The following is a 55,586-nucleotide window of genomic DNA, read 5'->3' on the forward strand; positions in this document are numbered from 1 at the left end:
CAGGCGGCCGGCGCTGACCTGCTTTATGTTGCTTACGAGCCGCCCGCGCCTGACAGCGAGGCGATCCTAGTGCCCAAGGGCTCGCCCATCCAGTCGGTGCAGGACCTCAAGGGCAAGAAAGTCGCGCTGAACAAAGGCTCCAACGTCCACTACCTGCTGGTCCGGGCACTCGAAGATGCAGGCCTCAAGTACGCCGATATCCAGACCGTTTTCCTACCACCGGCCGATGCCCGTGCGGCGTTCGAACGTGGCAGCGTGGACGCCTGGGTGATCTGGGATCCGTATCAGGCGGCCGCTGAGCAACAGTTGCAGGCACGCACCCTGCGTGACGGCAAAGGCATCGTCGATAACCACCAGTTCTACCTCGCCACCAAACCCTATGCGCAAAAAAATCCCCAGGTCATCACGACGCTGGTGGAAGAAGTGCGCGCGGTGGGGGAGTGGTCCAAGGCCAACCCTGAAGAGGTGACCCAGCAGGTAGCGCCGCTGCTCGGCCTGCCGGCGGACATCACCCTGACGGCGGTGAAACGCCAAGGCTACGGGGCATTGTTCCTCACGCCGGAAGTGGCGGCGGCGCAGCAGAAAATCGCTGACCGCTTCTACCAGCTCAAATTGATCCCCAAACCCTTGAGCATCAAGGACGTGATCTGGACGCCGCCGGCGGCCGTTGCGAAAGCGCAGTAATTCGATCCCTTAGGAGACCACTCCATGAGCCTCAATATTTTCTGGTTCCTGCCCACCCACGGCGATGGCCATTATCTTGGCACTGCTGAAGGCGCCCGCGCCGTTGATCACGGCTACCTGCAGCAGGTAGCCCAGGCGGCGGATCGACTGGGTTTCGGCGGTGTGCTGATTCCTACCGGACGTTCCTGCGAGGACTCCTGGCTGGTGGCCGCTTCGTTGATTCCGGTGACCCAGCGCCTGAAGTTCCTCGTCGCCCTGCGCCCCGGGATCATTTCCCCGACGGTGGCGGCGCGCCAGGCCGCGACGCTCGACCGGTTGTCCGGTGGACGTGCGCTGTTCAACCTGGTGACCGGCGGCGACCCGGACGAACTGGCTGGCGACGGCCTGTTCCTGGACCACGAGCAACGCTACCAGGCGTCGGTGGAATTCACCCGCATCTGGCGCCGGGTGCTGGAAGGCGAAACCGTGGATTATGACGGTGAGCACATCAGTGTGAAGGGCGCCAAGCTGCTCTATCCGCCGATTCAGCAACCGCGTCCGCCGCTGTATTTCGGCGGCTCGTCGGAGGCTGCCCAGGATCTTGCGGCCGAACAGGTGGAAATGGTGCTGACCTGGGGTGAGTCGCCCGCAGCCGTCGCGCAAAAAATCGAACAAGTGCGGGCCAAGGCCGCGAAGCTTGGCCGTACCGTGCGCTTCGGCATCCGCCTGCATGTGATCGTGCGTGAAACCAACGCCGAAGCCTGGCGAGCGGCCGACCGGCTGATCTCCCACCTGGACGACGACACCATTGCCCGTGCGCAGGCCTCCCTGGCGCGTTTCGATTCGGTGGGCCAGCAACGTATGGCCGCGTTGCATGGCGGCCGACGCGACAAGTTGGAAGTCAGCCCCAACCTGTGGGCCGGTGTCGGCCTGGTGCGCGGCGGCGCCGGAACGGCGTTGGTGGGCGATGGCCCGACCGTGGCGGCCCGGGTCAAGGAGTACGCCGACCTTGGTATCGACACCTTTATCTTCTCCGGTTATCCACACCTGGAAGAGTCCTATCGCGTGGCGGAACTGCTGTTCCCACACCTGGACGTGGAGCGCCCGGAGTTGCCGAAGAGCCAGGGCTATGTGAGCCCGTTTGGTGAAATGGTCGCCAACGACATTCTTCCCAAAGCCGCGTCCCAGAGCTGAGGCGGCCATGAAGAAAATTATCCACAACCTGGCGCCCTGGGCGGTGCCGCTGCTGTTGTTGGCGGTGTGGCAACTGTCGGTATCGGCAGGCTGGTTGTCCACGCGGATCCTGCCGGCCCCCGTGGCCGTCATCGAAGCCGGGGTCAACCTGGTGCGCAGCGGCGAAATCTGGACGCACTTGGCCATCAGCGGTTGGCGCGCAGCGGTGGGCTTCCTGATCGGCGGCGGCATTGGCCTGACCCTGGGTTTCATCACCGGTTTGTCGACATGGGGCGAGCGACTGTTGGACAGCTCGGTGCAGATGGTGCGTAACGTGCCGCACCTGGCGCTGATTCCGCTGGTGATCCTGTGGTTCGGCATCGATGAGTCAGCGAAAATTTTCCTGGTGGCGCTGGGCACGCTGTTCCCCATCTACCTCAACACCTACCACGGGATTCGTAACGTCGATCCGGCGCTGGTGGAAATGTCGCGCAGCTACGGCTTGTCCGGCTTCAGCCTGTTTCGCCAAGTGATCCTGCCCGGCGCCTTGCCTTCGATCCTGGTGGGCGTGCGCTTTGCGTTGGGCTTCATGTGGCTGACGCTGATCGTGGCGGAAACCATTTCAGCCAGTGCCGGCATCGGTTATCTGGCGATGAATGCCCGGGAATTCCTGCAGACCGACGTGGTGGTCCTGGCGATTCTTCTGTACGCCGTGCTCGGCAAACTGGCCGACCTTGCCGCCCGCGGGCTTGAGCGGGTCTGGCTGCGCTGGCACCCGGCGTATCAAGTGAGCAAGGGAGGTCCCGCATGACCGCCCAACAACCTCCACGCTTGCTGCGCGGTATCCCGCTGGCCGTGCGCAAATTGCAAAAAAACTTCGGTTCGCGCCAGGTTCTGCGTGACATTGACCTGCATATACCGGCCGGGCAGTTCGTGGCAGTGGTCGGGCGCAGCGGCTGCGGCAAAAGTACTTTGCTGCGCTTGCTGGCTGGCCTCGATCAACCCACTGACGGCCAATTACTGGCGGGTTCGGCACCGTTGAGTGCCGCACAACAGGACACGCGGTTGATGTTCCAGGAGGCGCGTTTGCTGCCCTGGAAAAAAATCATCGACAACGTTGGCCTCGGCCTAAAGGGCAACTGGCGCCCGCAGGCGTTGCAAGCACTGGAAGCCGTCGGTTTGGCCGACCGCGCTCATGAGTGGCCGGCGGCGCTGTCTGGCGGACAGAAACAACGGGTGGCCCTGGCCCGCGCGCTGATTCATCAGCCACGCCTGTTGCTGCTCGACGAACCCTTGGGGGCGCTGGACGCCCTGACCCGGATTGAGATGCAGCAATTGATCGAGCGCTTGTGGCAGCAACACGGCTTCACCGTGCTGCTAGTGACCCATGACGTCAGCGAGGCGGTGGCCATCGCCGACCGGGTGATCCTGATCGAGGACGGCCGGATCGGCCTCGACTTGGCCATCGACCTGCCACGCCCACGGGCTCGCGGCTCTCATCGGCTGGCGAGCCTGGAAACCGAAGTTCTCAACCGCGTGCTGTCCTTGCCCGGCCAACCGCCGGAGCCCGAACCGATTTCACCCTTGCCTACGCAACTGCGTTGGGCGCAATAACTTCATCCAGACAGGAATCGACACCATGACTATCAAAGCCATCAACGTACGCAACCAGTTCAAAGGCACCATCAAGGAAATCGTCGAGGGCGACGTGCTGTCGGAAATCGACGTCCAGACTGCCTCGGGTATTGTCACCTCGGTCATCACCACTCGTTCCGTCAAGGAGCTGGAGCTGGCGATCGGCAGCGAAGTGATCGCCTTCGTCAAATCCACGGAGGTGTCTATCGCCAAGTTGTGAGCGATGTTTCAGGGGGCATCACGCTTGGGCAAATACGGCGGCAGATACAACCCCAGGTAAGCATCGAACACCCGCATGCCTTCTTCGGCCATGCGCGGGGTGATCTGGCCGTGTTGCTGCACCGAGCGCGCGTAGACGCGGTCGCCCAGTTCCATGGCCAGGGCGAACACATCAACGTCATGGGGCAGTGCCGGCAGTTCGAAATGGCGAGCGAAGAGCTTGTGCAACAATTCGCCGAGTTCGAGATCGTGCTGACGGTCGGCCTGGATGACTTCAGTCAGGCCATGTTGGGCCAGGATCAGTTGGCGGGCGGCGGCGTCCTGGCTGTAGATGGTCAGCATGCGCTGCTCCACCTGCCGCGACAGGTCGTGCCAGTGGTTCAGTTGCGCATGATCGATCGGCACTTGCAGGCAGGCGCGAAAGGCCGCGTGGACGTCGGCGGTCAGCCCTTGCAGCAGGGCCGGGACGCTGGCGAAGAAGTGATACACCGAGGAGGGCGGGATCCCGGCGCGTTCGGCGACGCTGTAGATCGACAGGCTGGCCACGCCTTCGGCAGCGAGCAGCGTGCGGGCGGCATCGAGAATCGAGTCGATCCGGGCCTGGCTGCGGGCGCGAGGCTTGCGAGGGGTGGCGGTGCGCGTCATCGGTGTCTCCTGCGGGGCTGCCGGGCATTGTACGAGCCGGGTTCAGTGTTGTCTTCAAGGCCGTCATCGCGAGCAGGCTCGCTCCCACATTGGATCTTTGGTGGTCAGTTAATCATGCTCACCACAGTTCCCTGTGGGAGCGAGCCTGCTCGCGATCCGCCGAAGGCGGCCATCCACCCCAAGGCATAAAAAAACGCCGCAGCCTCGAAGGCCTGCGGCGTTTTTTTACTGCAACCCGCTTACACGGTATGCAGGTACCAGTTGTACTCAAGGTCGGAGATGGAGTGTTCGAACTCCTCCAGCTCGCTTTCCTTGCAGGCCACGAAGATATCGATGTATTTCGGATCGATGTACTTGGCCATGACTTCGCTGTCGTCCAGCTCGCGCAGGGCATCGCGCAGGTTGTTCGGCAGGCTTTGCTCGTTCTGCTCGTAGCTGTTGCCTTCCACCGGCGCACCGGGCTCGATCTTGTTGACCAGGCCATGGTGCACGCCAGCCAGTACGGCGGCCATCAGCAGATACGGGTTGGCGTCGGCGCCGGCCACGCGGTGTTCCAGACGCACCGCATCGGCGGAGCCGGTGGGTACGCGCAGGGCCACGGTGCGGTTGTCCAGGCCCCAGGTCGGCGAGTTCGGCACGTAGAACTGTGCGCCGAAACGACGGTAGGAGTTCACGTTCGGGCAGAGGAAAGCCATCTGCGCCGGCAGGGTCTCGAGCACACCGCCGATCGCGTGACGCAGTGCGGCGTTCTGCTCGGGATCCTCGCTGGCAAAAATATTCTTGCCATCTTTATCCAGGATCGAAATGTGGACGTGCAGGCCATTGCCCGCCTGGCCCGGATACGGCTTGGCCATGAAGGTAGTGTCCATTTCATGGTCGTAGGCGATGTTCTTGATCAGGCGCTTGAGCAGTACCGCGTAGTCGCAGGCCTTGATCGGGTCGGCCACGTGGTGCAGGTTCACTTCGAACTGCGCCGGGGCACTTTCCTTGACGATGGCATCGGCGGGAATGCCTTGCTCCTTGGCTCCCTCCAGAATGTCCTGGAGGCAATCGACGTATTCGTCGAGGTCGTCGATCAGGTAGACCTGTGTCGAGTGCGGGCGTTTGCCGGAGATCGGCGAGCGGGGCGGTTGTGGGCGTCCATTCACGTTCTCCTGGTCGATCAGGTAGAACTCCAGTTCGAATGCCGCGCAGATGGTCAGGCCCAGCTCATCGAACTTGGTCACGACCTGGCGCAGGACTTCGCGAGGGTCGGCGAAGAAAGGGTCACCTTCAAGTTCGTGCATGGTCATTAGCAGTTGCGCGGTAGGGCGCTTCTGCCAGGGCTCGTTGCACAGGGTGTCAGGGATTGGATAACAGATCCGGTCAGCGTCGCCGATGTCCAGGCCCAGGCCGGTGCTTTCCACCGTGGAGCCGTTGATATCCAGGGCAAATAAAGAGGCCGGCAGGTTGATGCCTTTCTCGTAAACCTTGTGGAGGCTGGTGCGTTCAATGCGCTTGCCGCGCACCACACCATTCATATCCGCAATCAGAAGGTCAACGTACAGAACCTCAGGATGTTCCTTAAGGAACGCGTTCGCTTCGTTAAGCTGAACGGCACGCGGGGGTACCGACATGATGCAACACCTTTGTTGTTAAAAATATCAATCATTGATCTCTTCTAAACCCAGTCAACCCGAACGGCATGCCGAAGTCAAGCTGGGCCTTTTTTGCTCTAAAAAAGCACCTGCGGGGCTTTTTTGAGGCAATTTGGGGCGTTTTTTTCCCTTTGGAGGAGATGGCGCCCGCAGGCTTGAGCGGGCCGTGTTGTATTTTTTACGGGGGTGTTGTGTAAAAAAATGAACAAGGCTAAGCTCGATTCAAACCCATAACAGCAATAATACCGGGGTGCTTCATGTCTCGCCTGCCGTTAATCGGCGTCACCACCTGCTCCAGGCAGATGGGTCTGCATGCGTATCACGTCAGTGGCGATAAATATTCCCGGGCTGTCGCGACAGCCGCCAAGGGCTTGCCAGTGCTGATTCCGTCCCTGGCGGATCTGTTCCCGCCGTCCGATATTCTGGACGCCCTGGACGGCATTCTTTTTACCGGCTCTCCTTCTAATGTAGAACCTTTTCACTATCAGGGCCCCGCCAGCGCGCCGGGCACTGCTCATGATCCTGCACGGGATGCCACCACCCTGCCGTTGATCCGCGCCGCTGTAGCGGCCGGCATCCCGGTGCTGGGTATCTGCCGTGGGTTCCAGGAGATGAACGTAGCCTTTGGCGGCAGCCTGCATCAGAAAGTTCATGAAGTCGGAACGTTCATCGATCATCGTGAAGACGACACTCAAGCGGTGGATGTCCAATACGGTCCTGCCCACGCTGTGCATATCCAGCCTGGCGGTATTCTGGCAGGGCTGGGGCTGCCGCTGGCGATTCAGGTCAATTCGATCCATAGCCAGGGTATCGAGCGTCTGGCACCTGGGTTGCAGGCCGAAGCGGTGGCGCCGGATGGCCTGATCGAGGCTGTTTCGGTGCCAGGAGGCAAGGCTTTTGCTTTAGGTGTGCAATGGCACCCTGAATGGGAGGTAAGCTCCAACCCGTACTACCTTGCGATTTTCCAGGCATTTGGCGATGCCTGCCGGGCAAGGGCAACACAACGCGACGCCGATGCGTCAAACAACGCCTGACTACTAAATAGCAGCCAGGAAACTCACGCCTAGAGGCATTTATGAGTAACAACCTCGACCAGCTCACCGATTGGTTGAAAGACCATAAGATCACAGAAGTCGAATGCATGATTGGCGACCTGACCGGCATCACCCGGGGCAAGATTTCGCCGACCAACAAGTTCATTGCCGAAAAAGGCATGCGCCTGCCCGAGAGCGTTCTGCTCCAGACCGTTACGGGCGACTATGTCGAAGACGACATCTATTACGAACTGCTCGACCCTGCCGACATCGACATGATGTGCCGCCCGGACGAAAACGCAGTGTTCCTTGTGCCCTGGGCCATCGAGCCCACCGCCCAGGTTATCCACGACTCCTACGACAAGCATGGCAATCCCATCGAACTGTCGCCGCGCAACGTGCTCAAGAAAGTGCTCAAGCTCTATGCCGACAAGGGCTGGCAGCCGATCGTCGCGCCGGAAATGGAGTTCTACCTGACCAAGCGCAGCGACGACCCGGACTTCCCGTTGCAGCCGCCCATTGGCCGCTCCGGTCGCCCGGAAACCGGCCGTCAGTCGTTCTCGATCGAAGCGGCCAACGAATTCGACCCGTTGTTCGAAGACGTCTACGACTGGTGCGAACTGCAGGAGCTGGACCTCGACACGCTGATCCATGAGGACGGCACGGCGCAGATGGAGATCAATTTCCGTCACGGCGACGCCTTGTCCCTGGCCGACCAGATCCTGGTGTTCAAGCGCACCATGCGCGAAGCGGCGCTCAAGCACAACGTAGCCGCCACTTTCATGGCCAAGCCCATGACCGGCGAGCCCGGCAGTGCGATGCACCTGCACCAGAGCATCATCGACAAAGACACCGGCAAGAACGTCTTTTCCAATGAAGACGGGACCATGAGCACGCTGTTCCTGAATCACATTGGAGGTCTGCAGAAGTTCATCCCCGAGCTGCTGCCGCTGTTTGCCCCCAACGTGAACTCGTTCCGCCGCTTCCTGCCGGATACGTCGGCGCCGGTGAACGTGGAATGGGGTGAAGAGAACCGCACCGTGGGCCTGCGCGTGCCGGAAGCCGGGCCGCAGAACCGTCGGGTGGAAAACCGTTTGCCGGGCGCCGACGCCAACCCGTACCTGGCGATCGCCGCCAGCCTGTTGTGCGGCTACATCGGCATGGTCGAAGGCATCAACCCGAGCGCGCCGGTGGTGGGGCGAGGGTATGAACGTCGCAACCTGCGCCTGCCACTGACCATCGAAGATGCCCTCGAGCGCATGGAAAACAGCGCCACCATCGAGAAATACCTGGGCAAGAAATTCATCACAGGCTACGTCGCGGTCAAGCGGGCCGAGCATGAAAACTTCAAGCGCGTCATCAGTTCGTGGGAGCGGGAATTCCTGCTCTTTGCCGTCTGAAGCGCCGGACGGGACTGCTTCAGGCAGTTCCGTCCCCACCGATCTACAAGGAGAATTCGCATGACCGGCAACAATCCGCAAACCCGTAAATGGCAGGCCCTGAGCAACGATCACCACCTGGCGCCATTCAGCGACTTCAAGCAGCTCAAAGAGAAAGGCCCGCGCATCATCACCCACGCCAAGGGCGTTTACCTGTGGGACAGTGAAGGCAACAAGATCCTCGATGGCATGGCCGGCCTCTGGTGCGTGGCCGTCGGCTACGGCCGCGACGAACTGGCCGACGCCGCCAGTCAGCAGATGCGCGAGCTGCCGTACTACAACCTGTTCTTCCAGACCGCTCACCCGCCGGTGCTGGAATTGTCCAAAGCCATCGCCGACATCGCCCCTGAAGGCATGAACCACGTGTTCTTCACCGGCTCCGGCTCCGAAGGCAACGACACCATGCTGCGCATGGTCCGCCACTACTGGGCGATCAAGGGCCAGCCGAACAAAAAAGTCATCATCAGCCGCAAGAACGGCTATCACGGTTCGACCGTGGCCGGCGCGAGCCTGGGCGGCATGACGTACATGCACGAGCAGGGCGACCTGCCGATCCCCGGCATTGTCCACATCGCCCAACCCTACTGGTTCGGCGAGGGCGGCGACATGAGCCCGGAAGAGTTCGGCGTATGGGCGGCCAACCAGCTGGAAGAAAAGATCCTGGAAATCGGCGTGGACAACGTGGGTGCCTTCATCGCCGAGCCGATCCAGGGCGCGGGCGGAGTCATCGTGCCGCCGGACAGCTACTGGCCGCGCATGAAGGAAATCCTCGCCAAGTACGACATCCTGTTCGTGGCCGATGAAGTGATCTGTGGTTTCGGTCGCACCGGTGAGTGGTTCGGTACCGATCATTACGGGTTGAAACCCCACATGATGACCATCGCCAAGGGCCTGACCTCCGGTTACATCCCCATGGGCGGCCTGATCGTGCGTGACGATGTGGTGGCGGTGCTCAACGAAGGCGGCGACTTCAACCACGGGTTTACCTATTCCGGTCACCCGGTAGCCGCTGCGGTGGCCTTGGAAAACATCCGCATTCTGCGCGACGAAAAGATCGTCGAGCGTGTTCATGGCGAAACGGCACCCTATTTGCAACAGCGCCTGAGGGAACTGAACGATCATCCGCTGGTGGGTGAGGTACGCGGTGTCGGCTTGCTGGGGGCGATCGAACTGGTACAGGACAAGGCCACGCGCAAGCGCTACGAAGGCAGGGGTGTGGGCATGATCTGCCGGCAGTTCTGTTTTGATAATGGGCTGATCATGCGCGCCGTGGGTGACACCATGATCATTGCGCCGCCGCTGGTGATCAGCAAGGCCGAGATCGATGAACTGGTGACCAAGGCGCGGCACTGCCTGGACCTGACGCTCAGTGCGTTGCAAGGCTAAGTGCTAGGCTCTGAGCGAGGCGCCCGTACGGGCCTCGTCCGGCGTAAACAAAAGGCTGGGCTTTTGTTGAAAGGCTGGCCTGTAACTTGCCAGACTACCGGCTGTTCAAGTTGCCCGCGAGCCGGCTACTGAACGACGGCTAAGAAGAATAACTGGAGCATTTTTCATGAAGGCATTAGGCATGAAGACATTAGGTATGAAGATGGCTGGCAAGACCCTCCTCGCCATGTCCCTGACGGGCGTGATGGCGAGTGCTGTTCAGGCGGACGACAAAGTGCTGCACGTCTATAACTGGTCCGATTACATTGCACCGGACACGGTCGCCAAGTTCGAGAAAGAGACGGGGATCAAGGTCGTCTACGACGTGTTCGACAGCAACGAGACCCTGGAAGCCAAGTTGCTGGCGGGCAAGTCCGGCTATGACATCGTGGTGCCGTCGAACAACTTCCTGGCCAAGCAGATCAAGGCCGGTGTTTACCAGGAGCTGGACAAGTCCAAGCTGCCGGACTGGAAGAACCTGGACACCGACCTGCTCAAGGCCGTGGGCGATGCCAGCGACAAGGGCAACAAATATGCCTTCCCCTACATGTGGGGCTCCATCGGTATTGGCTACAACCCGGAGAAGGTCAAGGCTGCACTGGGTATCGACAAGATCGATTCGTGGGACGTGGTGTTCAAACCGGAAAACATGGCCAAGCTCAAGAGCTGCGGCGTGAGCTTCCTCGATGCACCGACCGAGATGATCCCGGCGGCACTGCATTACCTGGGCAAGCCGACCGACAGCAAGGACAAGGCTGACCTGAAGGCCGCTGAAGACCTGTTCCTGAAGATTCGTCCTTCGGTTGCCTATTTCCACTCCTCCAAATACATCTCGGACCTGGCCAACGGCAACATCTGCGTGGCTGTGGGTTACTCCGGTGACCTGGAGCAGTCCAAGGAGCGCGCCAAGGAAGCGGGAGACAAGGTCAAGCTCAGCTACGTCATTCCAAAAGAAGGCGCCGGCACTTTCTACGACATGGTCGCCATTCCCAAGGACGCCGAGAACGTCGAATCCGCCTACAAGTTCATGAACTTCCTGATGCAGCCGCAGATCATGGCTGAAATCACCAACGCCGTACGTTTCCCGAACGGCAACAAGGCGGCCACGCCACTGGTGGACAAGGACATCACCAGCGATCCGAGCATCTACCCGTCTGACGAAGTGAAGAAGCAGCTGTATGCAATCAGTGATCTGGATGCCGGCACGTTGCGTCTGATCACCCGCAGCTGGACCAAGATCAAGTCTGGCAAGTAAGCCGGTCTGAGGCATCTTCCTGTTGTCGCCGGCATCGCGGCGGCGGCAACGGGAATAATTAAATGACTAAAAGTTTTGCTGGATCGGTTTATCGAGGGTAAGTTGCGCGCCGGTTTTGTTGCAGGGCACATCGCTGCCAGGTAACGGGGGCAACTTGGGCCCAACTATTTAAGAGGACCTCCACGTGCCTGTTTTTTCTTTGTTACGCAATGCCATGCTGATCGGTGCCGGACTGACGCTTGCCGTCAGCGTCCAGGCTGCCTCCACCGTGCATATTTATAACTGGTCGGATTACATCGGCGAGACCACCCTGGCGGACTTTGAAAAGGCCACGGGGATCAAACCGGTGTACGACGTCTTCGACTCCAACGAAACCCTGGAAGGCAAACTGCTGGCCGGTCGTACCGGCTACGACGTGGTCGTGCCGTCCAACCATTTTCTGGGCAAGCAGATCAAGGCCGGGGCGTTCCAGAAACTCGACAAGTCGCAGTTGAGCAACTACGCCAACCTGGACCCGGTGCTGCTCAAACGCCTGGAGAAGAATGATCCGGGCAATCAGTACGCCGTGCCCTATCTGTGGGGTACCAACGGCATCGGCTACAACGTCGAGAAGGTCAAGGCTGCGCTGGGCGTCGACAAGATCGACTCGTGGGCCATGCTGTTCGAACCGGAAAACATCAAGAAACTCTCCAGCTGTGGCGTTTCGTTCCTCGATTCGGGCGACGAGATGATCCCGGCGATGCTCAATTACCTGCTCCTGGACCCCAACAGCCAGAACCCTGAAGACTACAAGAAGGCCGAGGCTCAACTTCTCAAGATCCGGCCTTACGTCACCTACTTCAACTCTTCCAAATACATCTCCGATCTGGCCAATGGCGAGATCTGCGTGGCTGCCGGTTTCTCCGGTGACATCTTCCAGGCCCGCGAACGTGCTGAAGAAGCGAAAAAGGGCATCGAGATCGCTTATGTGATTCCCAAGGAAGGCGCCAACCTCTGGTTCGACATGCTGGCGATCCCGCGCGATTCCTCCAACGTCAAAGAAGCCCACGCCTTCATCAACTATTTACTCAAGCCTGAAGTGATCGCCCAAGTCAGTGACGCCGTCGGCTATGCGAACCCCAATCCCAAGGCCGGCGAGTTGATGGACCAGCAAGTGCGCACCGACGAAGCGGTTTACCCACCGCAAGCGGTCGTTGACAAGCTGTACGTCAACTCCGAGCTGCCGCCCAAGATCCAGCGCGTCATGACCCGCAGCTGGACCAGGGTCAAGTCAGGCAAATAGGGTCAAGCGCTTTAACTATTCCAAGGCTCGTCCGCGCAGGGCGAGCTGCAAATTTTGTGGGAGTTTCGTAAATGGCAGTTGCCTCCGGCGCCTATAAGAAAGCCCTCGAGGGCGACCAGACACCCAAGCAGGTGTTGGTCAAAATCGACCGGGTCACGAAAAAGTTCGACGAGACGATTGCCGTGGACGATGTGTCCCTGGAAATCAAGAAAGGCGAAATCTTCGCCCTGCTCGGCGGTTCGGGATCGGGCAAATCCACCTTGCTCCGCATGCTGGCGGGTTTCGAACGGCCCACGGAGGGGCGCATTTTCCTCGACGGTGTAGACATCACCGACATGCCGCCCTATGAGCGGCCGATCAACATGATGTTCCAGTCCTACGCCCTGTTCCCCCACATGACCGTGGCGCAGAACATTGCTTTCGGCCTGCAGCAGGACAAAATCCCGAAAGCCGAGATCGACGCCCGCGTGGCCGAAATGCTCAAGCTGGTGCAGATGAGCCAGTACGCCAAGCGCAAGCCGCATCAGCTCTCCGGCGGCCAGCGTCAACGTGTGGCCCTGGCCCGTTCCCTGGCCAAACGGCCCAAGCTGTTGCTGCTCGACGAACCGATGGGTGCCTTGGACAAGAAGCTGCGCTCGCAGATGCAGCTTGAGCTGGTCGAGATCATCGAGCGGGTTGGCGTAACCTGCGTCATGGTGACCCACGATCAGGAAGAGGCCATGACCATGGCCGAGCGCATCGCGATCATGCACCTGGGCTGGATCGCCCAGATCGGCAGCCCGATCGACATCTACGAAACCCCCACCAGCCGGCTGGTCTGTGAGTTCATTGGCAACGTCAACATCTTCGAGACCGAAGTGGTGGACGACGCCGAAGGCCACGCGGTGCTGACTTGCAAGGACCTGGACCGCAACATCTACGTGGGCCACGGCATCAGTACCTCGGTGCAGGACAAATCGGTCACCTACGCCATCCGCCCGGAAAAACTGCTGGTCACCGCCGAGCAGCCGGACTGCGAGCACAACTGGTCCAGCGGCAAGGTCCATGACATCGCCTACCTGGGCGGCCATTCGGTGTTCTACGTCGAATTGCCGAGCGGCAAACTGGTGCAGTCCTTTGTCGCCAACGCCGAGCGCCGGGGTCAGCGTCCGACCTGGGGCGACCAGGTATTCGTGTGGTGGGAAGACGACAGCGGAGTGGTGCTTCGCTCATGAACATGCGCAAATTCAAACGCCGACTCGACCGAATAACGCCCGGTGGCCGTCAACTGGTCATCGGGGTGCCCTTCATCTGGCTGTTCCTGTTCTTCATGCTGCCGTTCTTCATCGTCCTGAAGATCAGTTTCGCCGAAGCCGACGTGGCCATTCCGCCGTACACCGAGATCTACAGCTACATCGACCAGAAGCTGCAGGTGCTGCTCAACTTCAGTAACTATGTGCTGCTCAGCGAAGATGATCTGTACATCGCCGCCTACCTCGGCTCGCTGAAGATGGCCCTGATCAGCACCGTCTTGTGCCTGCTGATCGGCTACCCGATGGCCTACGCCATCGCCAAGGCCCGCCCGGACCTGCAAACGGTGCTGCTGCTGCTGATCATGATGCCGACCTGGACCGCGATCCTGATCCGCGTCTATGCGTGGATGGGCATCCTCAGCAACAACGGTCTGCTCAACGGCTTTTTGATGAGCATGGGCTGGATCAGCGAACCGCTGCAGATCCTCAACACCAACCTGGCGGTCTACATCGGCATCGTCTACTCGTACCTGCCGTTCATGATCCTGCCGCTCTACGCCAACCTGGTGAAGCACGACCCGAGCTTACTGGAGGCGGCGTCCGACCTGGGGTCGAGCACCTTCAACAGTTTCTGGAAAATCACCGTACCGCTGTCCAAGAACGGCATCATCGCCGGCTGCATGCTGGTGTTCATCCCGGTGGTGGGCGAGTTCGTGATCCCGGAACTGCTGGGTGGCCCGGAAACCCTGATGATCGGCAAAGTGCTGTGGCAGGAATTCTTCAACAACCGTGACTGGCCGGTGGCGTCCGCGCTGGCAGTGGTGATGCTGGCGATCCTGATCGTGCCCATCATCCTGTTCAACCGCAGTCAGGCCAAAGAAATGGAGGGCAAGGAATGAAGCGCTTCAGTTTTTCAAGCCTGATGCTGGTGCTGGGTCTGCTGTTCATCTATGCGCCAATGCTGATCCTGGTGATTTACTCCTTCAACGCTTCGAAACTGGTGACGGTATGGGGCGGCTGGTCGATCAAGTGGTACGTCGGTCTGCTGGACAACAGCCAGTTGATGGGCTCGGTGGTGCGCTCGCTGGAAATCGCCTGCTATACGGCGATCGCCGCGGTGGCCCTGGGTACACTGGCGGCCTTCGTGTTGACCCGTATTACCCATTTCAAGGGCCGCACGCTGTTCGGCGGCCTGGTCACCGCACCATTGGTGATGCCGGAGGTGATCACCGGTCTGTCGCTGTTGCTGCTGTTCGTGGCGATGGCGCAGATGATCGGCTGGCCCCAGGAACGTGGCATCGTCACGATCTGGATCGCCCACACCACGTTCTGCTCGGCCTATGTGGCGGTGGTGGTCTCGGCACGCTTGCGTGAACTGGACCTGTCTATCGAAGAAGCGGCCATGGACCTGGGGGCGCGGCCGTGGAAGGTGTTCTTCCTGATCACCATCCCGATGATCGCGCCATCGCTGGCGGCGGGGGGCATGATGTCGTTCGCCTTGTCGCTGGACGATCTGGTGCTGGCGAGTTTCGTCTCCGGCCCGGGCTCGACAACGTTGCCGATGGAAGTGTTCTCGGCGGTACGCCTGGGGGTCAAACCGGAAATCAATGCCGTGGCGAGCCTGATCCTGCTGGCCGTATCGTTGGTGACTTTCCTGGTCTGGTACTTCAGCCACCGCGCCGAAGAAAACCGCAAGCGGGCGATCCAGCAAGCCATCGAAGAAAGCGCCGCCGACTCCTGGAAACAGCCAGACCCGCGCCGGGCAGCCGCGCCGGTCTGACCGGACGCTGAGTCACTGTGGGAGCAACTGTCTTGGATGGTTTATTTAGCCATCCTTTCCAGGGACAGCGAGGCTCCCACAGGTCTTTTTGTTGCCCACAAATCCGGGATCAGGCCCAAATCCAATGTGGAAGCGAGCCTGCTCGCGATAGCGGCGTAGCAGTCAATGAAGATCTCAGTGATCGCCTCTCACTTCTTCAACGCATCATGTGCTTCCAGCGCCCGCAGGGAGTAGATATACGCCGCGCCGGCATTCAGAGAAACCGCGGTGGCCAGGGTGGCGGCGATCTCTTCGCGGGTGGCGCCGGCCTTGATGGCCGCATCGGTATGCACGCCGATGCAGCCGTCGCAGCGGGTCGTGATCGCCACGGCGATGGAGATCAGCTCCCGGGTCTTGGCATCCAGCACGTTGTTATCGGCCGCGGCTTCATCCAGGGCCATGTAGGCCTTGACCATTTTCGGATTGCTTTTGCCCAGGGCGCCGAAGGCACTTTTGATGGTGGGCAGCAGTTCGGACCAGTTGATGAACATGGGGTTGACTCCATAAAAAGGGGTAGTTGTTAAACCCTTCCAGTCTTGACCATAAATAGCGTCCAAGCCTGTTGATTGATGAAAAGCGTTACCCGTCATTGGGCTCAAGGCTTAGCCCCGACCGGCAGCAGCTTCAAGGTGCTGCGGGTATTGGCCATCACTTCTATTTCGGCCAGATGCGCCTGGTAGTACAGCCCTTCGATGTAAGCCTCGGCCTGATCCGCGTAATGCGCGTCGAACGGCACGCCGCTTTGCCCGACGGGGTTGACCGTGATGCTGTGGGCCGGATCGGCAAAGTCGATAATGCGTCGGGTGGACGGGCCATAGGTCACTGGCCAGGGCGCCGGACCGATTTTGGCCGAGAGGTTGTTGGGCACTTCATGGGTACCGGGAGCAGCAAAGGGGCCGACGTTGAAGATCCGGTCCAGCGGCTTTTGCAGGCCCAGCGGATGACCGTGGGTGAGGGTGTGCGCCTTGCCCCATTGCCATTGGCTGGCATCGTCACCCAGGGTGGCCTTCAGGTGCGCCAGACTCTTGCCCCAGGCCCTCATCACCGTGTCGGCACGGGTCTCCTTGCCCGGGGTGGTGCGATCGTCCCACCAGGGCGAATCCTCTGATGCCGCCAGGCGTGGCAGCGCGGCGTCGATCACTCGGGTCGACAGCGCGGTTTCGAAGAGCCCGTCGCCCAATTCATCGTGCAGTGCGGCGTCGGCCAGGTTAAAGAGGAACTGGTTGAACAGCGTGGCGCTTATGGAGTCCAGCGGATAGTCGCCCTGCCATTGGGCCAGTTGTTCCACCCATTTACGCTCCCGGGGGGCGCTGACCCCGTTACGCAGCACCGGCAGCAAAGGCGCGAGCAAACGCGGACCGTAGGCGGTGGTGGTGCCCAATTGCAGTTTGCGGGTGGTTTCGATGTCCCACTTGGCCTGCTTGTCGCCCAGTTGGAGGTTGAGTTTCTGGCCGCGATCGGCAAGGTTGTAGTAACCCGCAATCTCGATGCCGCTGGCCGATACCGGCTGGAAATTGGCCGACACGATGTAGCCTCGGGCCGGGTTCTCTTCCTGGGGGTTGCTGCTGAAAGGGTAGAAGCCCTCCTTTTGCGCCTCTGCGCTGCCGCCATCGAGCATGAAACCGGGCTGCACGCCGGCCGGCCGCTTGGGCAATTGCGCCGCGGCCCACCAACCGATATCGCCCTTGGCGTTGGCCCACACCACATTCAGCCCTGGCGCGTGGATCTTGGCTGACGCGCTGCGAGCCTTGGTCAGGGTGTCGGCGCGATTGAGCTGGTAGAAGGCTTCGAGGATCGGGTTGCGGCTTTCCAGGAACCCCCACCACATGGCGATAGGTGTCTTGCCGGCGTTGGCGCCGAGGGCGTCGTTGACGATCGGGCCATGGGGCGACTGGCGCAGTTGCAGCGTCACCGGCGCCTGGCCCTTGACTGCGATCTGTTGTTCGCTGCGGGTCATGTCCACCCATTGGTCGCGATACCAGACCTGCTCGGGATTATCCGGGTTGACCCGTTCGACGATCAGGTCCAGGTCGTCGTTCTGGAACATCGTGACGCTCCAGCCGAAATCCTTGTTCATGCCCAGCGTCGCAAAGGGCATCAGCGCCTGGTAATGCCCGTAAAGCTCGAAACCCGGGGCCGACAGGTGCGCCTCGTACCACACCGACGGCGCGGAAAAGCGAATATGCGGGTCGCCCGCCAGCAACGGTTTGCCGCTGTGGGTGCGGCTGCCGGAGACCGCCCAGGCGTTGCTGCCTTCGAACTGCGGCAGGCCGTTTTCGGCCAGGGCCTGTTCACTGAGACGGGCCAGGGCGTTGAGGTCTTTCCAGTCGGCGGCGGCCAGGGGCAGGCCGCTCTTGCGAGTCTCGGCCAGCACGCCCTTGGGCTGCCAGTCGAGGTCGAAAATGTTCAGGTAGTCGCTGCCCAACTGATCGCGCACGTAAGTCAAAAGCGGCTCGGTGCGAAACGCGGCCGCAAAGCTGTAGGCCATGTAGCCGGCAATGCTCACGGTGTCCTCGGCGGTGAAAGGACGCTTGGGGATGCCCAGCACATCGAACTCCACCGGCCTGGCGTGGGTTTCCTGGTAGCGGTTGATGCCATCCAGGTACGCCTGCATCGCGATCCAGGCCGGGGACTGTGGGTCCTGTTCCGTCAGATAGGTCGCGGCGCGTTCGCGAATGCGCAGGCTGCGCATCAGTTTGTCGGTGTCGAGCAGCTTCGGCCCGAGTACCTCGGCCAGTTCGCCACGGGCGAGGCGGCGCATGATCTCCATTTGAAACAGCCGGTCCTGGGCATGGACATAACCCAGGGCGCGGTACAGGTCGGTTTCGTTTTCAGCACGGATATGCGGCACGCCGCGTTCGTCGTAGCGCACGGTCACCGAGCCTTGCAGACCTTGCAGCTGCACCGTGCCCTGGCGGGTGGGCTGCTTGCTGTAGAGGTAGCCGCCCGCGACGATGATGGCGGTGACGACCAATGACAGGAAGGCGATGAGGGTGCGTTTCATGCTAAATCCTTATTGAGTGACAGCGGTCCCATGGTTTCGCTGTTTATTCCCATGTTTAACATGCCGCCGGGTGTCTGCGTATCCTTGCTCGGGGGGATTTTCCCTGCGGCCTATTCTTTGGCGGATGTGTCCTGCCCCCACGGGCAATAACACCCTACCGCCAGCGTGTGGGTCGCATTCACCGCCCGGCCGCTGCTCAGGGCCTCGAGAATCGGCTCGATGAAGCTGTTGCTCGAATTGCAGGTCAGGCCTTCGCTGTAGGGGCCGAAGTACGCCAGTTTGCCGCTGCGATCCCAGATCGCTACTGCCGGACTGGCGGGAATCTGGCTTGAGCCGGGGAGCACCGAAAGCGGTTTGAGGCTGCTCAGCGTGGTCGGCAATTGGCCCTGACTGCCGGTTTTTTGGACTGCATAAAACTCGACGCCTTGGGGGGCGTATTTCTCCACCAGCTCGGAAAGGTGCTGTTGGTTGCCGACGTTGCATGGGCAGGCGGGATCCCAGAAATGCACCAGACGGATCGGGCCAGGGCCGGCCAGGCCGGGGGGGAGGCGCAAAGGGTCGCCGGAAAATACCGCCGTGTGTTCGCTGAACGCTCGCAGAAAGCGGCCCTGGAACCAGTCGTAGGCGATCCACAACACGGCGGCGCACCCGAGGGCAAGCAGGCTGGCAAGCAAGGTCGTGCGGTGGGACGGGCGCATGGAGTCGATCCTCTGAGGCCGCGTAGCTTGCCATGCCTGGCGCGACAGATGAATATCGCAGGCCTACAAAGTCTGTTTCGCGCGTTGCGCTTTTATGTGGAAATCCTATGCCCGTCAGTTTCGACCCCGATCACCTGCGTGCCAGCCTGCAACCTTTGGCTCAGTGGCAGCCGCTGTCTGCGCAGGCGCTGGCTTATCAGCGGTTCTACGGCCTGGATTTTCCCCACCGCACGTTGCGCAAGGGCCTGGGGCGTTTCGAGATAGACGGATATGAGTTGGTCGGTCAGGTCTGGTGGCCGGAAAAAGCGCTAGCGACGCTGTTTCTGTTCCACGGCTATTACGACCATATGGGGTTGTACCGGCACTTGATCGAGTGGGCGCTGGAGCAGAAATTCGCCGTGATCGCCTGCGACCTGCCGGGCCACGGCCTATCCAGTGGCGAACGCGCCAGCATCGGTGATTTCGCCGAGTACCAGGCCACGTTGCAAGGCCTGCTGACCGAGGCCGGGACGCTGGAGCTGCCGCAACCCTGGCATCTGTGCGGACAAAGCACCGGAGGGGCCATCGTGGTTGATCACGTGCTCAACCAAGGCCAGCACAGCCCTGCCCAAGGTCAGGTCATACTGCTGTCGCCCTTGGTACGGCCGCGGGCCTGGGGCTGGTCGCGCCTGAGTTACTACTTGCTCAAACCCTTTGTAACCGGCATCGCCCGACGTTTCAGCGAGAACTCCACCGACCCGGACTTCCTGCCATTCCTGCAAGCCGACCCGTTGCAACCGCTGCGCCTGCCCACCGCGTGGGTCGGAGCGTTGGGGCAATGGATCAAGCGTATCGAAGTCGCCCCGAGCAGCCCGCGCCAGCCCTTGATCGTGCAGGGCCAGGCGGATATGACGGTGGATTGGGCGCATAACCTGCAAGTGTTGCGCAGCAAGTTCGATCGGCCCCAGGTGCTGATGTTGCCCGAAGGTCGGCATCACCTGGCGAATGAGGCGCTGGCGATGCGGCAGGAGATGTTTGGATTTCTGACGAAGCGGATGAGCCGGGTTCGGCGCTGACCGGGCTATTGCTATCGCGAGCAGGCTCGCTCCCACACTGGTTTTTCGACGATCACAAAATCTGAGTTCACTCAAACACCCTGTGGGAGCGAGCCTGCTCGCGATAACGGTGTCAGGGGCGCTGAAGATCTATCTATTGCCCGAGAGTCTGCCCCACCGCCAACCCCGCCCGAATCGCTGCCAAGGCCGCTTGATAATAAGCCTGGCCCTCAGCCGACTCGGCGAAGGTGGCGAACTCCTCCAGCTCGGTGTCCGTCAGGTCGCGGTAGACGTACAGCAGCGTGTTGTTCAGGTCTGCGCCGATCTGCTCCATCAGACGCTGGCGCTGACCGTTCAGCATGCCCTGGGCCTGGCCAGCACCCAGCAGGCCGGGGATCATCGAGCTCAGGCTGTCCGCCGCCACGCCGGCGATCGCCAGGCTGACTTCGGCGCCGGCCTCGCGGGCGGGCAGGGACTGGGCCAGATGGCCGATGATCAATAGGCGGTTGTCACTGACTTGCATCTTCGGCAGGCCCTTGGCGTTCTTCGCCAATTGGTCGCGACGGGTCGCCAGCAGCTCGGCTGCCACGACTTTGCGGCCCAGGGGCGACTGAAAAAAACTCAGGGCCGGGGCTGGGTCGGTGAGGTTCTTGCGCAATTGCGCCTCGGCCCGCTGGTCCATGGCCTGGGGGGCAAAGCGTTGATTGCTGTTGTTGACCAGTGCCTGGAACACTGCCGGTGGCAGGCTGCTCTGGTAACGCTGCTGCGCGGCGCTCAAGGCGTCATTGAAATGCGCCCGTTGTTCCGGCCAGCCGGCGACCTTGTACAACTGGTCGTAGCTGTCTGCCCAGGCGGGCAACGCACAGAACATCAACAATGAGAAAAGCAAACGGCGCATAGGGACTCCTGTCAGCAGCCGACTATTCTCCGTGGGGTGTGGGGACTTGTCGAGAATTCGTATCAAGTTCCTGCGCCTGCGCCGTCAAGCGTGACAAACCCGCTGCGCGGCGCTGTCGGTTTTGCAGGCACAGGAATACTATGCGCGCCATGCAAATACCTTCTGATCACCCACTGCTGTTACGTATCGTCGACGACCTGGCCGAGCGCGGCTGGTCGCAGCAGAATATCTTCCTGCCGGACGCGCTGACCCGCGCCCTGGCAGCCGAATGTCGCCAGCGCGCCGCCGAAGGCGAGCTGGCTCCGGCGGCGGTCGGACGTGGGCCGTTTTCGGAGATTCGTGAAGGGATTCGGGGTGATCGTATCCAATGGATCGAGCCCGGCCAGGCGCAAGCGTGCGACCGTTACCTGGGGTTGATGGACAGTTTGCGGGAGGCGATCAATCGCGGGTTGTTCCTGGGGCTGGAGGATTTCGAAAGCCACTTTGCGCTGTACCCTCCTGGCGCCTTCTACCTCAAGCACGTCGACCGCTTCCGCGATGATGATCGACGCATGGTGTCGGCGGTGCTTTACCTCAACGACGCCTGGTTGCCGGAGCATGGCGGCCAGTTACGCATGTACCTGGACGATGGCGTGGAGCACGACGTGGTGCCCACCGGCGGTTGTCTGGTGGTGTTCCTGTCGGGGGACATCCCCCATGAAGTCCTGCCGGCGGCGCGAGACCGCCTGTCCTTGACCGGCTGGTTCCGGCGCCGCGGCACCGAGGTGTTCTGAGCATGGAAAAGATCCTCGTCAGCCGCTGCCTGCTCGGACACCGCGTGCGCTACGACGGCGGTGCCAGTGGCCCGTTCGATCAGCTTCAACGTTGGCTCGACGAAGGTCGGGTCGTGCCGCTGTGCCCGGAAGTCGCCGGCGGCTTGCCCACGCCTCGGGCGGCGGCAGAAATTCCCGGTGGGCAAGGTACGCAGGTGCTCGACGGCCAGGCGACGGTAATCACCACCGAGGGTGAGGACGTCAGTGAACAGTTTCTGTCCGGCGCGTATCAAGCGCTGGAGCGGGTGCGCGAACACGCTATCCGTATCGCCGTGCTCAAGGCCAACAGCCCGTCGTGCGGCAATCTGTTGACCTACGACGGGACGTTCAGCGGCGTGAAAGTGCCTGGTGAAGGTGTGACGGCGGCCTTGCTCAAACGTCATGGGGTGCAAGTGTTCAGTGAGTTGGAATTGGCAGAAGCTGCGGCGGCGCTCAGGGCATTGACCGACGAATAACCACCGGTAGCGACGCTCTCATCGCGGGCAAGCCTTGCTCCCACAAATCCCCTTGCCACAGGGGTTGTGTCATCTAGAGCTGCTCAGCCAGCTGCTCGATCTGTTCCTGGCGTTCCGATTGGCTCAACCGCGCCTGCGGATTAAGCGACGACCATTGCGGGTACGCTCTGGCCTTGTTCAGCGCTTCGGGCAGTTTGCCCTCGCGCCAGGTTTTATCCTGGGGTGTGGCGATGTGGATGCTGTCCATTGCCGCATGGCCGCGCTGGTTGAGGGCTTGCAACAGTTGCCGTTGGCGCAGGGCCAACAGGCGTAGCACACTGTCGTCCACTGTCAGCTCCCGCTGGCCCTTGAGCTTGCCCATCAACCTGTTTCCGTAACTGCGGGCGGTTTGCAGGGCGCCACCGGCAATGGCGCCGGCCAGGGCGGCGGCGCCGAGGGTCAGACCGCCCACCAGCAAATCCACGCCGGCACCGGCCGCTGCGCCCGCGGCGATCCCACCACCCACACGCACACCCAGCTGTTTGAGGGTGTCGGGATTGAACAAGTCATCGCCCCAGCGGCCGTCAAGTAGAGGCAAATCGCTGGCCGCGGCGTCCTGGGGACGGAAGGCGTAGAGCTTGAGCAAGGCTTCGACGCAGCGCTGCTCCCGTTGACGCACGGCGTTGCGCAGCTCGCTGATGGCCTGTCGTTCCAGTTCGGCATCGCTGGCTACGCTGCGTCGGCAAGCGGCGCAATCGATCAGCAGTTCGGCGATCAAGCGCTTCGCGCTCTGCTGACGGGCCAAGCGTTGGGCCTGTTGATCGGCGACCAGTCGTTCCAGTTGCCCACGGGCGCTTTCCAGCAACAGGGCGAGGCTTTCATACAGGCGTCGCTCGCCATCCTCGGGCGGAGCGACGCTGTCGAAACGCACCAGAGCGTGCAGCCCCAACCGTGCCAGGGCTTCGCGCCAGTCGGGCTCGCGGTGGCTGGCGCTGCTGACGAAATTCAACACTGGCAGCAGCGGTTTGCCGCAACTGGCGAGTACTTGAAGCTCATCCCGGTACTTGGCCAGCACCGGCTCTCGCGCATCGATCACATAGAGTCCGGCATCGCTGGCGAGCAATTGTCGCAGCACTTTGGCTTCCTGTTCGAAGCGTTGTCGTGCCTCGCTGCCGTCCAGGAATCGCGCCAGGCGTGCCGGCCCGTCCAAGCGCTCACCGGGGCGCTCCAAGCGTTCGAGGTAGTCAAGCAGGGCGATGGCGTCTTCCAGGCCCGGCGTGTCGTACAGCTCCAGCAACGCTTCGCCGTACACCGACAGGCGCGCGCCCTCGACGTGTCGGGTTGTGCTGGGGCGGTGGGACACTTCGCCGAAGCCGACGTCCCGGGTCAGTGTGCGCAGCAAGGAGGTTTTGCCCACATTGGTGTGGCCAACCACGGCCAGCTTCAGCGGCTTGGTGGGTTCAGTCATGGCCGGTCTCCAGCCAGTTCAAAGGCGCGCAGTCCGCGAAGGGCAATTGCAACTGTTGCAGCGCGTTGTGCCAATCGCCCAGGCGTTCGGCGTCCAGCGCTTGCCCGGGCGGTGCCTGCAACAACCAGATGCGGGTGGCGCCGGCGCTGCGGGCCAGTTCGGCGATCAGCGCCAGGCTGCCACGATCCGGTGAACGTCGTGGGTCGCAGGCAATCGCCAGGCGCGCGGGCGGAAAGCGTGACAGTTGTTCGAGGAGTTTGTGGCGCGATTCGCGGCTGTCGAGCACTCCGGCGTTTTTCACCGTGCCTAGCAGTTTCGGTGGCCAAGGCCGGTCGTCCAGTTCGATCGCCACCAGCAGCGCACCGTCGCTTTGCAGCGCGCCAACGTCACTTTCAATTTGATGCAATTGCGCGGGCGCGGCATCGCTGATGCCCAGGCGCTCGCTACTGGGCATCAGCCGCTCCCGCAGTTGGGCATAACCTGGCAGGTTCAAGTCCAGGCGCAGCGTGGCGCGGCCGCGACGCCAGCGCCACAGGCACAACAGCGCCAGACACAGGCGCGGCAACACGCCGTAGACCAGCGTCACGCCCACCAGCCAAGCGGCCCAGGCCTGGCGGGCGCTTTCGATATTCAGCGCGGCGTCGCCACTGGCGCGAATCATCTCTTCGGTTGGCCCGCTCAAACCCAGTAGGGCGGGCAGGGCGCCGAGGGCCTGGGTCATGACGACGAAGGTCTCACCGCCGAGAATGGTGGTTTCCCATACAAAACCGTAGCGCCGGGTGGCCATCAGCATCAGTACGATGACCAGCGCGCTGAGCATCGCCAGCAACCACAAACCATTGACCAGCGCACCGAGGGCCCAGCGATTGAGCTTGTGTCGTTGCAATAACAGCAGCAGGGCCGGCGCCAGTTGCGCAGCCTTGGCATCGCGGGCGAGTTTTTCGCTGAGCCACAACCACAGGCGCCCCAGCGCTGCACCTTGCTCACCCGCAAAGATCAGGCCCAGGGCCCAGCCGATAAGCAAGATCAGGTTCAACGCCAACAGGCTGCCCAGGGCCCAGAACACATTGACCGGCGTGCGTCCGTCGCCGAGTGCGGCAAAGCCCAGGCCAGCGCCACTGATGATGGCGAGTACAGCCATTATGATCAGCGCCAGGCGCGCCCCTTGCAGCCAGTGATGCAAGGCCTGGCTGAGCCCGTCGCGCTCGGCCAGCCAGCGGGCGCGGTGACGGATACGGCTGGATAAATCGCCACCCGCCGCGCGGGCCAGGCGATTGGCCTCCTGATCTTCGAGCGGGCCGGCGTGTTCTTCACGCAGACGTACCGTCTCGGTCAACCAGAGGTCGTGCAGTTCAGTCAGAGGCTCAGACACAGGCGCTTCCGTCGCAAATGAGGGTTGAGCATAACCGCTGTGGCCTCTGGTATCCTCGCCGGCATGAAAAAAACACTCCCTTTAAGCCTGATCGCAGCCCTCGGTGAAAACCGTGTGATCGGCGTCGACAACAGCATGCCCTGGCACTTGCCGGGGGACTTTAAATACTTCAAGGCTACCACCTTGGGCAAGCCCATCATCATGGGCCGCAAGACCTGGGACTCCCTGGGGCGGCCGCTGCCGGGGCGCTTGAACATCGTGGTCAGTCGTCAGCCTGGCCTCGTGCTGGAGGGCGCGGAAGTCTTTTCCACGCTGGAGGCAGCGGTGGAACGGGCCGAGGCGTGGGCGTTGCAGCAGGGTGTCGACGAACTGATGTTGATCGGCGGCGCCCAGCTGTACGCCCAGGCCCTGGAGCAGGCGGACCGACTGTACCTGACCCGTGTGGCGCTGAGCCCGGACGGCGATGCCTGGTTTCCGGCGTTCGATTCGAACCAGTGGAAACAGGTGTCGAACCAGCCGAATCCGGCCGAGGGCGACAAGCCGGCCTACAGCTTTGAGGTGTGGGAAAAGCTGTAAGCCATGTGGGAGCAAAGCTTGCTCGCGATTCAGACGACGCGGCGCTTCAGTCGAACCGCATCCGTTCTTCGCGAGCAAGCTTTACTCCCACAAGTATCGGGCAATCAAGCCTGCACCAACTCCCCATGCTCCTCGGCATCCAGCAAAGCCTTGTCGGTCTGCTGCATCACCTGGCTGGTGATCGCCCCGGCAGTGATCGAACCGCTGACGTTCAACGCTGTGCGGCCCATGTCGATCAGTGGCTCGACGGAAATCAGCAGCGCCACCAGTGAAACCGGCAAGCCCATGGCCGGCAGCACGATTAGCGCGGCAAATGTCGCGCCTCCACCGACACCGGCCACCCCGGCCGAGCTCAAGGTCACGATCGCTACCAGCGTCGCGAGCCACACCGGATCCAGCGGGTTGATGCCCACGGTCGGCGCGACCATCACCGCCAGCATGGCCGGGTAGAGGCCGGCGCAGCCGTTCTGGCCGATGGTGGCGCCGAACGACGCGCTGAAGCTGGCAATGGCCCGTGGAATGCCGAGGCGGCTGGTCTGGGCTTCGATACTCAGCGGGATGGTCGCGGCGCTGGAGCGGCTGGTGAAGGCGAAGGTCAGGACCGGCCATATCTTGCGGAAAAAGCGTAGCGGGTTGATCCCAGCGGCGGACACCAGCAGACCGTGAACCACGAACATCAGGCCCAGCCCCAGGTACGACACCACCACGAAACTGCCAAGCTTGACGATGTCCTGGACGTTGGAGCCGGCCACCACTTTGGTCATCAGCGCCAGCACGCCGTACGGGGTCAGCTTCATCACCAGCCGCACCAGACGTGTCACCCAGCTTTGCAGGGTGTCGATGGCATTGATCACTTTCTGACCTTTTTCCACGTCATCCTTGAGCAATTGCAGTGCCGCGACACCCAGGAAGGCCGCGAATATTACCACGCTGATGATCGAGGTCGGCTTGGCCCGGGCCAGGTCGGCAAAGGGGTTCTGCGGAACGAACGAGAGCAGCAACTGCGGGATATTCAGGTCTGCGACCTTGCCGGCATAGTCGCTCTGGATCACCTGCAGGCGTGCGATTTCCTGGGTGCCGGCCACCAGGCCTTCGGCGGTGAGACCGAACAGGTTGGTCAGGCCGATACCGATAAGGGCGGCGATGGCGGTGGTGAACAGCAGTGTGCCGATGGTCAGGAAGCTGATCTTGCCCAGGGATGAGGCGTTATGCAGGCGCGCTACCGCGCTGAGAATTGAAGCGAAGACCAGCGGAATCACGATCATTTGCAGCAACTGCACATAGCCGTTGCCCACCAGGTCAAACCAGCCGATCGAGGCTTTCAACACCGGGTTGCCGGCGCCGTAAATCGTGTGCAGGACGGTGCCGAACACCACGCCCAGCACCAATGCCAGCAGGACTTTTTTGGCCAGGCTCCAGGTGCTGTGACGGGTTTGCGCCAGACCAAACAGCAAGGCGAGGAACACCAGCAGATTGAGGATCAGCGGCAGATTCATCAAAAAAACTCCGATAGGACTTGTGCCAGTCGCCTGAAGCCGCGACTGCGAGGCGGGAAGCCTAACAGCCTGATATCTAATGAATTAATAATAAAAAGGTATGTAGATTGTCGTTTATGGAATAAGGCAATGACGTTTATGGGCATGCCGCTGGCGGTATCAAGACGCAAGCGGTCGCGGGCAGGAGAGAAACGTCATGAGCATTTGTTAGCGTCGAGTTCTTTGAACCTTGGAGAAACGCCGATGAAGCTTGCACCTCACCTTCTCGTTGTCGCCATGGGCCTGGGCCTCGTTGGCCAGGCGCTCGCCACTGAGCTCAAGCACTGGCCAGCGGAACAGGCCAAGGCGCTGGACGCGATGATCGCGGCCAACGCCAACAAAGGTAACTACGCGGTGTTCGACATGGACAACACCAGTTACCGCTACGACCTGGAAGAGTCGTTGCTGCCGTTCATGGAGAACAAGGGCCTCATCACCCGCGAAACCCTCGACCCATCTCTGAAGCTGATGCCGTTCAAAGACACGGCCGAACACAAGGAAAGCCTGTTCAGCTACTACTACCGTTTGTGCGAAGTGGACGACATGGTCTGCTACCCCTGGGTCGCCCAGGTGTTTTCCGGCTTTACCCTCAAAGAACTCAAAGGCTACGTCGACGAATTGATGGCTTCTGGCAAGCCGGTCCCGACCACGTATTACGACGGCGACAAGGTGGTCAACTACAACGTCAACCCGCCGAAGATTTTCACCGGTCAGGTCGAGCTGTACAACAAACTGATGGAAAACGGCATCGAGGTCTATGTCATGACCGCGGCTTCGGAAGAATTGGTGCGCATGGTCGCCGCCGATCCGAAGTACGGCTACAACCTCAAGCCGCAGAACATCATCGGCGTGACCACGTTGCTCAAGGATCGCAAGACCGGCGAACTGACCACCGCCCGCAAGCAGATCAGCAATGGCAAATATGACGAGAAGGCCAACCTGAGCCTTGAGTACACACCGTATCTGTGGACTCCGGCGACCTGGATGGCCGGCAAGCACGCGGCAATCCTGACGTACATCGACGAATGGAAAAAACCGGTGCTTGTGGCTGGCGACACCCCCAGCAGCGACGGCTACATGCTGTTCCACGATGTGAACGTGGCCAAGGGCGGCATTCACCTGTGGGTCAACCGCAAGGACAAGTACATGGACCAGATCAACGGCATGATGGCCAAGCACGCCGCGGCCCAGGCCAAGGAAGGGCTGCCAGTGACGGCGGACAAGAACTGGGTGATCGTCAAGCCGGAAGATATCCAGTAAACCCTGTGGGAGCGAGCCTGCTCGCGATGACGGCGGCACATTCAACATCGATTCCGACTGACACACCGCCTTCGCAAGCAGGCTCGCACAGTTGATCACCGATGGTTTGTTTCACTGCAAAAAAATGCCCCACCTTGAGTGGGGCATTTTTATTGCTGTTTATGGACGCTTACAACCCGTCGAGCATCGCCTTGTTACGCACCGCGCCCTTGTCGGCGCTGGTGGCGAGCAGGGCATAGGCCTTGAGGGCGGTGGTGACTTTGCGCGGACGCACTTCCACCGGCTTCCAGCCTTTGTTGTCCTGTTCAACACGGCGTCCGGCCAGTTCTTCATCGCTGATCAGCAGGTTGATCGAGCGGTTCGGAATGTCGATCAGGACTTTGTCGCCGTCGCGCACCAGGCCGATGGCACCGCCAGCAGCGGCTTCCGGTGAAGCGTGGCCGATGGACAGGCCCGAGGTGCCGCCGGAGAAACGGCCATCGGTCAGCAGTGCGCAGTCTTTGCCCAGTCCTTTGGACTTCAGGTAGGACGTGGGGTAAAGCATTTCCTGCATGCCCGGACCACCTTTTGGCCCTTCGTAGCGGATGATCACGATATCGCCGGCCTTCACTTCGTCGGCGAGGATCCCGCGCACGGCGCTATCCTGGCTTTCGAAAATCTTGGCGTTGCCTTCGAACACATGGATCGATTCGTCGACGCCGGCGGTTTTCACCACGCAGCCATCCAGAGCGATGTTGCCGTACAGCACAGCCAGGCCACCTTCTTTGGAGTACGCGTGCTCGACGCTGCGGATGCAGCCGTTTTCACGGTCATCGTCCAGGGTTTCCCAACGAGTCGATTGGCTGAACGCCGTTTGCGTTGGAATACCTGCCGGGCCGGCCTTGAAGAAATGATGCACGGCTTCGTCGGTGGTTTGGGTGATGTCCCACTTGGCGATGGCCTCGGCCATGGTTTTGCTGTGTACGGTCGGCAGGTCGGTGTGCAACAGGCCACCACGGGCCAGGGAGCCGAGGATGCTGAAGATCCCGCCAGCGCGGTGCACGTCTTCCATGTGGTACTTCTGGATGTTCGGCGCGACCTTGCACAGCTGCGGCACGTGACGGGACAGACGGTCGATGTCGCGCAGGTCGAAATCGATCTCGGCTTCCTGGGCGGCGGCCAGCAAATGCAGGATGGTGTTGGTGGAGCCGCCCATGGCGATGTCCAGGGTCATGGCGTTTTCGAACGCCTTGAAGTTGGCGATGTTGCGCGGCAGCACCGACTCGTCATCCTCGCCGTAGTAACGCTTGCACAGCTCGACGATGGTCCGGCCGGCCTGCAGGAACAGCTGTTCGCGATCGCTGTGGGTGGCGAGGGTCGAACCGTTGCCCGGCAGGGCCAGGCCAAGGGCTTCGGTCAGGCAGTTCATCGAGTTGGCGGTGAACATGCCGGAGCACGAACCGCAGGTCGGACAGGCGCTGCGCTCATACTCCGCGACCTTCTCATCGGAAGCGCTGGAGTCGGCGGCGATCACCATGGCGTCCACCAGGTCAAGGCCATGGCTGGCGAGCTTGGTCTTGCCGGCTTCCATCGGACCGCCGGAAACGAAGATCACCGGGATGTTCAGGCGCAAGGCCGCCATGAGCATGCCGGGGGTGATCTTGTCGCAGTTGGAAATGCACACGATGGCGTCGGCGCAATGGGCATTGACCATGTATTCGACGGAGTCGGCGATGATCTCGCGACTGGGCAGCGAATAAAGCATGCCGTCGTGGCCCATGGCGATACCGTCATCCACGGCAATGGTGTTGAACTCTTTGGCTACGCCACCCGCGCGTTCGATTTCCCGGGCAACCAGTTGACCCAGGTCCTTGAGGTGAACATGGCCTGGCACGAACTGGGTGAAGGAGTTGGCAATGGCGATGATCGGCTTCTTGAAGTCGTCATCCTTCATCCCCGTGGCGCGCCACAATGCACGGGCGCCGGCCATGTTGCGGCCATGGGTGGATGTTTTCGAGCGGTAATCAGGCATGGAGCACTCCGGGCGGCAAATCAGGTACGTATCAGGTATCAATGGGAAGTGAGCTTCTGTTGACGTCTGGAACACCCGGGTTTGGCCGTGTGTCCGGAAGTGGCCGATGACTTTGCAGGATCGCTGCGCGCCTCAGCATGAGCTCATAAACCCGCCGGGGATGAATGGCGATGAATGTCGCGATTCTACACCCCTGGCGTCAGGATGAAATGACGCAAAGCGCTGATCGGGTACCAATGTCGCGCTCGGGATGACGACCGGCGATGTTCAACCCGTCAACAGCGTCCTGTGACGATGCCGGAGCAGGCCATTGAGTGTCAGCCCCAGGAGGCTGAGCAACATCAGGCATAGAGCCAGGGTGGTTTGCAGGTCCAGCGGAGTGAGGCTGAGCGCAGCGCTGGTCAAACCGCCGACAATGAAGATCAGCACGCTGCCCGCCGAGGCCGATGTACCGGCTTGCTCGGGGAAGATATTCATTGCCCGGGTGTGGGCCGCCGCACGAGCAATGGTCGTTCCGGCGGTGCACACGATCATGGGCAGTAGCAGCGTGGTGACCGACAAGCCCAGATGGCTGGAGAGCCCAAGCATCAACACTCCCGCCGTCAGGATCAGGCACAGCCCCGTGAGGATTTGCGTCTGTGGGTCGATCCGATTGCTCAGCACGGTCGCGACCGCTCCACCGCCGATATAGGCCAGCCCGTAGCCCAGCAACGTCAGCGAAAATGCCTGCGGCGACAGTTGTAGCTGGTCAATGAAAACCAGCGGTGAGATGACGATGAACGAGAAATGGCAGGAGAAAGCCAATGCTGACGTCAGCCAGTAGGCCATGAAGTTGAAGTCACTGCATACCGTCCGGTAGGACGCGATGAAGTCCGGGCGCCTGGGTTGGCTATCCGCTGGCAAAGGCTTGAGTAGAAGACTGGCGCTCAAGAACACACTGACAGCCAGGGCAATGAATACCAGGAAGCTGCCGCGCCAGCCCATCCAGCTTTGCAGTCCGGTGCCGGCCAAGGGCGAAACGGAAATGAAAATGCCGCCGCAGGTGACCAGGAAAATCCGTAATCGCTGCTGCTCCTGACCTGTAAACAGGTCCTGGATCAGTGCCTGAGAGAGCACGAAACAACCGCATCCCACGGCTTGGATGACCCGGAAAAGCAGGAAGGACCAGTAGTCATTGGCCACGACGCACCCGGTCGCGCCAATGGCCGAGACGATGATCCCGATCAGCAACAGGTTCTTTCGTCCCATGGCGTCGGAAAGCGGGCCGACCAGCAGTTGGGACATTGCGATCCCCACTGCGAACAGGCTGACAGACAGGGCAATATCGGGCGATGGACGCTCAAAGTGTTCGGACAGCGCCGGAAACGAAGGCAGCACCACATCGATGGGGAATACGCCGAGCAAGGTCAGCATCAACAATAAGCCGACAGTGGCCGTTTTGCGTGTGGCGAGATCATGAGTGTCAGCCATCGAGAAACCCCGCCTGGAAGAACCTCTGCCGATTGGGGCCGTCTTCGAAGAAACCTGCCTGCTGCATGGCTGTGAAGGTCGAGACTGCCCCCGAGCGAACTCGCTGGGCGTGAGCGTCCGGTTGCAGGAGGTTTGCAACGATCTTCAACGCGTCCTGTTCGTCAAAGCCGACGCTGGCGAGGCTGCGCGTTAACCAAGGGATGTCGGGCTCGAAGTAAAGGCCGATGATGTCCAGCAGCAGCTTTGCGGCCAGAGCACGCTGGTCAGGGGCCAGGGCGGACCACAGATACTGGAACACCTCGCTGAAATAGCGACTATGGCGTGCCTCGTCCTCGAGATGATCCCTGAGCATCTGGTAAACCGTGGAGACCAAGGTCTCGCGGGTAATGGACAGCAGCTCCTTGGCGATGATCGTTTCGGAAACGAACCCCAGCAGAAACCACGCCAGAGGGCGATCCGGGGGGCTTGTGGCTTCGATCACGCCCACCAGGCGGTCGATGCGCCTGGGGAGCGAGCGGTCGCGGATGTCGTACAGGGCGACGATCTGTTCGGCCACTTCATTGGAAAACAGTGCGTGGTAACCCTCGTCGGTGTAGAGCTGCAGGGCGGCGGTTTTCATCTGGCTGGGGATGGGTACGCTCAGTTCGCCATGGACGATGGTTTCCACTGCGCGATTGACCACCCGGTGTTCGAGCAAGGTGGTGTAGTCGAGGAAGTACACCAGGTGATTGGCCGCCAGGCGTTGGGCAATGGCGCGCCCCGCCTTATTGATCAGCGGATGTTCGATATAGGGTATGAAGGCTGGCGCAAACCAGTCCCGACTGGCGAGTTGATGCTCCAGATCGTCGGGTAGGCGGTAGTGGTTTTTGCGCACGCGCACCGCAGCTTTGTTATCCCAGTCGCCCAAGGTGTAGCGCGGCCTCTGAGTGAAGGTCATGATGCAGAGTCCTGGCCATTGACCAGCGCCATCAGCGCCTGGCAGTGGACCTGCCCATCGCCATGACCGCAACCGACAAAAAACAACGGCTGTTCGGGAGTGTCTTCAAGGTCAAGCAGCCGTTCTACCTGACGGTCGCTCAATGCCCCGGTCAGCCAGGTCTTGAGGCCCAGCGCAGTCGCCACCATCAAAAAGGTCTGGGACACGTGGCCCGTTTCGACAAACGCCATTCGATAGGCGCGCGAGTGTTCGTACTTCCACCAGAGCTTGTCGAAGCGCGAAGTGATGAATAGCCCGAATGGCAACGGATTGATGAAGTGCTGTCCGGCTAACAATTGGCCCAGGGGTTCATCCGGAAGTGATCGGATCAGGCTCAAGGCATGTTCGGCCGGGTGGTAGGCGTAGATTCCCGGTTCCAGCCCGGCCACGTGACGCACGTACAGGTAACCTTCGCAGGCATTCAGGCCGCCGCCCGAGGGGCTACTGCGTCGCGCGCCCAGCGTTTCGGGATGACCGGTCTCGTGAGCAAAAGGGCGCTCGTTCAGGTAACCCAGGGTCAGGTAGAGGAGGGTGCTGACCTGCTCGATTGAAATGGCTCGTTCGCTGAATGAGCGAGAGGTGCTTCGACTGACAAGCGTCTGCCCCAGCGAAACGTCCTCGATGTCGACCAGGGAGCAGGGCGTCAAGGCAATCAGGTCAACCGGGCACGGTTTTATGCGGCAGGCCGGCGGCGGTGATGATAGAACCTCTTGGCAATGCTGCAGGTACAGGGTTGCCCATTCCTCGACATTTTGGGGAACACTTTCGCAAGGAATATTTTTTGTGCCGATATGAAATATTCTGGATAACTCGTCCCATCGCCATTCGAGGGCTTCCTTGGGTTCTGCAGTCAATATGCCGGCATTCAGGAATTCAATGTCGATGGGGTTGCAAGTGTCGAAGTGTGAAGGGTTGTGAATAAGTTGTGCCAGTCGCGTTGAATAATGCAGATCGAGCTCGAACTGAGTGTGCTGCTCATAGTTCCATACAATCTGGTGCGGCGGGCGCGCAAGTATGAAAACGCACGGATTTATATGCATTAAGGTTTTCCGCTGAGGGGGCGAGCATGGATGGGCTGAGGCGCCGGCACTCCTCAGCTCCACCCTTTACTTACTTAGCGGCCTGTTGGAACAATCAGGCCGGCCAGGTTTGCGATCTTGTTAGCTTCCAGATTGATTGCTTTCATGATACAGCTCCTTTTTTGAATAAGAGGTTTGAATAAATGTTGTTTTTTTCGAGGGTCATCACTTGCGAAGTGACAGTTCAATCATAGTTTTTAATGAGTGCTTGGCAAGCGGATATTGAGTAGGAAAGTTCCAGTAATAATGTGGGATGACTCATACAAAAAGTTATTTTGTAGGCTTTTGCTTAAGCGCTCGGTAACTTTTCACACGTGCAAAAAAAACGCAGCCAGGGCTGCGTTTAATAAGGGTCAGCAAATGATTCAGCTGTTGGGCAGCAACCGGCAGGTGATGCTCTTGATGTAGCGGGTCTCGGCGATGGCTGGGTGTACCGGATGGTCCGGTCCCTGGCCCCCGCGTTCGAGCAGCTGGATGTTGCGGTCCAGGTGCCGGGCGCTGGTCAGCAGGATGTTTTGCAGGTCGTCTTCGGGCAGGTGCATCGAGCACGAAGCGCTGACCAGGATGCCATCCTTGCTGAGCAGGCGCATGGCCTGTTCGTTGAGGCGGCGATAGGCGCCTTCACCGTTTTTCAGGTCTTTCTTGCGCTTGATGAACGCTGGCGGGTCGGCAACGATGACGTCGAAACGCTCTTCACTGGCCTTGAGTTCTTTCAGGGCTTCGAACACGTCGCCTTCAATGCAGGTCAGCTTTTCGGCAAAGCCATTCAACGCCGCGTTGCGCTCTACGCCATCGAGGGCGAAGGCCGAGGCGTCGACGCAGAATACTTCGCTGGCACCGAACGCCGCGGCCTGCACGCCCCAACCGCCGATGTAGCTGAACAGATCCAGTACGCGCTTGCCTTTGGCATACGGCGCCAGGCGTGCGCGGTTCATGCGGTGGTCGTAGAACCAGCCGGTTTTCTGACCTGCCATGACTGGAGCTTCGAACTTCACGCCGTTCTCTTCCAGGGCGACCCACTCCGGTACGAGGCCGAACACTGTCTCGACGTAGCGGTTCAGGCCTTCGGCATCGCGGGCGGCGGAATCGTTCTTGAACAGGATGCCGCTGGGCTTGAGCACCTGGGTCAGGGCGGCGATCACGTCGTCCTTGTGGGCTTCCATGGTGGCCGAGGCGATCTGCACCACCAGGATGTCGCCGAAACGGTCGACTACAAGGCCAGGCAGCAGGTCGGAGTCGCCGTAGACCAGGCGATAGAACGGCTTGTCGAACAAGCGCTCACGCAACGACAGCGCCACGTTGAGACGATGCACCAGCAGGGATTTGTCCAGCGGCAGCTTCACGTCACGGGACAGCAGGCGGGCGCAGATCAGGTTGTTGGGGCTCATCGCGACGATGCCCAACGGCTTGCCGCCAGCGGCTTCGAGGATGGCCTGGTCGCCGGCCTTGAAGCCGTGCAGCGGGGTAGCGGCTACATCGATTTCGTTGCTGTAGACCCACAGATGGCCGGCGCGCAGGCGACGGTCGGCGTTGGCTTTGAGGCGCAGGCTGGGCAGGGACATGACGTCGCTCCGGAAAAAAGAGCGGGAGTATAGCGTGTTGCGGCCTGTGCGGGGCTTGTGATGGACATGTGGCGCGATTTGCCCGACGGTGTATCGGATCCATCTTTAAGGGTTAGAATCGCCGCCTGACCCAGAGTGTATGCCCATGTCCCAAGAGCTTTCCGCCGAACAGATCCAACAGTCCCTGCAAGGCATCAGTGTGCCGCCCCAGCCGCAGATCATGGTGGATCTGCAGATGGAGCAGTACATGCCTGATCCGGACCTGGAGACCATTGCCAAGCTGATCTCCCATGACCCGGGCCTCTCGGGTGCCTTGCTCAAGATCGTCAATTCGCCGTACTACGGCCTGCGCAACAAGATCACTTCGATCCAGCGCGCGGTGAACCTGCTGGGCAGCCGTTCGATCATCAACCTGATCAACGCGCAGTCGATCAAGGGCGAGCTGCACGATGATGCCATCGTCACCCTCAATCGCTTCTGGGATACGGCCCAGGACGTGGCGATGACCTGCCTGACCCTGGCCAAGCGCGTCGGTCTGGAAAACGGTGATGAAGCCTACGCCTTGGGGCTGTTCCATGATTGCGGCGTGCCGTTGATGCTCAAGCAGTTCCCCAACTACATGAGTGTGCTGGAGCAGGCCTACGCCAATGCCAGCGCCGAGTGCCGGGTGGTGGACACCGAGAACCGCGAATTCAACACCAACCATGCGGTGGTCGGGTACTACACTTCCAAATCCTGGCGCCTGCCGGACCATGTCAGCCAGGCCATCGCCAACCATCACAACGCCCTGGCGATTTTCAGCGATGAGACGTCACGCAACAACAGTCAGCTGAAAAACCTGCTGGCGATCCTGAAAATGTCCGAAAACATCTGCTCATCGCACCGGGTCCTGGGCAATCAGCCGGTCGATCATGAGTGGGCCTGTGTCGGCGCTCTGGTGCTCGATTACATCGGTTTGTCGGAATACGATTTCCAGACCCAGAAGCAGGAAATTCGCGACCTCGCCACGCGCTAAGCATCGAAAACCAGCACCAGGCCTTCGCCTTATTCGAGAACCCCCATGCCAGAACTGCCGGAAGTCGAAACCACCCGCCGCGGAATTGCGCCCCACCTGGAAGGGCAGCGTGTCAGCCGTGTGGTCGTACGCGACCGGCGCTTGCGCTGGCCGATCCCCGAAGACCTTGATGTGCGACTGTCGGGTCAGCGGATAGTGCTGGTGGAGCGGCGGGCCAAGTACCTGCTGATCAACGCCGAAGTTGGCACCTTGATCAGCCACTTGGGCATGTCCGGTAACCTGCGCTTGGTGGAAGTCGGCATGCCTGCCGCCAAACATGAGCATGTGGACATCGAACTGGAATCCGGCCTGGCCTTGCGCTACACCGACCCGCGCCGCTTCGGGGCGATGCTCTGGAGCCTCGACCCGCTCAACCACGAATTGCTGATTCGCCTCGGGCCGGAACCGTTGACCGATCTATTCGATGGCGAGCGTCTGTTCCAGCTTTCCCGAGGACGCTCCATGGCGGTCAAGCCGTTCATCATGGATAACGCGGTGGTGGTGGGGGTGGGCAATATCTATGCGACCGAAGCGCTGTTCGCCGCCGGGATCGACCCACGCCGCGAAGCCGGGGGCATTTCCCGGGCGCGCTATCTGAAACTGGCGATCGAGATCAAACGCATCCTTGCCCATGCCATCGAGCGCGGCGGTACGACGCTACGTGATTTCATCGGGGGAGACGGCCAGCCGGGTTACTTCCAGCAGGAACTCTTCGTGTATGGCCGGGGCGGCGAGTCATGTAAGGTCTGCGGTACGGGGCTGCGGGAGATTCGCCTGGGCCAGCGCGCCAGCGTCTGGTGCCCACGCTGTCAGAGCTGATCCGTCCTGCGGTCTATAGTCTTATAGTCAGTTGTCATACTGCCTAGCCGAAGGATCGCCCGATGAATCTGCTCCGACCTGTCGTTCTCGCGCTGCTGTTGTGTCTCGGTTTGCCTGCCCAGGCGAACAGCGGCAGCGGCGACCCGCGCTACACCATCCAGAATCCGCCGGCCTACGCCATGATCGGCGACCTGCTGATCGCCCGTCCGCTGCTGCTCGCCGCCACCGTGATCGGTGCCGGGGCATTTGTGGTGTCGTTACCCTTTACGGCGTTGGGCGGTGGCGTCGGCGATGCGGGGAAGGCGTTGGTGGTGGACCCGGCGAAGGCGACGTTTGTGCGGTGCCTGGGGTGTGTTGGGGAGGGGTTTGAGCAGGAGTGATGTCGCTGTGGCTGCTGGCCTCATCGCGAGCAGGCTCGCTCCCACAAGGGATTTTGCTTAAGACATGAATGGTGTCGCCACCACAGAACCCTGTGGGAGCGAGCCTGCTCGCGATGAGGCCGGCACAGGCCCTACAGAACTACCTGGCTCAAACCTTGCCAGTAATCTTGCGATATTTCGCCATCAACTGTTCTTCCGTTTCCGGATGGGCCTCGTCCAGCGGAATGCAATCTACCGGGCAGACCTGTTGGCACTGAGGTTCGTCGTAATGGCCGACGCACTGGGTGCACAGGTTCGGGTCGATGACGTAGATCTCTTCGCCTTGGGAGATGGCCTCGTTCGGGCACTCGGGTTCGCAGACGTCGCAATTGATGCAGTCGTCGGTGATGATCAGGGACATGCAGGCTCCTGCCGGGGCGTTGGGCCCGGGCATCTGAAAAACGTATGTGCGCAATTGTGCCGCATTGGCGAGCGCAGTGCACGCGGGCGCGATGGACTGCGCTGTGTTGGCTGCGAAGCGGATCGCAGCCAGCGGGTTATTTCTTGAAGCGCAGGGTCAACGCATCGGCCACGGCCGGGTGGACGAACTTGGTGATATCGCCGCCCAACGCCGCAATTTCCCGCACCAGGGTCGAGGAAATGAAGGAGTAGCGCTCCGACGGCGTCAGGAACAGGCTTTCGACGTCCGGCGCCAACTGGCGGTTCATGTTGGCCAGTTGGAACTCGTATTCGAAGTCCGAGACCGCACGCAGGCCACGCAGGAACACATTGGCGTTCTTTTCCTTGGCAAAGTGCGCCAGCAGCGTCGAGAAGCCGACCACTTCCACATTGGGCAGATGTTTGGTGACCTCGCGGGCCAGCTCCACACGTTGCTCCAGCGGGAACAGCGGGTTTTTCTTCGGGCTGGCGGCGACGGCGATGATCACATGGTCGAACAGGCGCGAGGCGCGTTCGACCAGATCGCCATGGCCCTTGGTAATAGGGTCGAAGGTACCTGGGTACAACACTCGGTTCATCGCGTCGTCCTGGCGGGTGTCCGTTGGGGAGTCGGATGGTATCGCAGCCTACTCGGTCGGCCAAGTCGGCTGTAAGGTAAGTAAGCACTATAGACAGTGCGAATAATCCGCCAACTCATGGGTTTTTCAAGCGATCGGCCAGGGATGTGGCCAATTGTGCCGTCAGCCCATACACCGATAATTGCGGATTGGCGCCAATGCTGGTGGGGAACAGCGAGCCGTCATGGATGGAAAGATTACTCAATTGATGATGTCGCCCAAGGCTGTCGGTGACGGCGCTTTTCGGATCTTCGCCCATGGCGCAACCACCCATCACATGGGCGCTGCCCAGGCGCGTGCGGTACAAGGCCAGGTCCAGGCCGTCGATCAGCGTACGGGCCTGGGCCAGGTTTTTCACGTAACGGGCGTCACTGTGCATTGGCATGACCGCCCTGGCGCCGCCGGCAAACTGAATCTCGGCCATGCTGTGAAACGCCCGGCGCAAGCCGTCCCAGGCATAAGGAGACACCGCATAGTCGAGCACAGGTGTGCCGTCGCTGCGCAACTGAACGTTGCCGCCGCTGCTGTCGGGGTGAAAACCATCGCGCAACAGCGCCAGCATGGCGTGGGTGTGGGGCAGTTGCGCCATATGCTCGGCGTTCTCGCTGCCAAACCCGCCCAGTAGCGCGGCGGCGAGGGCCGGGTGCAGGGGCGGAACTTCCAGTTTGTAGGACATCTTGCCTGTGGCGCCGTCCTGCCACTGGAAATGATCTGAATAAATCGATTGTGGTGCGCCGTAGAACGGATTGATTACCTCGTCGAATTGACCGGCCGACATGTTTACCAAGTGCAGGAAGGTGCGTTTACCCAGGCGTCCGTGCGGGTCGGGCGCTTCGGAGCGCAACAGCAAGGCCGGGCTGTTGATGCTGCCGCCGGCCAGTACGTAGTGCCGCGCCTTGACCGTGACGTGCCGTCCTGTCGGTGCCACACAACGTTCGTCCATGGCCAGGCATTCGAGGCCGACAACCGCAGCGTTTTTGATCATCAGCCGTTCGGCCCGTGCCAGGTAAAGCAGCGCGCCACCCTTGTCCAGCGTGGCCGGAATGGTGGTGACCAGCATCGACTGCTTGGCGTTGGTCGGGCAGCCCATGCCGCAATAGCCCAGGTTCCAGCAACCGCGCACATTGCGCGGGATGACGTGCCAGCTATAGCCCAGTTGTTCACAGCCTTTGCGGATCACGTCGTTGTTGGCATTGGGCGGAACCTGCCAGGGCGCCACCCCAAGGCGCTGTTCCATTTTTTCGAACCAGGGCGCCATTTCCGCGGGGCTGTGGCCCTTGACGTTGTGCTCGGTGGCCCAGTGATCCAGGGTCTGATCGGGCGTGCGGAAACAGGAGGTCCAGTTGATCAATGTCGTGCCACCCACCGCGCGCCCCTGAAGAATGGTGATGGCGCCGTCCTTGCTCATGCGTCCGAGGCCTTCCTGGTAAAGGCTGGTGTAGGCCTGGTCCTCGAGCAGCTTGAAGTCATGGCTGGTCTTGAGGGGGCCCTCCTCGATCAACACCACCTTGTAGCCGGCGGCGCTGAGAATTTCTGCCGTGGTGCCCCCGCCGGCGCCGCTGCCGATGATCGCAACGTCCGCTTCCAGGGTCAGGTCCTGGGTCAACTGCGCACCGTTGTAGGTGGTCCAGCCGCGGGCAAGACCTTCGCGGAAGGGGTCGAGTACGGGCATGTTGGTGCTCTCTTATTGTTATGAGTATGTGATGCCCCCTTGTGGGAGCGAGCCTGCTCGCTCCCACAGGGTTTGGATGTGACTGTTAAACCGTTGGCGGTCCCGGGTATCCACAATGCGCCCAGGCCTCGGCCTGGCTGTACCACGCCATCATGACCATTTGCAGCAACGAGCTGTGCCCCTGGCGAAGCAGGTCCAGCGAGCTGTTTTCCCACCGACCGAGAAATTTCTGGATGTCATCGACGCTGGCGTTTTCCCACGAGCCCCAGATTCCGGTCAGTGGCCCACGGGTAACGCCCAGCGTGAGCACGTCGAATAACTGGTGCGTGAGCTTGAGCATGGATGGGGACAGATGAGCCAGGGTGGTGTCCAGGCTTTGCAAGGTCGCTTCAGCGGCGCCAGGAAGCTTTTCAGCGACCACGGAGCCGTCCAGCATCACGGGAATGACGGCGCGCAAAAACGGCAGGTCGTTGTCACGCAAGGCTACAAAACCGCTGGCCGAGCGGCTGGGGCCGCAACCGCTCAGGCTGGCACCCAGCCCGACGGTGACCAGGAAGGCGCTGGCGCCGAGGCTGAACTGCAACAGGCCGCGTCGTGAGAGGGCAGGTGTATCGGTCAGGCTTGGATTCATTATTGTTATTACCCGGAAAGACTGCTGCTAACGGACAAACAACTTCTGGATCAGTTTCTGGAGGGGCTTGCCGTATGGTGGATAAATCAGTTTCGCCGCGTTGAACCGCTGTTTGCTCAGTACGCCCTTGGCCTTGCTGAACGTCAGGAAGCCTTCGTGACCGTGGTAGTGCCCCATCCCCGAGGCGCCAATGCCGCCGAAGGGCAGGTCGTCCTGGGCGACGTGCAGCAGCGTATCGTTCAGGCAAACGCCACCGGAATGGGTCTCGTTGAGCACGCGATGATGCTCGGCCTTGTTGTAGCCAAAGTAGTAGAGCGCCAGCGGGCGAGGCCGCTGATTGATGTAGGCAAATGCCTGGTCCAGGTCCTGATAAGGCACGATGGGCAGCAGCGGGCCGAAGATTTCGTCCTGCATGACGGTCATGTCATCGCTGACGTTGAGCAACAGGCTGTGGGCCATGCGTCGCCCCTGACCTCGATCGAACAACTCGATCAGCAATGCGCCCTTGCTGGTGGCATCGCTTATGTAGCCGTTGAGTCGCGCCAATTGTCGTTCGTTGATGATCGCGGTGTAGTCCGGATTGTCAGTCAGGGTCGGATAAAACCCGCGAACCGCTTCGCGATACGCTTCAACGAATTCGCCGACACGGTTCTGTGGCACCAGTACGTAGTCCGGTGCGACACAGGTTTGTCCGGCATTCAGGGTTTTGCCAAATGCAATGCGCTCGGCGGCGTCCTTGAGGGGCACGTCCGCGGATACGATGGCGGGCGATTTGCCTCCCAGTTCGAGCGTGACCGGGGTCAGGTTCTCGGCGGCGGCGCGCATCACGTGCTTGCCAATGCTGGTGGCGCCGGTGAACAGCAAGTGGTCGAAGGGCAACCTGGAAAACGCCATGCCGACCTCAGCCTCGCCGAGCACCACGCACACCAGATCCTGAGGGAAAATGCGCGCCAGCAGTTGTTTGAGCAGCAACCCGGTGGCAGGGGTCGATTCGCTCAGCTTGAGCATCACCCTGTTGCCCGCCGACAATGCCCCCACCAGCGGCCCGATAGCCAGGAACAGCGGGTAGTTCCAAGGCACGATGACCCCGACCACGCCCAGCGGTTGGTACACCACTTTGGCTGACGCCGGCTGGAAGGCCACGCCTACCTTGCGCCGGGAAGGTTTCATCCAGCCCTTGAGGTATCGGCTGGCGTAATGGATGCCGTGCAGGCTCGGCATGAGCTCGGCCAGCAGCGTTTCGTCCGCGCTGCGGTGGCTGAAGTCCTGGCTGATAGCGTCGATCAGTGCTTGTCGCTCGTTGCTCAGTAACTCGCGCAACGCCTTGAGCCATTGCCGCCGCTGCTCGGCAGGTGGCATGGGGTGGGCGGCAAAGGCCTGGCGCTGGGTGTCGAAAAGCGCTTGCAGTTCGCCCAGGTGCTGTTGAGATTCGCGCAGGTAAGCAACGTCGGCAGGCATGGGCGGGCACCGATAGTATTAGAGTGAGTGTTTTCTAGAGCTTGTGCTCTAAAAAGTCAACCGACATCCGTGACGCCTTTGGGTTTGTCCCGTGACCGATAGGTCGTAAGATGCCGTTCAATGCTTTCGTCGAATTAAAGCTCAAGCCATGGCCATACGAATAAAAACCAGCGAGCGCATCGTGCAGAACAGCCTTGAGCTGTTCAATCAGCAGGGTGAGCGCAGCGTCAGCACCAACCATATCGCCGCCCACATGGACATGTCCCCGGGCAATCTCTACTACCACTTCCCCAACAAGCAGGCGATCATCGCCGTATTGTTCAGTGAATACGAAAACCTGGTGGACAGTTTCCTGCGTCCGCCCCAAGGCCGTGCGGCTACTGTCGAGGACAAGCGTTTCTATCTGCAGGAGTTGCTCTCGGCGATGTGGCGCTACCGCTTCCTGCACCGAGACCTGGAGCATCTGCTCGACAGCGACCCGGACCTTGCCGCGCGCTATCGTCGGTTTTCCCAGCGTAGTCTGATTCACGGCACCGCTATCTACGAGGGCTTTGTGGCCGCCGGTATCCTGAAAATGGACCGGGTGCAAATCGAGTCTCTCACCCTCAATGCCTGGATCATCCTCACGTCCTGGGTTCGTTTCCTCTGCACCACACGGGAAAACTCCAACCATTTGAGCGAGCAGGCCATCAAGCGTGGGGTCTATCAAGTGCTGGTGCTGGAGGCCGGTTTCGTGACTGAGCAGGCCCGCGAAGCGGTGGATGCGCTGTTCAAGGAGTTCTATGTCCCCCTGGCCCAGACCCTGGAAGAAGGGGCGTAAGATTCAAATTCGATCGAGCCACAGGAGCCCGTTATGCCCATTGCGCAACTCATCAGTCCTCAAGCCCTGGAACACAGGCGGTCGCAGCCCGGGCTGGTGATCCTCGATTGTCGTTTTGCCCTGGAGGACTCGGACTACGGCCAGCGCAGTTACGCCGAAGGCCATATTGCCGGGGCGTCCTTCGCTGACCTCGAACGGGACCTGAGTGGGCCGGTCACCAAAGGCGTGACCGGCCGCCATCCGCTGCCGGAGCCTGAGGCCCTGATGAAGCGTTTGCGGGCCTGGGGGATCGGCAACGACAGTGACATCGTTTTGTACGATGACGGCCCTGGCGCCTATGCCGCCCGGGCCTGGTGGTTGCTGGCCTGGCTGGGTAAGCGCGATGGCGTTTATATCCTCGATGGCGGGCTCAAGGCTTGGCATGCCGCCGGTTTGCCCTTGAGTCTGGATCCAGCGGTCAACGGTCCCGGGACCTTCAGTGGTTCGCCGGACGCGACCCTGTTGCTCAGTGCCGAGGCGCTTGAGCAGCGTCTCGGTGAGCCGGACATGACCTTGCTCGATGCCCGGGCGTTGCCGCGTTTCAAGGGTGAGATCGAGCCGATCGATCCGGTGGCCGGACATATTCCGGGCGCGCAGTGCGCAGCGTTCACCGAGAACCTGGGTGCTGATGGGCGCTTCCTGCCAGTCGACCAGCTCAAGCAGCGCTTTGCCGAGAAATTGGGAGGACGCTCGCCGACGGAACTGGTGGCCTATTGCGGCTCTGGCGTGACGGCATGCCATAACCTGTTTGCCTTGTGCCTGGCGGGGTATCCGTTGGGGAGGTTGTACGCCGGTTCATGGAGTGAGTGGATCACCGATCCCCAAAGGCAAGTGGCGGTCGGTGACTGAACGCAGGCCCCGCAGGAGATCGCAGCCTCGTTACGCTCCTCAGCTCCTACAGGACAGGTCCGCCAGCCAACTGGGGATTCGCCGCTCCAGGTAATACCCCGGGCGGCGCAAGCTCCCGTCGACAAAGCCCACATGCCCGCCTTGTGCATGCAGTTCAAGTTGGGTAGAGGCAGACAGCTCGCCAGATTCGGGCAAGCTGTGGGGGAATACGAAAGGATCGTCGCAGGCCTGGATGACCAGGGTCGGCGTGCTGATCTCGCCCAGAAAGTAGCGACTGGAGGCGCGGCGGTAATAGTCCGCCGCGTCAGAGAAGCCGTGCAGCGGCGCCGTCACCCGTCCATCGAAGTCCCAGAAGGTGCGCATGTTTTCCAGGGAGCCCAGCGCTGTGAGGGTCGCCAGACCCTCGTGGCGTCCGTCGTGCTGGAACTGGCGCTGCTTGTTGCGCACGTAGGCCACCATCTCGCGCATGAAATGGGCCTGATAAAACCTGGAAAATCCCTGTCCGATGCGATCGGCACACTGGTCGAGGCGAAACGGTACCGACACCGCGACCGCTCCTTGCAACTGACTGTCGCCCCCCGTTTCCCCCAGGTGCTTGAGCAGCACGTTGCCGCCCAGTGAATAGCCCACCGCAAACAGCGGTGCCAAGGGGCGGCGGGACCGCAGATGGGCGATGGCGGCGGCCAGGTCTTCGCTGGCCCCCGAGTGATAGCTGCGGGGCAACAGGTTCGGTTCTCCCGAGCAACCGCGCCAGTTCAACGCCACGCTGGCCCAGCCCTGATTGCCAAGAGCCTGTTGCAGGCCGGCCACGTAGGGCGAGTTGGAAGAGCCGGTCAGCCCGTGAAGCACCAGCACCAGTGGCGCGTCGACTCGGTGGGGGCCATGCCAGTCGAGATCGAGAAAGTCGCCGTCTTCCAGCCACAGGCGCTCACGTTCCCGAGCGATATGGATGGTCTTGCGCCACAGCGGTCCCCACAAGGTTTGCAAGTGCGGGTTGCCAAGGCCCAGGGCCGGGACGAAGTGTTCAGATGCAGCAGACACGATCATTTCTCGATGCACTGGCCAGCCGTTCAGCCAACGGCCTCGGCCACACGTTGCCACAACGCGTAATACACCCGTCCGGATTTCTGTTCACGATGCAGGCGCCAGTTGTCCGGCAACCCCAATGTGGACGGGGCGGCTTCGCTTTCAGTGTAGACCCAGGCATCGTCGGCCAGCCAATGACGTTCTTCGAGCAGGGTGCAAACGGCTGGCAGCAGGTTCTGATTGAAAGGCGGGTCGAGGAACACCAAGTCGAAAGGCGTCGCTGGCTGGCTGTCCAGATAACGCAGCGCGTCGGCGGTCTGCACCTGACCGACGGTGCAGCGCAGTGTGCCCAGGTGCTCTTTCAGGCTGGAGACCGCCAGGCTGCTGGCGTCCAGCGCCTGCCCCATGGCGGCGCCACGAGACAACGCCTCAAGAAACAATGCACCGCTGCCGGCAAACGGGTCGAGTACCCGAGCACCGGCCACGTAGGGCGCGAGCCAATTGAACAGGGTTTCGCGTACCCGGTCCGGGGTTGGGCGCAGGCCCGGCGCGTCGGGGAAGCTCAAGCGCCGGCTGCGCCATTGGCCGCCGATGATGCGCAATTGATTCACACCGTTATGCACGGGTTTCTTGCTGGAATTGGATGGGCGGGCCATTAGTGCTCCGGAACCCCGAGCGGTTGCTCGGCAGGTTTTTCAGTGGGTGCCGGCAGCGGCTTTTGCGGCACGGTCGGGCCGGCGGTGACGATGACCATTTTATCCGTGCTCAGGTGTTTGTTCAGCGCGGCCTTGACCTGTTCGACGGTCAGTTCCTGGGACTGACGCATGAAGTCTTCCAGGTAGCTGAGCGGCAAGTCATAGAAACCCATGGCCCCGAGCTGGCCGACGATGTCTTCGTTGCTGGCGGTGGACAGCGGGAAACTGCCGGCCAGCTCACGCTTGGCGTCATCGAGCTCTTTTTGGGTCGGGCCGTTCTTCAGGTAATCGGCGAACACCTCCTGCACCAGTTTCAGCGTGCCTTCGCTCATTTCGGCGCGGGTCTGCAGGTTGATCATGAACGGGCCACGGGCCTGCATCGGCGAGAAGCCGGAATACACGCCGTAGGTCAAGCCACGCTTTTCCCGGACCTCTGTCATCAGTCGCGTGCCGAAACCACCACCGCCGAGGATCTGGTTGCCCAGGGATACGGCCGCATAGTCCGGGTCGTCCCGATCGATGCCCAGTTGCGCGAGCATCAGGTTGGTCTGCTTGGATGGGAACTCGATGTGACCGATGCTCGCCTTCGGTTCAACCGGTTGCACGGTCTTTGCCAGCGCCGGGCCCTTCGGCAGTGCGGCGGACACCTGATTGGCAATCGCTTCGGCTTCGGCACGGGACAGGTCCCCCACCAGCGCAATCACCGCGTTGCCGGCGGCATAGGCCCTGGCGTGGAAAGCCTGGACCTGGGCCAGCGTGATCGCAGGAATGCTTTGCGCGGTGCCGTCACTGGAATGGGCATACGGATGATCACCGTACAGACGCTTCATCAGTTCCAGCCCCGCCAGTTTGCCGGGGTTCTGCTTCTGGTACTCGAAACCTGCCAGCAGCTGATTCTTGATGCGCGCAAAGGAGTCGGCGGGGAAGGTCGGTTTGCCAACGACGTCGGCGAACAGCTTCAGCGCCGGCTCGCGCTTGTCCACCGCGCTGAGACTGCGCAGTGACGCCAGGGCCATGTCCCGCAAGGCACCGTTGCCGAAGTCGGCGCCGAGGCTTTCGAACCCCTGGGCAATGGCGCTGACATCCTTGCCCGCTACGCCCTCATTGAGCATGGCGTTGGTCAACAGCGCCAGGCCGGGTGTATCGCCGTCCTGGCTGCTGCCGGCGGCGAATGTCAGGCGCAGGTCGAACATTGGCAATTCCCGGGCTTCGACGAACAACACTTTGGCGCCGTCAGCGGTTGTCCAGGTTTGTACGTCGAGCTGGCGACGGCTGGGTGCCTTGCCGTCCAGTTCGGCCAAAGATTGCAGCTTGTTGCTGGCCTTGGCTTTGTCCAGCGCCTGGCTGGCGTTGGTGTCATTGGATGGCGACAGGTAAAAGGCCAAGGCGCCGATCAGGGCGATCAACACCACACCGATCAGCACCAGACGCGATGATTTGCGCTCACTCATGAGCTTTCTCCTCGGGCAGGACGTGCGCGACGCTCAGGCGCGAGCGGGTGAAATACAGCTGGGCTGCCTTCTGGATATCTTGCGGGGTCACGCTTTGCAGTTCGGCGAGTTCGGTGTCCATCAGTTTCCAGGACAAACCGACCGTTTCCAGTTGGCCGATGGCGGTGGCCTGGCTGGTGATCGAATCGCGCTCGTACACCAGCCCAGCGATGACCTGAGCGCGGACGCGCTCCAGTTCCTCGGCGGTCGGGGCAGTGGTTTTCAACTGTTCGAGCAAGCGCCACAGACCGGCCTCGGCTTGGGCCATTGTCTTGTTTTTCTGGGTGTTGGGCGTGGCCGACAAGGTGAACAGCGTGTCGCCACGGGTATAAGCGTCGTAGCTCGACGAACCGCCGGACACCAGCTCTTCGCCGCGTTCCAGCTGGGTCGGGATCCGCCCGCTGTAGCCGCCATCCAGCAAGGCCGAGATCAGCCGCAGAGCATTGACCGAGCGTTTGTCGGTCGCGGTGGCGATGCTCGGTACGTTGAAGGCCAGCATCAGGCTTGGCAGTTGGGTCTGCACATGCAGGGTAATCTGCCGCTCGCCAGGTTCGGCCAGTTCCAGGGGGATCTTCGCCGGCGGCACGTCGCGCCGGGCAACCGGGCCAAAGTAACGCTGGGCCAGCGTCTTGACCTCGTCGGGCGTGACGTCGCCGACCACCACCAGGGTCGCGTTGTTCGGCGCGTACCAGGATTCGTACCAGTGGCGCAGTTCCTCGACTTTCATCCGCTCCAGGTCGGCCATCCAGCCGATGGTCGGCGTGTGGTAGCCGCTGGCCGGGTAAGCCATGGCCTTGAAGCGCTCATAGGCCTTGGACATCGGCTTGTCGTCGGTGCGCATGCGGCGCTCTTCCTTGATCACCTCGATCTCGCGGCTGAACTCCTCCGGCGGCAGGCGCAGGCTGGCCATGCGGTCGGCTTCCAGTTCGAAGGCAACGCCCAGGCGATCGCGGGCCAGCACCTGGTAGTAAGCGGTGAAGTCATCGCTGGTGAAAGCGTTTTCTTCGGCGCCAAGGTCACGCAGGATCAGCGAAGCTTCGCCGGGGCCGACTTTCGAGCTGCCCTTGAACATCATGTGTTCCAGCGCGTGGGACAAACCGGTCTGGCCCGGGGTTTCATAACTGGAGCCAACCTTGTACCAGACCTGGGACACCACCACTGGTGCGCGATGATCTTCGCGCACCACGACCTTCAGGCCGTTGTCGAGGGTAAATTCATGGGTGGGTTGTGGATCGGCAGCCAAGGCTGAAAAAGGCAGACAAACTGTGCTGAGCAGCAGGCCTGCAGCACGGCGGGCAAGAGCATTCATTCGTGTTTAAACCTGTTGGGCTGCCCGCTAGGTCTTAGCGTCGGCGGGCGAGAGGGTGCTAGGATACTGATCCGTTTTACTGGCGGCCACGCCTATCGGGCCTTTTCTCGGTCCGGGGTTGTTTGGGTTCTCGGAAGAAGCCCTGGGTTTGTTCGTTGATCCCAGCGTTTTCGCCGATGATGCCCTGCCAGTCCTTCGAAAAAATCGACCTTGAGGTGTCCTGGGGACAACTCGACAAAATGTTGCGCGTGAACAAGCTGGGTGAAACGCAGTCTGTTCAGCATCGAATATTTATCACCGAGGCGCCCTGATGGCGCGTCGCTACCGTGAGATAGCCGTCCTCCATGTTTGGTTCCAACGACGACAAGAAGACCCCAGCTGCGGCTGGCGAGAAAAAAGGCCTGTTCGGATGGCTGCGCAAGAAGCCGCAGGAAACTGTCGTCGAACAGCCGCAACCGCTGCCTGAGCCCGATGCCGAGGCGGTGGCCGAACAAGCTGCCCCGATTGTCCTGCCGATTGCCGAGCCGGTATTGCAACCGGCCGAGCCCGAGCCGGAGTCGAGCGCTGAACCGGTGGCCGAACAACCGCTGACCCCACCCGAAGGGCAAACCCCCTGGCTGACCTTGCCCGTGGCGGAAGAGCCGGTAGCGTTGGTGGAGGACGCGCAGGCGTCGCATATCGCCCCGCCGATTCCGGCACTGACCCCATCTGTCGCGGCCCCGGCCGTGGAGCCGATCGTCGAAGTGCCAGCGCCTGCCATCATGCCTGTCGCTGCCCCTGCTGCCCCTGCTGCCCCTGCTGCCCCTGAACCGGAGCCTGTTGCAGTTGAATTGCCAGCTCTCGCAGAGCCCGCGCCTGCCGCCGAAGAGAACAAGGTCGGCTTCTTCGCCCGCCTCAAGCAAGGCCTGTCCAAGACCAGCGCCAGCATCGGCGAAGGCATGGCCAGCCTGTTCCTGGGCAAGAAAGTCATCGACGACGAATTGCTGGAAGACATCGAAACGCGCTTGCTGACCGCCGATGTCGGCGTCGAGGCGACGTCGGTGATCATCCAGAGCCTGACTCAAAAGGTGGCGCGCAAGCAGCTCACCGACGCCGACGCTTTGTACAAGTCTTTGCAGGGCGAGTTGACCAACATGCTCAAACCGGTGGAACAGCCGCTGGTGATTGCCTCGCAGAACAAGCCGTTCGTGATCCTGGTAGTGGGCGTCAACGGCGCCGGCAAGACCACGACCATCGGCAAACTGGCGAAGAAGCTGCAGTTGGAGGGCAAGAAAGTCATGCTCGCCGCCGGCGACACCTTTCGCGCCGCTGCGGTCGAACAGCTGCAAGTGTGGGGCGAGCGCAACAAGATTCCGGTAATCGCCCAGCACACCGGCGCCGACTCCGCTTCAGTGATTTTCGACGCCGTGCAGGCCGCCAAGGCCCGTGGCATCGATGTGCTGATTGCCGACACGGCCGGTCGCCTGCACACCAAAGACAACCTGATGGAAGAGCTGAAGAAGGTTCGCCGGGTGATCGGCAAGCTCGATGCCGACGCACCCCATGAGGTGCTGTTGGTGCTGGACGCCGGCACCGGCCAGAACGCCATCAACCAGGCCAAGCAGTTCAACCAGACCGTCCAACTGACCGGACTGGCCCTGACCAAGCTCGACGGGACCGCCAAGGGCGGGGTGATTTTCGCCCTGGCCAAGCAGTTCGGCCTGCCGATTCGCTACATCGGCGTGGGTGAAGGCATCGACGATCTGCGCACCTTTGAAGCCGAGCCCTTTGTCCAGGCACTGTTTGCCGAGCGGGAGCACTCATGATTCGTTTCGAACAGGTCGGTAAACGCTATCCGAACGGTCACGTCGGCTTGCATGAGCTGAGCTTTCGGGTCCGTCGTGGCGAGTTTCTGTTTGTCACCGGCCATTCTGGCGCCGGTAAAAGTACCTTGCTGCGCCTGCTGCTGGCGATGGAACGGCCCACCACCGGCAAATTGCTGTTGGCCGGCCAGGACCTGAGCACCATCAGCAATGCCCAGATTCCTTACTTGCGTCGGCAGATCGGCGTGGTGTTCCAGAATCACCAGTTGCTGTTCGATCGCACGGTGTTCAACAACGTGGCGTTGCCCTTGCAGATCCTTGGTCTCTCCAAGGCCGAGATCAACAAGCGCGTGGATTCGGCCCTGGAGCGTGTGGCGCTGTCGGACAAGACCGATCTGTACCCCGGCGACCTGTCCACCGGCCAGCAACAGCGCGTGGGCATCGCCCGCGCCATCGTTCATCGCCCGGCCTTGCTGTTGGCGGACGAACCTACCGGTAACCTGGACCCGCGTCTGGCGGCGGAAATCATGGGCGTATTCGAAGACATCAATCGCTTGGGCACCAGCGTGCTGATTGCCAGTCACGACTTGGCCCTGATCGCGCGCATGCGTCACCGCATGCTCACCTTGCAACGCGGTCGACTGATCGGTGACGGGGAGGCTGGCGTATGAGTGCGACCCGCAGCCCCAAGGTGGCCGAGCGCGTGGCTCCGAAAGCCTCCGATCCGCAGCCGCCAAAGAAGAAGCGCGACGATGACGACGGCCCGGATTTCGCGACACTGTTTCACGCCTGGGTCGAAAGCCATCGCGCCAGCCTGCTGGACAGCCTCAAGCGTCTGGGCAAGCAGCCGATCGGCAGCTTTTTTACCTGCATGGTGATGGCGGTGGCCCTGAGTTTGCCCATGGGCCTGTCATTATTGCTAAGTAATGTGGAGCGCCTGGGTGGCTCCTGGCAGCGTGCCGCGCAGATTTCCCTGTATTTGCAGCTGGAAGCGAGCCCTGCCGAAGGCCAGGCGTTGCGCGAGCAGATCAAGGCCATGCCGGGCGTGGCCGACGCCGAATACATTGGTCGCGAGCAGGCGCTGGAAGAATTCCAGCAGCAGTCCGGCCTGGGCGATGCCCTCAAGGAACTGCCGGAAAACCCGCTGCCGGGTGTGGTACTGGTGACACCCGACGAAGTCGACAAGCCGACCCTTGAAGCATTAAGACAAAGACTTTCCGAGTTGCCGAAGGTACAACAGGCGCAACTTGATCTAGTCTGGGTCGAGCGTCTTGCGGCGATCCTCAAGCTCGGCGACCGATTTGTCTTCGGTCTGACGGTGCTTCTGGTTTCTGCATTACTTTTGGTGATAGGCAATACCATTCGTCTTCATATTGAAAACCGCCGCACCGAGATAGAAGTGATTAAACTCGTCGGCGGTACGGACAGTTATGTACGCAGGCCCTTCCTTTATATGGGGGCGCTGTATGGCTTCGGTGCGGGGATTCTGTCCTGGGGCGTATTGGCGTTTGGCCTGGACTGGCTGAATGACGCGGTAGTGGGGCTGGCCGGTTTGTACGGCAGTGATTTTTCCCTGGCCGGAGTGCCAGCCGCCGACGGTCTGTCGCTCTTGCTTGGCGCGGTGCTGTTGGGTTATATCGGTGCATGGATTGCGGTAGCACGCCACTTGCGTGAGCTTGCTCCAAAATAGTGTTTTTTGCGCGTATTGACCTTTCGGTTTTTGTGGGAACTTGTCCTACGGTTCCCGGTCAATTTTCGCAGTGCTGAACTGCACGAGTTATGTGAGTCGGAGGTTTTTTCGTATGACCACTTCTTTGCAACCTGCTTATGCTCTGGTCCCGGGTGCGAACCTGGAGGCTTATGTGCACACGGTGAACAGCATCCCTTTGCTGACGCCCGAGCAGGAGCGTGAACTGGCCGAGAGTCTCTATTATGAGCAGGATCTTGAGGCGGCTCGGCAGATGGTGCTCGCCCACCTGCGTTTTGTTGTACATATCGCCCGCAGCTATTCCGGCTACGGGCTGGCCCAGGCCGACCTGATCCAGGAAGGCAACGTCGGCCTGATGAAGGCGGTCAAGCGTTTCAACCCGGAAATGGGTGTGCGCCTGGTGTCGTTTGCAGTGCACTGGATCAAGGCGGAAATCCACGAGTTCATCCTGCGCAACTGGCGCATCGTGAAAGTCGCGACCACCAAGGCCCAGCGCAAGCTGTTCTTCAACCTGCGCAGCCAGAAGAAACGTCTGGCCTGGCTGAACAATGAAGAAGTCCATCGTGTGGCCGAGAGCCTGGGCGTCGAGCCGCGGGAAGTGCGCGAGATGGAAAGTCGCCTGACCGGCCATGACATGGCCTTTGACCCGGCCGCCGAAGCGGACGACGACAGCGCTTTCCAGTCGCCGGCCAACTACCTGGAAGACCACCGGTATGACCCGGCGCGTCAACTGGAAGACGCCGACTGGAGCGACAACTCCAACACCAACCTGCACGAAGCCCTGGAAGTGCTGGACGAGCGCAGCCGTGACATCCTTTACCAGCGCTGGCTGGCCGAGGAAAAAGCCACGCTGCACGACCTGGCGCAGAAGTACAACGTGTCGGCCGAGCGGATTCGCCAGCTTGAGAAGAGCGCGATGAACAAGCTCAAGGTGTCGATTGCGGCTTGACCTGCGCAACAGCCATAAAAAACGCCCCGATCAGTGATGATCGGGGCGTTTTTTTGTGCGCCAATGTTTGACGCCACGCAGATCCCTGATGTGGGAGCGAGCCTGCTCGCGATGGCGTCGGGTCAGTCGATGACGATGTCGAATGATCCGACGCCATCGCGAGCAGGCTCGCTCCCACAGGGGATCTTCAGCGCCTCGGCTACTGGGCCCAAGGCGCCCGCCGCGAATCATTGAGCCCCAGCAGGTAGCTGTCACCCCCCAACTGGCTCATCTGCCGGCGGATCCAGTTCGCGCGCCGCAGTACATAAGGGCTAGGGCGTGCGGCGCTCCATACCCGGGGGTTGGGCAGGACCGCCGCCAGCAGGCTGGCCTGTTGCCGGGACAATGCATCGGCGCTTACCCCAAAGTGATGCCGCGCTGCGGCTTCGGCACCGAACACACCGTCATCCCACTCGACGCTGTTGAGGTACACCTCGAGGATCCGCTGCTTGGGCCAGAGTATTTCGATCAGCGCGGTAAACCAGGCTTCCAGGCCCTTGCGCAGCCAGCTGCGGCCCGGCCACAGGAACAAGTTCTTGGACACTTGCTGGCTGAGGGTGCTGGCGCCGCGAATCGAGCCGCCACGTCCGTTATGGGTAAGCGCGGCCTGGATCGCACCGAAGTCGAAGCCCCAGTGCTCTGGAAATTTCTGGTCCTCACCTGCGATTACCGCGATTTTGAGGTTGTCGGAAATCTGATCCCAGGGTTGCCAGGTACGCTGCAGGTCGATCGGCTCGCCACCGAACCAGGACTCAACCTTGCGCTCGATCATCAGCGCGGTGAACGGCGGCGGCACCACGCGAAACAACAGCACCAGCACAACGCTGCCGACGGCGAACCAGAGCAGGGCTTTAACGAATCGTCGAAACAATGAACGCAACATAGAGATGGCTTGGCCGAACCCGTCGAGCGGGCCATTATACAGACCCTGTCCACCGAGTCTGACTGGAGTTCTCATGCTGCGTAGTTTTCTGATGCTGGCTGCTTTTTTCGGCTTCACCGGCGTGGCACTGGGAGCGTTTGCCGCCCACGGCCTGAAAAATCGCCTGAGCGCCGATTACCTGGCGATCTTTCATACCGGCGTCACCTATCAGTTGGTACACACCCTGGCGTTGCTGGGCGTCGCGCTGCTGGCCACGCACATCCCCGGACGTATCGTCACCTGGGCCGGGATTTCGTTTGTCATCGGTATCCTGCTGTTCTCCGGGAGTCTGTATCTGCTGACGCTCACGGGCATCAGCAAACTGGGCATTATCACGCCGTTCGGTGGGGTGGCGTTCCTGATCGGCTGGTTGTGCCTGGGGCTTGCCGCCTGGCGGTTGGGCTGACCGCACGGTCCAATTCATGACGAATGGCTTGGGTCGTCCAGACTGATCGGGCTAGAATGCCAGCCCCTAAAAATGATGGCGGCATCCGGCATGCGCATTCAATTGAACGGCGAACCCCTTGATCTGCCCGACGGTGAAACCGTTGCGGCCCTGCTGACCCGTCTGGAACTGACCGGACGCCGCGTCGCGGTGGAGCTCAATCTGGATATCGTCCCGCGCAGCCAGCACGCCGACACCACGTTGAACGATGGCGACAGCGTCGAAGTGGTCCACGCCATCGGCGGCGGCTAGTCCCTGCGGTTTTCCAGTATTTCGCCAGAACCTCACCCCAACAGAGGATTTCCCATGAGCATCGTTCGTAGCGACAAGCCCTTCGTCCTGGCCGGTCGTACCTACCAGTCGCGTCTGCTGGTTGGCACCGGCAAATACCGCGACATGGAAGAAACCCGCCTGGCCATCGAAGCCTCGGGCGCTGAAATCGTGACCGTTGCCGTGCGCCGCACCAACATCGGCCAGAACCCGGGCGAACCGAACCTGCTGGATATCCTGCCGCCAGATCGCTACACCATCCTGCCCAACACCGCCGGTTGCTTCGACGCCATTGAGGCCGTGCGCACCTGCCGCCTGGCCCGTGAGCTGCTCGACGGCCACAACCTGGTGAAGCTGGAAGTGCTGGCGGACCAGAAAACCCTGTTCCCCAACGTGATCGAAACCCTCAAGGCTGCCGAAACCCTGGTCAAGGAAGGTTTCGACGTGATGGTCTACACCAGCGATGACCCGATCATCGCCCGTCAACTGGCGGAAATCGGCTGCATC

General features: G+C 61.2%; 54 protein-coding genes (2 of these 54 cut by a window edge). 30 read left to right on the forward strand and 24 right to left on the reverse strand.

Translation table 11 applies throughout. The features are described from left to right. The 5 genes in view from CRX69_RS00785 to CRX69_RS00805 are tightly spaced (at most 25 nt apart) and all read left to right on the forward strand, a layout consistent with a single transcriptional unit that may run on beyond the window. Positions 1-684 carry the 3' portion of a sulfonate ABC transporter substrate-binding protein gene (locus CRX69_RS00785; protein ID WP_107321381.1) on the forward strand. The gene continues 282 nt to the left of window position 1, outside the view, so only the last 684 of its 966 coding nucleotides appear in the window; its start codon lies beyond the left edge, outside the window; it ends in the stop codon at positions 682-684. Positions 685-708: 24 nt separating this feature from the next. Further along, a complete protein-coding gene (gene ssuD / locus CRX69_RS00790; protein WP_047226062.1) occupies positions 709-1,857 on the forward strand; it encodes an FMNH2-dependent alkanesulfonate monooxygenase in 1,149 nt (382 codons plus the stop codon). Positions 1,858-1,864: 7 nt separating this feature from the next. Beyond that, on the forward strand, positions 1,865-2,647 hold the full coding sequence (gene ssuC, locus CRX69_RS00795) for an aliphatic sulfonate ABC transporter permease SsuC (protein ID WP_107321382.1): 783 nt from the start codon (positions 1,865-1,867) through the stop codon (positions 2,645-2,647). Further along, positions 2,644-3,450 (forward strand): aliphatic sulfonates ABC transporter ATP-binding protein, encoded by an 807-nt coding sequence (ssuB, locus tag CRX69_RS00800; RefSeq protein ID WP_107321383.1) that lies wholly within the window; start codon positions 2,644-2,646, stop codon positions 3,448-3,450. The genes ssuC and ssuB overlap by 4 nt, the downstream gene beginning before the upstream one ends. 25 nt (positions 3,451-3,475) lie before the next feature. Further along, the gene (locus CRX69_RS00805) at positions 3,476-3,691 is read left to right on the forward strand and encodes a TOBE domain-containing protein (protein WP_003177394.1); all 216 of its coding nucleotides are present in this window, start codon (positions 3,476-3,478) and stop codon (positions 3,689-3,691) included. Between the two features lie 8 nt (positions 3,692-3,699). On the opposite strand, the gene CRX69_RS00810 is transcribed toward CRX69_RS00805, so the two are convergent. Both CRX69_RS00810 and CRX69_RS00815 read right to left on the reverse strand, forming a co-directional pair. Then, complete coding sequence (locus tag CRX69_RS00810; protein WP_107321384.1) at positions 3,700-4,335, reverse strand: TetR/AcrR family transcriptional regulator; 636 nt, start codon at positions 4,333-4,335, stop codon at positions 3,700-3,702. 239 nt (positions 4,336-4,574) lie between these two features. Continuing rightward, positions 4,575-5,951, reverse strand: a complete 1,377-nt coding sequence (locus CRX69_RS00815) for a glutamine synthetase family protein (protein WP_047226058.1) — start codon at positions 5,949-5,951, stop codon at positions 4,575-4,577. Positions 5,952-6,229: 278 nt separating this feature from the next. On the opposite strand from CRX69_RS00815, the gene CRX69_RS00820 reads away from it, so the two are divergent. The 8 genes from CRX69_RS00820 (at position 6,230) to CRX69_RS00855 (ending at position 15,419) form a co-directional block, all read left to right on the forward strand. After that, positions 6,230-7,006 (forward strand): gamma-glutamyl-gamma-aminobutyrate hydrolase family protein, encoded by a 777-nt coding sequence (locus CRX69_RS00820; RefSeq protein ID WP_076383050.1) that lies wholly within the window; start codon positions 6,230-6,232, stop codon positions 7,004-7,006. Between the two features lie 41 nt (positions 7,007-7,047). Next, positions 7,048-8,406 carry a glutamine synthetase family protein gene (locus tag CRX69_RS00825; RefSeq protein ID WP_047226056.1) on the forward strand — a complete coding sequence of 453 codons (1,359 nt, stop codon included), beginning with the start codon at positions 7,048-7,050 and terminating at the stop codon, positions 8,404-8,406. 60 nt (positions 8,407-8,466) lie between these two features. Continuing rightward, complete coding sequence (locus CRX69_RS00830) at positions 8,467-9,831, forward strand: aspartate aminotransferase family protein (protein WP_047226055.1); 1,365 nt, start codon at positions 8,467-8,469, stop codon at positions 9,829-9,831. Positions 9,832-10,012: 181 nt separating this feature from the next. Further along, positions 10,013-11,125, forward strand: coding sequence for a polyamine ABC transporter substrate-binding protein (locus tag CRX69_RS00835; protein ID WP_076386499.1), 1,113 nt, complete (start codon positions 10,013-10,015; stop codon positions 11,123-11,125). A gap of 214 nt (positions 11,126-11,339) precedes the next feature. After that, the gene (locus CRX69_RS00840) at positions 11,340-12,407 is read left to right on the forward strand and encodes a polyamine ABC transporter substrate-binding protein (protein WP_107323217.1); all 1,068 of its coding nucleotides are present in this window, start codon (positions 11,340-11,342) and stop codon (positions 12,405-12,407) included. A gap of 71 nt (positions 12,408-12,478) precedes the next feature. Next, complete coding sequence (locus tag CRX69_RS00845) at positions 12,479-13,621, forward strand: ABC transporter ATP-binding protein (RefSeq protein ID WP_047226052.1); 1,143 nt, start codon at positions 12,479-12,481, stop codon at positions 13,619-13,621. Beyond that, the gene (locus CRX69_RS00850; RefSeq protein ID WP_047226051.1) at positions 13,618-14,538 is read left to right on the forward strand and encodes an ABC transporter permease subunit; all 921 of its coding nucleotides are present in this window, start codon (positions 13,618-13,620) and stop codon (positions 14,536-14,538) included. Before CRX69_RS00845 ends, CRX69_RS00850 begins: the two co-directional genes overlap by 4 nt. Next, positions 14,535-15,419 carry an ABC transporter permease subunit gene (locus CRX69_RS00855; RefSeq protein WP_047226050.1) on the forward strand — a complete coding sequence of 295 codons (885 nt, stop codon included), beginning with the start codon at positions 14,535-14,537 and terminating at the stop codon, positions 15,417-15,419. The genes CRX69_RS00850 and CRX69_RS00855 overlap by 4 nt, the downstream gene beginning before the upstream one ends. Before the next feature lie 188 nt (positions 15,420-15,607). Here the strand turns inward: CRX69_RS00855 and CRX69_RS00860 are convergent, their stop codons facing one another. The 3 genes from CRX69_RS00860 to CRX69_RS00870 form a co-directional block, all read right to left on the reverse strand. Further along, positions 15,608-15,949 carry a carboxymuconolactone decarboxylase family protein gene (locus CRX69_RS00860; protein ID WP_047226049.1) on the reverse strand — a complete coding sequence of 114 codons (342 nt, stop codon included), beginning with the start codon at positions 15,947-15,949 and terminating at the stop codon, positions 15,608-15,610. A gap of 104 nt (positions 15,950-16,053) precedes the next feature. Then, the gene (locus tag CRX69_RS00865) at positions 16,054-18,462 is read right to left on the reverse strand and encodes a penicillin acylase family protein (RefSeq protein ID WP_107321385.1); all 2,409 of its coding nucleotides are present in this window, start codon (positions 18,460-18,462) and stop codon (positions 16,054-16,056) included. 110 nt (positions 18,463-18,572) lie between these two features. Continuing rightward, the gene (locus CRX69_RS00870) at positions 18,573-19,160 is read right to left on the reverse strand and encodes a DUF6436 domain-containing protein (protein ID WP_047226047.1); all 588 of its coding nucleotides are present in this window, start codon (positions 19,158-19,160) and stop codon (positions 18,573-18,575) included. Positions 19,161-19,267: 107 nt separating this feature from the next. Between CRX69_RS00870 and bipL the strand changes: the two genes are divergently transcribed. Continuing rightward, positions 19,268-20,215, forward strand: a complete 948-nt coding sequence (bipL, locus tag CRX69_RS00875; RefSeq protein ID WP_047226046.1) for a phospholipase BipL — start codon at positions 19,268-19,270, stop codon at positions 20,213-20,215. A gap of 133 nt (positions 20,216-20,348) precedes the next feature. On the opposite strand, the gene CRX69_RS00880 is transcribed toward bipL, so the two are convergent. Further along, positions 20,349-21,092: a DUF2059 domain-containing protein gene (locus tag CRX69_RS00880; RefSeq protein WP_047226045.1), complete on the reverse strand. Its 744-nt coding sequence runs from the start codon at positions 21,090-21,092 to the stop codon at positions 20,349-20,351. A 140-nt stretch (positions 21,093-21,232) separates the two neighbouring features. Here CRX69_RS00880 and CRX69_RS00885 point away from each other — a divergent pair, with 140 nt between their 5' ends. Together CRX69_RS00885 and CRX69_RS00890 are read left to right on the forward strand one after the other, a co-directional pair. After that, entirely contained in the window at positions 21,233-21,865 is a 633-nt protein-coding gene (locus CRX69_RS00885) for a 2OG-Fe(II) oxygenase (RefSeq protein ID WP_047226044.1), read from the forward strand. A 2-nt stretch (positions 21,866-21,867) separates the two neighbouring features. After that, a complete protein-coding gene (locus tag CRX69_RS00890) occupies positions 21,868-22,359 on the forward strand; it encodes a 2-thiouracil desulfurase family protein (RefSeq protein ID WP_107321386.1) in 492 nt (163 codons plus the stop codon). A 73-nt stretch (positions 22,360-22,432) separates the two neighbouring features. On the opposite strand, the gene CRX69_RS00895 is transcribed toward CRX69_RS00890, so the two are convergent. Continuing rightward, positions 22,433-23,806: a DUF3482 domain-containing protein gene (locus tag CRX69_RS00895; RefSeq protein WP_107321387.1), complete on the reverse strand. Its 1,374-nt coding sequence runs from the start codon at positions 23,804-23,806 to the stop codon at positions 22,433-22,435. Further along, positions 23,799-25,166 carry a DUF2868 domain-containing protein gene (locus CRX69_RS00900; RefSeq protein WP_107323218.1) on the reverse strand — a complete coding sequence of 456 codons (1,368 nt, stop codon included), beginning with the start codon at positions 25,164-25,166 and terminating at the stop codon, positions 23,799-23,801. Before CRX69_RS00900 ends, CRX69_RS00895 begins: the two co-directional genes overlap by 8 nt. Before the next feature lie 75 nt (positions 25,167-25,241). Between CRX69_RS00900 and CRX69_RS00905 the strand changes: the two genes are divergently transcribed. Then, a complete protein-coding gene (locus CRX69_RS00905) occupies positions 25,242-25,754 on the forward strand; it encodes a dihydrofolate reductase (protein ID WP_107321388.1) in 513 nt (170 codons plus the stop codon). Between the two features lie 104 nt (positions 25,755-25,858). Here CRX69_RS00905 and CRX69_RS00910 read toward each other — a convergent pair whose 3' ends face one another. Next, positions 25,859-27,250, reverse strand: a complete 1,392-nt coding sequence (locus CRX69_RS00910; protein WP_107321389.1) for an L-cystine transporter — start codon at positions 27,248-27,250, stop codon at positions 25,859-25,861. Between the two features lie 243 nt (positions 27,251-27,493). On the opposite strand from CRX69_RS00910, the gene CRX69_RS00915 reads away from it, so the two are divergent. After that, positions 27,494-28,549 (forward strand): HAD family hydrolase, encoded by a 1,056-nt coding sequence (locus CRX69_RS00915; protein ID WP_107321390.1) that lies wholly within the window; start codon positions 27,494-27,496, stop codon positions 28,547-28,549. Positions 28,550-28,718: 169 nt separating this feature from the next. Here CRX69_RS00915 and ilvD read toward each other — a convergent pair whose 3' ends face one another. The 5 genes from ilvD to CRX69_RS00940 all read right to left on the reverse strand — a co-directional run bounded on the left by ilvD (position 28,719) and on the right by CRX69_RS00940 (position 35,647). After that, on the reverse strand, positions 28,719-30,560 hold the full coding sequence (ilvD, locus tag CRX69_RS00920; protein WP_047226039.1) for a dihydroxy-acid dehydratase: 1,842 nt from the start codon (positions 30,558-30,560) through the stop codon (positions 28,719-28,721). 267 nt (positions 30,561-30,827) lie between these two features. Next, on the reverse strand, positions 30,828-32,030 hold the full coding sequence (locus CRX69_RS00925; RefSeq protein WP_107321391.1) for an MFS transporter: 1,203 nt from the start codon (positions 32,028-32,030) through the stop codon (positions 30,828-30,830). Next, positions 32,023-32,967, reverse strand: coding sequence for a diiron oxygenase (locus CRX69_RS00930; RefSeq protein WP_047226037.1), 945 nt, complete (start codon positions 32,965-32,967; stop codon positions 32,023-32,025). The genes CRX69_RS00925 and CRX69_RS00930 overlap by 8 nt, the downstream gene beginning before the upstream one ends. Next, positions 32,964-34,046, reverse strand: coding sequence for a SagB family peptide dehydrogenase (locus CRX69_RS00935; RefSeq protein ID WP_047226036.1), 1,083 nt, complete (start codon positions 34,044-34,046; stop codon positions 32,964-32,966). Before CRX69_RS00935 ends, CRX69_RS00930 begins: the two co-directional genes overlap by 4 nt. A 404-nt stretch (positions 34,047-34,450) precedes the next feature. Beyond that, positions 34,451-35,647 (reverse strand): class I SAM-dependent rRNA methyltransferase, encoded by a 1,197-nt coding sequence (locus CRX69_RS00940; RefSeq protein ID WP_047226035.1) that lies wholly within the window; start codon positions 35,645-35,647, stop codon positions 34,451-34,453. 199 nt (positions 35,648-35,846) lie between these two features. On the opposite strand from CRX69_RS00940, the gene CRX69_RS00945 reads away from it, so the two are divergent. The 3 genes from CRX69_RS00945 to CRX69_RS00955 all read left to right on the forward strand — a co-directional run bounded on the left by CRX69_RS00945 (position 35,847) and on the right by CRX69_RS00955 (position 37,900). Beyond that, positions 35,847-36,662 (forward strand): HDOD domain-containing protein, encoded by an 816-nt coding sequence (locus CRX69_RS00945; protein WP_171061309.1) that lies wholly within the window; start codon positions 35,847-35,849, stop codon positions 36,660-36,662. A 45-nt stretch (positions 36,663-36,707) separates the two neighbouring features. Beyond that, the gene (mutM, locus tag CRX69_RS00950) at positions 36,708-37,520 is read left to right on the forward strand and encodes a bifunctional DNA-formamidopyrimidine glycosylase/DNA-(apurinic or apyrimidinic site) lyase (protein ID WP_047226033.1); all 813 of its coding nucleotides are present in this window, start codon (positions 36,708-36,710) and stop codon (positions 37,518-37,520) included. 62 nt (positions 37,521-37,582) lie between these two features. Then, positions 37,583-37,900, forward strand: coding sequence for a hypothetical protein (locus tag CRX69_RS00955; protein WP_047226032.1), 318 nt, complete (start codon positions 37,583-37,585; stop codon positions 37,898-37,900). 148 nt (positions 37,901-38,048) lie between these two features. Here CRX69_RS00955 and CRX69_RS00960 read toward each other — a convergent pair whose 3' ends face one another. From CRX69_RS00960 to CRX69_RS00980, 5 genes are all read right to left on the reverse strand, one after another. Then, on the reverse strand, positions 38,049-38,300 hold the full coding sequence (locus CRX69_RS00960; RefSeq protein ID WP_047226031.1) for a YfhL family 4Fe-4S dicluster ferredoxin: 252 nt from the start codon (positions 38,298-38,300) through the stop codon (positions 38,049-38,051). A gap of 136 nt (positions 38,301-38,436) precedes the next feature. After that, complete coding sequence (gene coaD, locus CRX69_RS00965; RefSeq protein WP_007897855.1) at positions 38,437-38,916, reverse strand: pantetheine-phosphate adenylyltransferase; 480 nt, start codon at positions 38,914-38,916, stop codon at positions 38,437-38,439. Positions 38,917-39,031: 115 nt separating this feature from the next. Then, positions 39,032-40,627 (reverse strand): GMC family oxidoreductase, encoded by a 1,596-nt coding sequence (locus CRX69_RS00970; protein ID WP_107321392.1) that lies wholly within the window; start codon positions 40,625-40,627, stop codon positions 39,032-39,034. Positions 40,628-40,712: 85 nt separating this feature from the next. Then, positions 40,713-41,258, reverse strand: a complete 546-nt coding sequence (locus tag CRX69_RS00975; RefSeq protein ID WP_047226029.1) for a hypothetical protein — start codon at positions 41,256-41,258, stop codon at positions 40,713-40,715. 27 nt (positions 41,259-41,285) lie between these two features. Continuing rightward, positions 41,286-42,716 carry a coniferyl aldehyde dehydrogenase gene (locus tag CRX69_RS00980; protein WP_107321393.1) on the reverse strand — a complete coding sequence of 477 codons (1,431 nt, stop codon included), beginning with the start codon at positions 42,714-42,716 and terminating at the stop codon, positions 41,286-41,288. A 148-nt stretch (positions 42,717-42,864) separates the two neighbouring features. On the opposite strand from CRX69_RS00980, the gene CRX69_RS00985 reads away from it, so the two are divergent. Together CRX69_RS00985 and CRX69_RS00990 are read left to right on the forward strand one after the other, a co-directional pair. Beyond that, positions 42,865-43,536 (forward strand): TetR/AcrR family transcriptional regulator, encoded by a 672-nt coding sequence (locus CRX69_RS00985; RefSeq protein WP_047226027.1) that lies wholly within the window; start codon positions 42,865-42,867, stop codon positions 43,534-43,536. 33 nt (positions 43,537-43,569) lie between these two features. Further along, a complete protein-coding gene (locus CRX69_RS00990) occupies positions 43,570-44,424 on the forward strand; it encodes a sulfurtransferase (RefSeq protein ID WP_076383036.1) in 855 nt (284 codons plus the stop codon). A 39-nt stretch (positions 44,425-44,463) separates the two neighbouring features. On the opposite strand, the gene CRX69_RS00995 is transcribed toward CRX69_RS00990, so the two are convergent. Genes CRX69_RS00995 through CRX69_RS01010 form a run of 4 tightly spaced genes read right to left on the reverse strand, consistent with a single transcriptional unit; the run spans position 44,464 to position 48,944 of the window. Beyond that, positions 44,464-45,465, reverse strand: coding sequence for a hydrolase (locus CRX69_RS00995; protein ID WP_107323219.1), 1,002 nt, complete (start codon positions 45,463-45,465; stop codon positions 44,464-44,466). Between the two features lie 29 nt (positions 45,466-45,494). Then, positions 45,495-46,106, reverse strand: coding sequence for a 16S rRNA (guanine(966)-N(2))-methyltransferase RsmD (gene rsmD / locus CRX69_RS01000; protein ID WP_107321394.1), 612 nt, complete (start codon positions 46,104-46,106; stop codon positions 45,495-45,497). Further along, positions 46,106-47,596, reverse strand: coding sequence for a M16 family metallopeptidase (locus CRX69_RS01005; protein WP_107321395.1), 1,491 nt, complete (start codon positions 47,594-47,596; stop codon positions 46,106-46,108). The genes rsmD and CRX69_RS01005 overlap by 1 nt, the downstream gene beginning before the upstream one ends. After that, positions 47,589-48,944 carry a M16 family metallopeptidase gene (locus CRX69_RS01010; protein ID WP_047226023.1) on the reverse strand — a complete coding sequence of 452 codons (1,356 nt, stop codon included), beginning with the start codon at positions 48,942-48,944 and terminating at the stop codon, positions 47,589-47,591. The genes CRX69_RS01005 and CRX69_RS01010 overlap by 8 nt, the downstream gene beginning before the upstream one ends. Before the next feature lie 344 nt (positions 48,945-49,288). On the opposite strand from CRX69_RS01010, the gene ftsY reads away from it, so the two are divergent. From ftsY to rpoH, 4 genes are all read left to right on the forward strand, one after another. Further along, positions 49,289-50,749, forward strand: a complete 1,461-nt coding sequence (ftsY, locus tag CRX69_RS01020) for a signal recognition particle-docking protein FtsY (protein ID WP_107321396.1) — start codon at positions 49,289-49,291, stop codon at positions 50,747-50,749. After that, the gene (gene ftsE, locus CRX69_RS01025; protein ID WP_024778908.1) at positions 50,746-51,417 is read left to right on the forward strand and encodes a cell division ATP-binding protein FtsE; all 672 of its coding nucleotides are present in this window, start codon (positions 50,746-50,748) and stop codon (positions 51,415-51,417) included. The genes ftsY and ftsE overlap by 4 nt, the downstream gene beginning before the upstream one ends. Further along, a complete protein-coding gene (gene ftsX / locus CRX69_RS01030; RefSeq protein ID WP_047226021.1) occupies positions 51,414-52,436 on the forward strand; it encodes a permease-like cell division protein FtsX in 1,023 nt (340 codons plus the stop codon). Before ftsE ends, ftsX begins: the two co-directional genes overlap by 4 nt. A gap of 112 nt (positions 52,437-52,548) precedes the next feature. Beyond that, positions 52,549-53,403 carry an RNA polymerase sigma factor RpoH gene (rpoH, locus tag CRX69_RS01035; protein ID WP_003177476.1) on the forward strand — a complete coding sequence of 285 codons (855 nt, stop codon included), beginning with the start codon at positions 52,549-52,551 and terminating at the stop codon, positions 53,401-53,403. A 199-nt stretch (positions 53,404-53,602) separates the two neighbouring features. On the opposite strand, the gene mtgA is transcribed toward rpoH, so the two are convergent. After that, a complete protein-coding gene (mtgA, locus tag CRX69_RS01045; protein WP_047226020.1) occupies positions 53,603-54,325 on the reverse strand; it encodes a monofunctional biosynthetic peptidoglycan transglycosylase in 723 nt (240 codons plus the stop codon). A 73-nt stretch (positions 54,326-54,398) separates the two neighbouring features. Between mtgA and CRX69_RS01050 the strand changes: the two genes are divergently transcribed. From CRX69_RS01050 to CRX69_RS01060, 3 genes are all read left to right on the forward strand, one after another. Further along, positions 54,399-54,770, forward strand: coding sequence for a DUF423 domain-containing protein (locus CRX69_RS01050; protein WP_047226019.1), 372 nt, complete (start codon positions 54,399-54,401; stop codon positions 54,768-54,770). A gap of 90 nt (positions 54,771-54,860) precedes the next feature. Next, positions 54,861-55,061, forward strand: a complete 201-nt coding sequence (gene thiS / locus CRX69_RS01055) for a sulfur carrier protein ThiS (protein WP_160893822.1) — start codon at positions 54,861-54,863, stop codon at positions 55,059-55,061. Between the two features lie 54 nt (positions 55,062-55,115). Further along, a protein-coding gene (locus CRX69_RS01060) for a thiazole synthase (protein ID WP_003177480.1) crosses the window boundary here: on the forward strand, positions 55,116-55,586 show its 5' portion. Its footprint extends 324 nt past the window's final position; only the first 471 of its 795 coding nucleotides appear in the window; its start codon is at positions 55,116-55,118; the stop codon falls past the right edge of the window.

It is taken from the genome of Pseudomonas rhizophila, from assembly GCF_003033885.1.
Taxonomy (GTDB): domain Bacteria; phylum Pseudomonadota; class Gammaproteobacteria; order Pseudomonadales; family Pseudomonadaceae; genus Aquipseudomonas; species Aquipseudomonas rhizophila.

Bases quoted from the DNA above. Each gene is read 5' to 3' on its own strand.
- ssuD (WP_047226062.1), top strand. From the start codon at position 709: ATGAGCCTCAATATTTTCTGGTTCCTGCCCACCCACGGCGATGGCCAT.
- ssuC (WP_107321382.1), top strand. From the start codon at position 1,865: ATGAAGAAAATTATCCACAACCTGGCGCCCTGGGCGGTGCCGCTGCTG.
- ssuB (WP_107321383.1), top strand. From the start codon at position 2,644: ATGACCGCCCAACAACCTCCACGCTTGCTGCGCGGTATCCCGCTGGCC.
- CRX69_RS00805 (WP_003177394.1), top strand. From the start codon at position 3,476: ATGACTATCAAAGCCATCAACGTACGCAACCAGTTCAAAGGCACCATC.
- CRX69_RS00810 (WP_107321384.1), bottom strand. From the start codon at position 4,335: ATGACGCGCACCGCCACCCCTCGCAAGCCTCGCGCCCGCAGCCAGGCC.
- CRX69_RS00815 (WP_047226058.1), bottom strand. From the start codon at position 5,951: ATGTCGGTACCCCCGCGTGCCGTTCAGCTTAACGAAGCGAACGCGTTC.
- CRX69_RS00820 (WP_076383050.1), top strand. From the start codon at position 6,230: ATGTCTCGCCTGCCGTTAATCGGCGTCACCACCTGCTCCAGGCAGATG.
- CRX69_RS00825 (WP_047226056.1), top strand. From the start codon at position 7,048: ATGAGTAACAACCTCGACCAGCTCACCGATTGGTTGAAAGACCATAAG.
- CRX69_RS00830 (WP_047226055.1), top strand. From the start codon at position 8,467: ATGACCGGCAACAATCCGCAAACCCGTAAATGGCAGGCCCTGAGCAAC.
- CRX69_RS00835 (WP_076386499.1), top strand. From the start codon at position 10,013: ATGAAGACATTAGGTATGAAGATGGCTGGCAAGACCCTCCTCGCCATG.
- CRX69_RS00840 (WP_107323217.1), top strand. From the start codon at position 11,340: ATGCTGATCGGTGCCGGACTGACGCTTGCCGTCAGCGTCCAGGCTGCC.
- CRX69_RS00845 (WP_047226052.1), top strand. From the start codon at position 12,479: ATGGCAGTTGCCTCCGGCGCCTATAAGAAAGCCCTCGAGGGCGACCAG.
- CRX69_RS00850 (WP_047226051.1), top strand. From the start codon at position 13,618: ATGAACATGCGCAAATTCAAACGCCGACTCGACCGAATAACGCCCGGT.
- CRX69_RS00855 (WP_047226050.1), top strand. From the start codon at position 14,535: ATGAAGCGCTTCAGTTTTTCAAGCCTGATGCTGGTGCTGGGTCTGCTG.
- CRX69_RS00860 (WP_047226049.1), bottom strand. From the start codon at position 15,949: ATGTTCATCAACTGGTCCGAACTGCTGCCCACCATCAAAAGTGCCTTC.
- CRX69_RS00865 (WP_107321385.1), bottom strand. From the start codon at position 18,462: ATGAAACGCACCCTCATCGCCTTCCTGTCATTGGTCGTCACCGCCATC.
- CRX69_RS00870 (WP_047226047.1), bottom strand. From the start codon at position 19,160: ATGCGCCCGTCCCACCGCACGACCTTGCTTGCCAGCCTGCTTGCCCTC.
- bipL (WP_047226046.1), top strand. From the start codon at position 19,268: ATGCCCGTCAGTTTCGACCCCGATCACCTGCGTGCCAGCCTGCAACCT.
- CRX69_RS00880 (WP_047226045.1), bottom strand. From the start codon at position 21,092: ATGCGCCGTTTGCTTTTCTCATTGTTGATGTTCTGTGCGTTGCCCGCC.
- CRX69_RS00885 (WP_047226044.1), top strand. From the start codon at position 21,233: ATGCGCGCCATGCAAATACCTTCTGATCACCCACTGCTGTTACGTATC.
- CRX69_RS00890 (WP_107321386.1), top strand. From the start codon at position 21,868: ATGGAAAAGATCCTCGTCAGCCGCTGCCTGCTCGGACACCGCGTGCGC.
- CRX69_RS00895 (WP_107321387.1), bottom strand. From the start codon at position 23,806: ATGACTGAACCCACCAAGCCGCTGAAGCTGGCCGTGGTTGGCCACACC.
- CRX69_RS00905 (WP_107321388.1), top strand. From the start codon at position 25,242: ATGAAAAAAACACTCCCTTTAAGCCTGATCGCAGCCCTCGGTGAAAAC.
- CRX69_RS00910 (WP_107321389.1), bottom strand. From the start codon at position 27,250: ATGAATCTGCCGCTGATCCTCAATCTGCTGGTGTTCCTCGCCTTGCTG.
- CRX69_RS00915 (WP_107321390.1), top strand. From the start codon at position 27,494: ATGAAGCTTGCACCTCACCTTCTCGTTGTCGCCATGGGCCTGGGCCTC.
- ilvD (WP_047226039.1), bottom strand. From the start codon at position 30,560: ATGCCTGATTACCGCTCGAAAACATCCACCCATGGCCGCAACATGGCC.
- CRX69_RS00925 (WP_107321391.1), bottom strand. From the start codon at position 32,030: ATGGCTGACACTCATGATCTCGCCACACGCAAAACGGCCACTGTCGGC.
- CRX69_RS00930 (WP_047226037.1), bottom strand. From the start codon at position 32,967: ATGACCTTCACTCAGAGGCCGCGCTACACCTTGGGCGACTGGGATAAC.
- CRX69_RS00935 (WP_047226036.1), bottom strand. From the start codon at position 34,046: ATGCATATAAATCCGTGCGTTTTCATACTTGCGCGCCCGCCGCACCAG.
- CRX69_RS00940 (WP_047226035.1), bottom strand. From the start codon at position 35,647: ATGTCCCTGCCCAGCCTGCGCCTCAAAGCCAACGCCGACCGTCGCCTG.
- mutM (WP_047226033.1), top strand. From the start codon at position 36,708: ATGCCAGAACTGCCGGAAGTCGAAACCACCCGCCGCGGAATTGCGCCC.
- CRX69_RS00955 (WP_047226032.1), top strand. From the start codon at position 37,583: ATGAATCTGCTCCGACCTGTCGTTCTCGCGCTGCTGTTGTGTCTCGGT.
- CRX69_RS00960 (WP_047226031.1), bottom strand. From the start codon at position 38,300: ATGTCCCTGATCATCACCGACGACTGCATCAATTGCGACGTCTGCGAA.
- coaD (WP_007897855.1), bottom strand. From the start codon at position 38,916: ATGAACCGAGTGTTGTACCCAGGTACCTTCGACCCTATTACCAAGGGC.
- CRX69_RS00970 (WP_107321392.1), bottom strand. From the start codon at position 40,627: ATGCCCGTACTCGACCCCTTCCGCGAAGGTCTTGCCCGCGGCTGGACC.
- CRX69_RS00975 (WP_047226029.1), bottom strand. From the start codon at position 41,258: ATGAATCCAAGCCTGACCGATACACCTGCCCTCTCACGACGCGGCCTG.
- CRX69_RS00980 (WP_107321393.1), bottom strand. From the start codon at position 42,716: ATGCCTGCCGACGTTGCTTACCTGCGCGAATCTCAACAGCACCTGGGC.
- CRX69_RS00985 (WP_047226027.1), top strand. From the start codon at position 42,865: ATGGCCATACGAATAAAAACCAGCGAGCGCATCGTGCAGAACAGCCTT.
- CRX69_RS00990 (WP_076383036.1), top strand. From the start codon at position 43,570: ATGCCCATTGCGCAACTCATCAGTCCTCAAGCCCTGGAACACAGGCGG.
- rsmD (WP_107321394.1), bottom strand. From the start codon at position 46,106: ATGGCCCGCCCATCCAATTCCAGCAAGAAACCCGTGCATAACGGTGTG.
- CRX69_RS01005 (WP_107321395.1), bottom strand. From the start codon at position 47,596: ATGAGTGAGCGCAAATCATCGCGTCTGGTGCTGATCGGTGTGGTGTTG.
- CRX69_RS01010 (WP_047226023.1), bottom strand. From the start codon at position 48,944: ATGAATGCTCTTGCCCGCCGTGCTGCAGGCCTGCTGCTCAGCACAGTT.
- ftsY (WP_107321396.1), top strand. From the start codon at position 49,289: ATGTTTGGTTCCAACGACGACAAGAAGACCCCAGCTGCGGCTGGCGAG.
- ftsE (WP_024778908.1), top strand. From the start codon at position 50,746: ATGATTCGTTTCGAACAGGTCGGTAAACGCTATCCGAACGGTCACGTC.
- ftsX (WP_047226021.1), top strand. From the start codon at position 51,414: ATGAGTGCGACCCGCAGCCCCAAGGTGGCCGAGCGCGTGGCTCCGAAA.
- rpoH (WP_003177476.1), top strand. From the start codon at position 52,549: ATGACCACTTCTTTGCAACCTGCTTATGCTCTGGTCCCGGGTGCGAAC.
- mtgA (WP_047226020.1), bottom strand. From the start codon at position 54,325: ATGTTGCGTTCATTGTTTCGACGATTCGTTAAAGCCCTGCTCTGGTTC.
- CRX69_RS01050 (WP_047226019.1), top strand. From the start codon at position 54,399: ATGCTGCGTAGTTTTCTGATGCTGGCTGCTTTTTTCGGCTTCACCGGC.
- thiS (WP_160893822.1), top strand. From the start codon at position 54,861: ATGCGCATTCAATTGAACGGCGAACCCCTTGATCTGCCCGACGGTGAA.